The sequence below is a fragment of the Streptomyces sp. NPDC046716 genome (assembly GCF_040645755.1).
In the GTDB taxonomy this organism is placed as follows: Bacteria; Actinomycetota; Actinomycetes; order Streptomycetales; family Streptomycetaceae; genus Streptomyces.
In genome coordinates this window covers 1-53,356 of the sequence record NZ_JBEYYU010000055.1, presented here as the reverse complement: position 1 = coordinate 53,356, position 53,356 = coordinate 1, and the positions used below count along the sequence as shown (strand labels likewise).

Annotated in this window: 44 protein-coding genes; 23 read left to right on the top strand and 21 right to left on the bottom strand. The window is 71.8% G+C overall.

What is annotated here, in order from left to right; all coding sequences use genetic code 11:
• Nucleotides 1-474: 474 nt before the first annotated feature.
• Complete coding sequence (locus ABZ930_RS32010) at nt 475-1,467, bottom strand: acetylxylan esterase (protein ID WP_361555602.1); 993 nt, start codon at nt 1,465-1,467, stop codon at nt 475-477.
• Nucleotides 1,468-1,737: 270 nt separating this feature from the next.
• Between ABZ930_RS32010 and ABZ930_RS32005 the strand changes: the two genes are divergently transcribed.
• The 7 genes from ABZ930_RS32005 to ABZ930_RS31975 all read left to right on the top strand — a co-directional run bounded on the left by ABZ930_RS32005 (nt 1,738) and on the right by ABZ930_RS31975 (nt 10,805).
• Nucleotides 1,738-2,982 (top strand): sugar ABC transporter substrate-binding protein, encoded by a 1,245-nt coding sequence (locus ABZ930_RS32005; RefSeq protein ID WP_361555600.1) that lies wholly within the window; start codon nt 1,738-1,740, stop codon nt 2,980-2,982.
• A 66-nt stretch (nt 2,983-3,048) separates the two neighbouring features.
• Complete coding sequence (locus tag ABZ930_RS32000) at nt 3,049-4,023, top strand: sugar ABC transporter permease (RefSeq protein WP_361555597.1); 975 nt, start codon at nt 3,049-3,051, stop codon at nt 4,021-4,023.
• Nucleotides 4,020-4,877, top strand: a complete 858-nt coding sequence (locus ABZ930_RS31995; protein WP_361555594.1) for a carbohydrate ABC transporter permease — start codon at nt 4,020-4,022, stop codon at nt 4,875-4,877. Before ABZ930_RS32000 ends, ABZ930_RS31995 begins: the two co-directional genes overlap by 4 nt.
• A 69-nt stretch (nt 4,878-4,946) precedes the next feature.
• Complete coding sequence (locus ABZ930_RS31990) at nt 4,947-6,158, top strand: family 1 glycosylhydrolase (protein WP_361555591.1); 1,212 nt, start codon at nt 4,947-4,949, stop codon at nt 6,156-6,158.
• A 297-nt stretch (nt 6,159-6,455) separates the two neighbouring features.
• Nucleotides 6,456-7,862, top strand: a complete 1,407-nt coding sequence (locus tag ABZ930_RS31985; protein WP_361555588.1) for a glucoamylase family protein — start codon at nt 6,456-6,458, stop codon at nt 7,860-7,862.
• Between the two features lie 93 nt (nt 7,863-7,955).
• Complete coding sequence (locus tag ABZ930_RS31980; RefSeq protein ID WP_361555586.1) at nt 7,956-10,049, top strand: TPM domain-containing protein; 2,094 nt, start codon at nt 7,956-7,958, stop codon at nt 10,047-10,049.
• A 42-nt stretch (nt 10,050-10,091) separates the two neighbouring features.
• Complete coding sequence (locus tag ABZ930_RS31975; protein ID WP_361555583.1) at nt 10,092-10,805, top strand: PspA/IM30 family protein; 714 nt, start codon at nt 10,092-10,094, stop codon at nt 10,803-10,805.
• Between the two features lie 12 nt (nt 10,806-10,817).
• Here ABZ930_RS31975 and ABZ930_RS31970 read toward each other — a convergent pair whose 3' ends face one another.
• From ABZ930_RS31970 to ABZ930_RS31945, 6 genes are all read right to left on the bottom strand, one after another.
• On the bottom strand, nt 10,818-13,463 hold the full coding sequence (locus ABZ930_RS31970; protein ID WP_361555580.1) for a SpoIIE family protein phosphatase: 2,646 nt from the start codon (nt 13,461-13,463) through the stop codon (nt 10,818-10,820).
• Between the two features lie 259 nt (nt 13,464-13,722).
• Nucleotides 13,723-14,136 carry an ATP-binding protein gene (locus ABZ930_RS31965; protein ID WP_361555577.1) on the bottom strand — a complete coding sequence of 138 codons (414 nt, stop codon included), beginning with the start codon at nt 14,134-14,136 and terminating at the stop codon, nt 13,723-13,725.
• A gap of 202 nt (nt 14,137-14,338) precedes the next feature.
• Complete coding sequence (locus ABZ930_RS31960) at nt 14,339-14,785, bottom strand: (deoxy)nucleoside triphosphate pyrophosphohydrolase (RefSeq protein ID WP_361555574.1); 447 nt, start codon at nt 14,783-14,785, stop codon at nt 14,339-14,341.
• 21 nt (nt 14,786-14,806) lie between these two features.
• Complete coding sequence (locus tag ABZ930_RS31955; protein ID WP_361555571.1) at nt 14,807-15,010, bottom strand: SPOR domain-containing protein; 204 nt, start codon at nt 15,008-15,010, stop codon at nt 14,807-14,809.
• 216 nt (nt 15,011-15,226) lie between these two features.
• On the bottom strand, nt 15,227-16,945 hold the full coding sequence (locus ABZ930_RS31950; protein WP_361555568.1) for a hypothetical protein: 1,719 nt from the start codon (nt 16,943-16,945) through the stop codon (nt 15,227-15,229).
• 275 nt (nt 16,946-17,220) lie between these two features.
• Nucleotides 17,221-17,973: a GntR family transcriptional regulator gene (locus tag ABZ930_RS31945; protein ID WP_361555565.1), complete on the bottom strand. Its 753-nt coding sequence runs from the start codon at nt 17,971-17,973 to the stop codon at nt 17,221-17,223.
• A gap of 270 nt (nt 17,974-18,243) precedes the next feature.
• Here ABZ930_RS31945 and ABZ930_RS31940 point away from each other — a divergent pair, with 270 nt between their 5' ends.
• A complete protein-coding gene (locus ABZ930_RS31940; RefSeq protein ID WP_361555562.1) occupies nt 18,244-19,362 on the top strand; it encodes a pyridoxal-phosphate dependent enzyme in 1,119 nt (372 codons plus the stop codon).
• A gap of 424 nt (nt 19,363-19,786) precedes the next feature.
• Nucleotides 19,787-22,291, top strand: coding sequence for a discoidin domain-containing protein (locus ABZ930_RS31935; RefSeq protein ID WP_361555625.1), 2,505 nt, complete (start codon nt 19,787-19,789; stop codon nt 22,289-22,291).
• Between the two features lie 13 nt (nt 22,292-22,304).
• On the opposite strand, the gene ABZ930_RS31930 is transcribed toward ABZ930_RS31935, so the two are convergent.
• The 6 genes from ABZ930_RS31930 to ABZ930_RS31905 all read right to left on the bottom strand — a co-directional run bounded on the left by ABZ930_RS31930 (nt 22,305) and on the right by ABZ930_RS31905 (nt 28,470).
• Entirely contained in the window at nt 22,305-23,765 is a 1,461-nt protein-coding gene (locus ABZ930_RS31930) for a sodium:solute symporter family protein (RefSeq protein ID WP_361555559.1), read from the bottom strand.
• Nucleotides 23,762-23,977 carry a hypothetical protein gene (locus ABZ930_RS31925; protein WP_361555556.1) on the bottom strand — a complete coding sequence of 72 codons (216 nt, stop codon included), beginning with the start codon at nt 23,975-23,977 and terminating at the stop codon, nt 23,762-23,764. The genes ABZ930_RS31930 and ABZ930_RS31925 overlap by 4 nt, the downstream gene beginning before the upstream one ends.
• Before the next feature lie 29 nt (nt 23,978-24,006).
• Nucleotides 24,007-25,443: an amidase gene (locus ABZ930_RS31920; RefSeq protein ID WP_361555553.1), complete on the bottom strand. Its 1,437-nt coding sequence runs from the start codon at nt 25,441-25,443 to the stop codon at nt 24,007-24,009.
• Between the two features lie 123 nt (nt 25,444-25,566).
• Entirely contained in the window at nt 25,567-26,577 is a 1,011-nt protein-coding gene (locus ABZ930_RS31915) for an Lrp/AsnC family transcriptional regulator (RefSeq protein WP_361555550.1), read from the bottom strand.
• Nucleotides 26,578-26,614: 37 nt separating this feature from the next.
• Nucleotides 26,615-27,274, bottom strand: coding sequence for a response regulator transcription factor (locus ABZ930_RS31910; protein ID WP_361555547.1), 660 nt, complete (start codon nt 27,272-27,274; stop codon nt 26,615-26,617).
• Complete coding sequence (locus ABZ930_RS31905) at nt 27,271-28,470, bottom strand: histidine kinase (RefSeq protein ID WP_361555544.1); 1,200 nt, start codon at nt 28,468-28,470, stop codon at nt 27,271-27,273. Before ABZ930_RS31905 ends, ABZ930_RS31910 begins: the two co-directional genes overlap by 4 nt.
• A 236-nt stretch (nt 28,471-28,706) precedes the next feature.
• Here ABZ930_RS31905 and ABZ930_RS31900 point away from each other — a divergent pair, with 236 nt between their 5' ends.
• Nucleotides 28,707-29,663: an ABC transporter ATP-binding protein gene (locus ABZ930_RS31900; RefSeq protein WP_361555541.1), complete on the top strand. Its 957-nt coding sequence runs from the start codon at nt 28,707-28,709 to the stop codon at nt 29,661-29,663.
• Nucleotides 29,660-30,655 (top strand): ABC transporter permease subunit, encoded by a 996-nt coding sequence (locus tag ABZ930_RS31895; protein WP_361555538.1) that lies wholly within the window; start codon nt 29,660-29,662, stop codon nt 30,653-30,655. Before ABZ930_RS31900 ends, ABZ930_RS31895 begins: the two co-directional genes overlap by 4 nt.
• 61 nt (nt 30,656-30,716) lie before the next feature.
• On the opposite strand, the gene ychF is transcribed toward ABZ930_RS31895, so the two are convergent.
• Nucleotides 30,717-31,805, bottom strand: coding sequence for a redox-regulated ATPase YchF (gene ychF, locus ABZ930_RS31890; protein WP_361555535.1), 1,089 nt, complete (start codon nt 31,803-31,805; stop codon nt 30,717-30,719).
• 167 nt (nt 31,806-31,972) lie between these two features.
• On the opposite strand from ychF, the gene ABZ930_RS31885 reads away from it, so the two are divergent.
• The gene (locus ABZ930_RS31885) at nt 31,973-32,611 is read left to right on the top strand and encodes a DUF6542 domain-containing protein (RefSeq protein ID WP_361555532.1); all 639 of its coding nucleotides are present in this window, start codon (nt 31,973-31,975) and stop codon (nt 32,609-32,611) included.
• A gap of 11 nt (nt 32,612-32,622) precedes the next feature.
• On the opposite strand, the gene ppgK is transcribed toward ABZ930_RS31885, so the two are convergent.
• Together ppgK and ABZ930_RS31875 are read right to left on the bottom strand one after the other, a co-directional pair.
• Nucleotides 32,623-33,369: a polyphosphate--glucose phosphotransferase gene (ppgK, locus tag ABZ930_RS31880; protein WP_361555529.1), complete on the bottom strand. Its 747-nt coding sequence runs from the start codon at nt 33,367-33,369 to the stop codon at nt 32,623-32,625.
• A gap of 30 nt (nt 33,370-33,399) precedes the next feature.
• Nucleotides 33,400-34,404, bottom strand: coding sequence for a 4-hydroxy-3-methylbut-2-enyl diphosphate reductase (locus ABZ930_RS31875; RefSeq protein WP_361555526.1), 1,005 nt, complete (start codon nt 34,402-34,404; stop codon nt 33,400-33,402).
• Between the two features lie 93 nt (nt 34,405-34,497).
• Here ABZ930_RS31875 and ABZ930_RS31870 point away from each other — a divergent pair, with 93 nt between their 5' ends.
• On the top strand, nt 34,498-35,877 hold the full coding sequence (locus ABZ930_RS31870; RefSeq protein ID WP_361555523.1) for an APC family permease: 1,380 nt from the start codon (nt 34,498-34,500) through the stop codon (nt 35,875-35,877).
• 34 nt (nt 35,878-35,911) lie between these two features.
• Here the strand turns inward: ABZ930_RS31870 and ABZ930_RS31865 are convergent, their stop codons facing one another.
• Nucleotides 35,912-37,354 (bottom strand): choice-of-anchor A family protein, encoded by a 1,443-nt coding sequence (locus ABZ930_RS31865; protein WP_361555520.1) that lies wholly within the window; start codon nt 37,352-37,354, stop codon nt 35,912-35,914.
• 113 nt (nt 37,355-37,467) lie between these two features.
• Here ABZ930_RS31865 and xseA point away from each other — a divergent pair, with 113 nt between their 5' ends.
• From xseA to ABZ930_RS31850, 3 genes are all read left to right on the top strand, one after another.
• The gene (gene xseA / locus ABZ930_RS31860; RefSeq protein ID WP_361555517.1) at nt 37,468-38,685 is read left to right on the top strand and encodes an exodeoxyribonuclease VII large subunit; all 1,218 of its coding nucleotides are present in this window, start codon (nt 37,468-37,470) and stop codon (nt 38,683-38,685) included.
• 14 nt (nt 38,686-38,699) lie between these two features.
• The gene (locus ABZ930_RS31855) at nt 38,700-38,945 is read left to right on the top strand and encodes an exodeoxyribonuclease VII small subunit (RefSeq protein ID WP_361555514.1); all 246 of its coding nucleotides are present in this window, start codon (nt 38,700-38,702) and stop codon (nt 38,943-38,945) included.
• A 116-nt stretch (nt 38,946-39,061) separates the two neighbouring features.
• On the top strand, nt 39,062-39,652 hold the full coding sequence (locus ABZ930_RS31850) for a malonic semialdehyde reductase (RefSeq protein ID WP_361555511.1): 591 nt from the start codon (nt 39,062-39,064) through the stop codon (nt 39,650-39,652).
• Nucleotides 39,653-39,753: 101 nt separating this feature from the next.
• Here the strand turns inward: ABZ930_RS31850 and ABZ930_RS31845 are convergent, their stop codons facing one another.
• Nucleotides 39,754-40,290 (bottom strand): DUF4245 domain-containing protein, encoded by a 537-nt coding sequence (locus ABZ930_RS31845; RefSeq protein WP_361555508.1) that lies wholly within the window; start codon nt 40,288-40,290, stop codon nt 39,754-39,756.
• A 219-nt stretch (nt 40,291-40,509) separates the two neighbouring features.
• Here ABZ930_RS31845 and glpX point away from each other — a divergent pair, with 219 nt between their 5' ends.
• The gene (gene glpX, locus ABZ930_RS31840; protein WP_361555505.1) at nt 40,510-41,550 is read left to right on the top strand and encodes a class II fructose-bisphosphatase; all 1,041 of its coding nucleotides are present in this window, start codon (nt 40,510-40,512) and stop codon (nt 41,548-41,550) included.
• A gap of 139 nt (nt 41,551-41,689) precedes the next feature.
• On the opposite strand, the gene ABZ930_RS31835 is transcribed toward glpX, so the two are convergent.
• Both ABZ930_RS31835 and ABZ930_RS31830 read right to left on the bottom strand, forming a co-directional pair.
• Nucleotides 41,690-42,058 (bottom strand): WhiB family transcriptional regulator, encoded by a 369-nt coding sequence (locus tag ABZ930_RS31835; RefSeq protein ID WP_361555502.1) that lies wholly within the window; start codon nt 42,056-42,058, stop codon nt 41,690-41,692.
• Between the two features lie 172 nt (nt 42,059-42,230).
• Nucleotides 42,231-42,902 carry a DUF1707 domain-containing protein gene (locus tag ABZ930_RS31830; protein ID WP_361555500.1) on the bottom strand — a complete coding sequence of 224 codons (672 nt, stop codon included), beginning with the start codon at nt 42,900-42,902 and terminating at the stop codon, nt 42,231-42,233.
• Nucleotides 42,903-43,069: 167 nt separating this feature from the next.
• Between ABZ930_RS31830 and ABZ930_RS31825 the strand changes: the two genes are divergently transcribed.
• The 4 genes from ABZ930_RS31825 (at nt 43,070) to ABZ930_RS31810 (ending at nt 49,359) form a co-directional block, all read left to right on the top strand.
• Nucleotides 43,070-44,740 (top strand): fumarate hydratase, encoded by a 1,671-nt coding sequence (locus ABZ930_RS31825; RefSeq protein ID WP_361555497.1) that lies wholly within the window; start codon nt 43,070-43,072, stop codon nt 44,738-44,740.
• A 99-nt stretch (nt 44,741-44,839) separates the two neighbouring features.
• Nucleotides 44,840-46,225 (top strand): class II fumarate hydratase, encoded by a 1,386-nt coding sequence (locus tag ABZ930_RS31820; RefSeq protein ID WP_361555494.1) that lies wholly within the window; start codon nt 44,840-44,842, stop codon nt 46,223-46,225.
• Nucleotides 46,226-46,299: 74 nt separating this feature from the next.
• Nucleotides 46,300-46,983, top strand: coding sequence for a DUF402 domain-containing protein (locus ABZ930_RS31815; protein WP_361555491.1), 684 nt, complete (start codon nt 46,300-46,302; stop codon nt 46,981-46,983).
• Between the two features lie 411 nt (nt 46,984-47,394).
• A complete protein-coding gene (locus ABZ930_RS31810; RefSeq protein WP_361555488.1) occupies nt 47,395-49,359 on the top strand; it encodes a SpoIIE family protein phosphatase in 1,965 nt (654 codons plus the stop codon).
• Between the two features lie 72 nt (nt 49,360-49,431).
• On the opposite strand, the gene ABZ930_RS31805 is transcribed toward ABZ930_RS31810, so the two are convergent.
• On the bottom strand, nt 49,432-51,768 hold the full coding sequence (locus ABZ930_RS31805; RefSeq protein ID WP_361555485.1) for a transglycosylase domain-containing protein: 2,337 nt from the start codon (nt 51,766-51,768) through the stop codon (nt 49,432-49,434).
• Nucleotides 51,769-52,087: 319 nt separating this feature from the next.
• On the opposite strand from ABZ930_RS31805, the gene ABZ930_RS31800 reads away from it, so the two are divergent.
• Complete coding sequence (locus tag ABZ930_RS31800) at nt 52,088-53,017, top strand: SPFH domain-containing protein (RefSeq protein ID WP_361555482.1); 930 nt, start codon at nt 52,088-52,090, stop codon at nt 53,015-53,017.
• Nucleotides 53,014-53,247: a hypothetical protein gene (locus ABZ930_RS31795; RefSeq protein ID WP_361555479.1), complete on the top strand. Its 234-nt coding sequence runs from the start codon at nt 53,014-53,016 to the stop codon at nt 53,245-53,247. The genes ABZ930_RS31800 and ABZ930_RS31795 overlap by 4 nt, the downstream gene beginning before the upstream one ends.
• Nucleotides 53,248-53,356 lie beyond the last annotated feature (109 nt).

The window sequence follows — 53,356 nt, the reverse complement described above, 5'->3', positions numbered from 1 at the left end:
GCCCGGTGGCCGCTTCCCGCGCAGTTCCCCGCGCCCCTGGGTCGTCGGTCGCCCGCGGCCCGGTGGCCGCTTCCCGCGCAGTTCCCCGCGCCCCTGGGTCGTCGGTCGCCCGCGGCCCGGTGGCCGCTTCCCGCGCAGTTCCCCGCGCCCCTGAGGCAGGCGCTGCGCGCCGCCTCCCCCTGAGGCTGCGGCTCCGCCGCGCCTCCCCGACGGGTGCCGCACGGGGTGCGCCTCTCCTGATGAGATGGCGCACGAAGTGCGCATCTCAGGGGCGCGGGGAACTGCGCGAGAAGCGGCCACCGGGCCGCACCCGAAGAACCACCCAGGGGCGCGGGGAACTGCGCGACCAGCCCCCACCGGGCCGCACCCGAAGAACCACCCAGGGGCGCGGGGAACTGCGCGCTCAGCCACGACGGGAGCCGCGGACGAAGACGGCGGCGTCGGGAGCCGGCCCGAACTACAACTCCCCGCGCCTCACTTCAGCACCCGACCAAAGAACTCCCCCTTGGCCGAAGCCAGTTCGACCCGCGCCGCCACCTCCCCCTCCCAGTCGAAGTGCCCCGCCTCCAGCACCAGCAACTCCCCGCCCCCGCCCAGCGCGTTGTACACCGCGAACTGCCCCGGCGGCGGCACCGACGGATCGAAGAGCGCCGCCGCGACCAGGACCGGCTTAGCCAGACGCGTCGCCGCAGTCGCCGCGTCGAAGTACCCGAGCACCTCCACGACTTCGGGATGCTCGGCGTGGTACCGGCGGACCGCCGCCCCGCTCCCCGCACAGTCCAGCGTCAGCCGCAGCGGATGATTCCCGAACGTCGGCACCGTCAGCTCCCCGGCGGCGAACCGGTCGTCCCACGGCAGCGCCAGCGCCCCGAGCCCGCCGCCGAAGCTCTCCCCGAGATAGCCGAGACCGTCGCCGGACGCCACCGACTCCCCCAGTTCCGGGACGAGTTCGAGCAACGCCGACGCGGCGCACCACAGATCGGCGACGCACTCCCCGATCACGTACGTCTCCCGCGAAGCGATCCCGTGCAGCACATGCTCGGCGGAGACCGACGGCACCCCGTCGACGAGCCCGCGCTCCACCATCCCCCGCACGCACGGCAGGATCGCCGCCGACCGGGGCAGCGGCAGCGGCACGTCGGGGCCCGCCGCGTCACGGCCGCCGTACCCGTGCCCGATGACGAAACCGTGCTCCGCGGGACCGTCCACGGGCAGCGCCAGCCAGCCGCCGAGCCGCACGTCCCCGACCGACGTGTAGGTCACCTCGAAGATCCGGACGCCGTCGCGCTCCTCCACGAGCGGCCCGATCTCCGGCCGGGTCGGCACCGCCCGCGCGGCCTCGTACCGGCCGCGCCAGAAGGCGTCGAAGTCGGCGGGCGCGCCGTCGGGGGCGGAGACATCGCGCAGGTCGGCGAGGGTGTAGCCGTACGTCGGATCGAACGGGAAGTCGTGCGTGAAGACTGTCATGGCCGCGACCTTAGGACAGAGATCACACCCGGTACAGGCCAATTCTTCCGAGGTGGTCCGGCTCAAAACGGAATGTCTGTTTTACGCTCACCCTGCACGGAGGGCACCGGGGCCGTGTCCGGCAGCGGCCGGCGGGACCCCGGCTTTCCGTCCCGTTACGGGAGTGTGACCAAGACCCCTCTTGCCACATCCGAGGCGGCTGTTACAGAGTCATGTATGCGCTTACAGACAGCGCATACATTCCACGGTCCGCTCAAGGAGGAGCCGTCCATGAACCGCCGCGCAACCACTGCCGCGATCGCCGTCAGCCTGGCGTCCGCGCTCACCCTCACCGCCTGCGGCGGCTCCGGCGGCGACTCGGTCGCGGCCGACGCGAAGCAGACGCTCACCGTCTGGGCCATGGGCACCGAGGGTGAGAAGCTCGCCGACGTCGCCAAGGTCTACGAGAAGGCCAACCCGAACATCACGGTGAAGGTCACCCCGATCGGCTGGGACGTCGCCCACCAGAAGCTCGTCGCCGCCGCGGCCGCCAACAAGCTGCCCGACGTGATGCAGATGGGCGGCAGCTACATGACCGAGTTCGCGGACATGGGCGCCCTGGAGCCGGTCGACACCAAGACCTTCAAGGAGAAGGACTACTTCCCGGCGGGCTGGGAGCAGGGCGAGTACGACGGCAAGACGTACGGCGTGCCGTGGTACGTGGACACCCGTGTGCTCTACTACCGCACCGACCTCGCCAAGAAGGCGGGCATCGACAAGGCCCCGGCCACCATGGCGGAGCTGAAGACGGCCGCGGAGAAGTACCAGAAGGCCGGTTCGAAGTACGGCCTGTCGATCCAGCCGAACGGCCTGGACTCGGTGCAGAGCTTCTACCAGTTCCTGTACTCGGCCGGCGGCCAGATCGTCACCAAGGACGGCGAGACCGTCGCCAACAGCCCGGCCGCCGTGAAGGCCCTGGAGAACTACACCAGTTACTTCAAGAAGGGTCTCGCCGCGAAGTCGGTGCGCCCCGGCTACGACGTGACCAAGGACTTCAACACCGGCGCCGTCGCGATGTTCTTCGGCGGCCCCTGGCACATGGGTCTGCTCGACGACAACTACCCCGACCTCAAGGGCAAGTGGGCCATCGCCAACGTGCCCACCGACAAGACCTCCGCCTCCATGGCGGGCGGCTCTGCCCTGACGATCTCCGCCGACAGCGAGCACAAGGCCGCCGCCAAGGAGCTCGTGAAGTACCTGACCGGCACCAAGGGCCAGGCCGACTGGTACCAGCGCACCAAGGACCTCCCGGCGAACATGACCGCCTGGTCCACGGGTGAGCTGGCCACCGACCCGAACATGAAGGTCTGGAAGAAGCAGATGGAGTCGGCGCAGGTCTCGCCGGCCCAGCCCAAGTGGTCCGAGATCACCTCGAAGATCGACACCGCGATCGAGGACGCCGCCCAGGGCAAGGCCTCCCCGAAGGCCGCGCTCGACAAGGCGCAGGGCGAGATCGAGAGCCTCGTCCAGAAGTAACCCGCCTCACGAAAACCCCCACCCTCCGGCGCGGGCACACGCCGGAGGACGTCCGAAGGGCGGACCATGTCCACCACGACACCCACCCCCGCACGCTCCGGGGCCGGCAAGGCCCCGGGCGGCGAGGCCCCGCAGGGCGCGGGGCGGCGCAAGAAGCGCCCGATGGGGAAGCAGAACCTGGCCGGCTGGCTGTTCTCCACCCCGTTCCTCGCGCTGTTCGCGGTCTTCATGCTCTTCCCGATCGTCGCGACGCTCGTCATGAGCTTCACCGACTTCGGGCAGCGCAACGTCCGCAAGCCGATGGACGCGAACTTCGTCGGCCTGGAGAACTACACCAAGCTGTTCAGCGACGACCAGTTCCTGCGCGCGATGTTCAACACCGCGTACTTCGTGGTCGTCGGGGTGCCGCTGACCATCGGGCTCGGACTGCTCGTCGCGGTGCTGCTCAACAACGGCATCGACCGGGCCCGCACCTTCTTCCGGGTGGGCTTCTACGCGCCGGTGGTCACGACGATCGTCGCCGTGGCCATCGTGTGGCGGTTCGTGCTCGACCCCTCGGACGGTCTGATCGCCGGGCTCGGTGACGAACTCGGCTTCACCGCGCCGGACTTCCTCGGCTCGGAGACCTGGGCCATGCCGTCGCTGATCGTGATGGCGGTGTGGCGCAACCTCGGCACGGTGATGGTCCTCATGATCGCCGGACTCCAGGCCATCCCGGCCGAGGTCCGCGAGGCCGCCCGGCTCGACGGGGCGAGCGCCTGGCAGGAGCTGCGCCGGATCACGGTGCCGCTGCTGCGTCCGACGCTCCTGTACGCCACGGTCATCACGACGATCGGCTACCTCAACGTGTTCGAGGAGCCGTTCGTGATGACCCAGGGCGGCCCCTCCGACTCCACGATGACCGTGTCGCTCGACATGTACTTCCAGGGCTTCCGGTTCTTCAACATGGGCTACGCGAGTGCCATGGCGTACGTCCTGTTCGTGGTGATCATGGGCATCACGGTGCTGCAGCTGCGACTGATGAAGGACAACACGAAATGAGCGCCGTCACCCCCGCCCGCCGGCCCTCCGCCCGGGCCCGCAAGCCGCTGCTCTACGTCGTCGCCTCGCTCGGTCTGCTGGTGATGGCCGCGCCCTTCCTGTGGATGGCGCTGAGCGCCTTCAAGACCAAGAAGGACCTGACCGCGAGCCCGCCGGTCTGGATCCCTTCCGAGTGGACGCTGAAGAACTTCAGCGACCTGCTCGACCAGCTCGACATGCCGCGGTACTTCCTGAACTCGGTGATCGTCGCCGTGCTCGTGACCGTGTGCAATCTGCTGTTCTGCTCGATGCTCGGCTACGCGCTGGCCAAGCTGAACTTCAGCGGCCGCTCGAAGGTCTTCGGGGTGGTCCTCGCCGCCCTGATGGTCCCGGCGAACCTGATGGTCCTGCCGCTGTTCGTGCTGATCAACCAGATGAACCTGCTGGACACCTACGCGGGCCTGGTGCTGCCCTTCGCGGCGGGCGCGTTCGGCGTCTTCCTGATGCGGCAGTTCATGCAGTCGATCCCGGACGAGCTGCTCGAAGCGGCCCGGATGGACGGCGCCGGTGAGTGGTACATCTTCTGGCGGATCGTCCTTCCGCTGGTCAAGCCCGCCCTCGCGACGCTGACGATCTTCACGTTCCTCGGGTCGTGGAACAACTTCATCTGGCCGCTGATCGCGACCAACGACCCCGACAAGTACACCCTCCCGGTGGCCCTCGCGACCTTCGCCAACGACCCGAACCGCACGGTCGGCGGCGGCAACGGAATGCTGATGGCGGGCTCGCTGCTCGTCGTCCTGCCCGTCCTGGTCGTCTTCGCGGTCCTCCAGCGCCACTTCACCCAGGGCATCGCCACCGCCGGCATGAAGTAGGCACCCCCGGTCCGCACCGTCCGCTCCGGCCACCCCCCACACGCACGTAGAAAGACAGGCATCATCACCATGACGCTCACCCCTGCCCCGACGCGCACGCTGCCCTTCCCCGACGGCTTCCTGTGGGGCGCGTCGACCGCCGCCCACCAGATCGAGGGCAACAACGTCAACAGCGACTGGTGGCGCAAGGAGCACGACCCGGCGGCCGGGATCCAGGAGCCGAGCCTGGACGCCTGCGACAGCTACCACCGCTGGGAGCAGGACATGGACCTGCTCGCCGAACTCGGCTTCACCGACTACCGGTTCAGTGTCGAGTGGGCCCGCATCGAGCCCGTCCGCGGCTACTTCTCGCGCGCCGAGATAGCCCACTACCGCCGCATGGTCGAGGGCGCGATCGCCCGCGGTCTGCGGCCGAACGTGACGCTGCACCACTTCACGATCCCGCAGTGGTTCGAGGACCTGGGCGGCTTCACCGCCGAGGGCGCCGTCGAGCTGTTCGCGCGGTACGTCGAGGAGTGCGCGCCGATCATCGCCGACGGGGTCGAGCACGTCTGCACCCTCAACGAACCGAACATGATCGCCGTGATGGCCGGTCTCGCCAAGCGCGGCGACCAGGGCTTCCCGCCCGCCGGGCTGCCCTTCCCCGACGAGGAGACGACCCACGCCGTGATCGCCGCGCACCACGCCGCCGTGAAGGCCGTGCGCTCGATCAACCCGGAGATCAAGGTCGGCTGGACCATCGCCAACCAGGTCTACCAGGCCGAGCCGGGCGCCGAGGAGGTCACCGCCGCCTACCGCCACCCCCGCGAGGACATCTTCATCGAGGCGGCGCGCGGCGACGACTGGATCGGCGTGCAGTCCTACACCCGCACCAAGATCGGCGCGGACGGCCCGATCCCGGCCCCGGCGGACGCCGAGCGCACCCTGACCTCGTGGGAGTACTACCCGGAGGCCGTCGGCCACGCGATCCGGCACACCGCCGAACTGATCGGCCCGGACACCCCGATCGTCGTGACCGAGAACGGCATCGCCACCGGCGACGAGCAGCGCCGGATCGACTACTACGCGGGCGCGCTCGACGCGGTCGCGGCCTGCATCGAGGACGGCATCGACGTCCGCGGCTACCTCGCCTGGAGCGCGCTCGACAACTACGAGTGGGGCACCTACAAGGCGACGTTCGGCCTCATCGGCTGGGACGGCGAGACCTTCGCGCGCACGCCCAAGCCGGCCGCGCACTGGCTGGGCGGCCTGGGCCGCGAGCGGGCGCTGCCGCGCGTCTGACCCGGCCCCTCCTGCCGGTGGGCGGCGGCTGAACTCCTGCGTCGCCGCCGCCCACCCCCTGATCCGTCGCGGGCGACCCTCCCCCCTGGGCCGCCCGCGGCACACGGGGCCGCGGACCCTGACCCCCGCTGTCCCGGTCCCGGGACCCGCGACACCTGACCTCGCGGGTCCACCACGGCGGAGACCGGCGCACACCTGAGCTGCGCCGGTCTCCGCTCCCCCTCCACAGCGACGACCGAGCACCACGAACCGCCCTTCCACAGCTGCCCGTTCGGATCTCCCGGGAGAAGGACCTTCATGGATCGCCGTACGTTCCTCATGGCCGCCGGTGCCGGTGGCGCCGCGCTCACCCTGGGCGCCGCCCCGGCCGCGAGCGCCTCCGCCGCCGCCGACCCGGCTCTCTTGCGCACCTGGTTCCGTTCGACGTACCGCTCGATCGAGGCGATGACGACCGATCTCGGGCTCACCGCCGACAAGATCGACGTCAGCGGTTCCGGCCGCCCGGAACCGTCCGTGCAGACCTCGCCGACCAACATCGGCTGCGGTCTGTGGGCGACGGCCGCCGCGGGCGGGCTCGGGGTGATCACCCGGGGTGAGACGGAGCGCCGGCTGACGCGGACGGTCGCCGCCGTGGAACGCCTTGAGCGGGCGCACGGGTTCTGGTTCAACTGGTACGACGCGCACGACGGTTCGGTGCTGACGACCTGGCCCGCGACGGGCGACACGGTCCGCCCGTTCCTGTCCTCGGTGGACAACGCCTGGCTGGTGACCGGGCTGCGGATCGCGGCCGACGCCGCCCCGGCGCTGCGCCCGCGCGTCGCGAAGCTGCTGGCCGGCGCCGACTGGTCGTACTACTACACGCCGTACGACCCGGCCGACCCGGTGGCGGGCCCCGGCCAGCTGCGCGGCGGCTTCTGGCCCGACGAGCCGGGCAAGGGCGAACCGACGGGGCACCACTACGGCGCCCTCAACACCGAGCCCCGGATGGCCAGTTACCTCGGGATCGCCGACGGCAGCCTGCCCGCCGACCACTACTGGCACCTGTTCCGGACGCTGCTGCCGGGCAGCGGCCAGGAGCAGGAGCCGGAGGGCTCGTACGTGGCCATGGACGGCGTCCGCGTCTGGCAGGGCCACTACACCTACCGGGGCCGCGCGTTCGTGCCGACCTGGGGCGGCTCGATGTTCGAGGCGCTGATGGTCCCGCTGTTCGTGCCCGAGCAGGAGTGGTCGCCGGGTTCCTGGGGCGTCACGCACGGCCGCTATGTGCGCGGCCAGATCGAGCACGGCCTGGAGGAGGCCGCGTACGGCTACTGGGGGTTCTCCCCGGCGAACATCCCCGAGGGCGGCTACCGCGAGTACGGCGTGGACGCGCTCGGCATGCAGGAGGACGGCTACCACTCGCTCGGCGTCGTCACCCCGCACGCCTCCTTCCTCGCGCTGCCGTACGCCCGCCGGGAGGCGGTGGCGAACCTGAAGGCGCTGGCCGCCGACTTCGGCGCGTACGACGAGACGTACGGCTTCCGCGACTCGGTGGACGTCACGACCGGCCGGGTCAGCGACTTCGTGCTCGCGCTGGACCAGGGCATGATCGCCGCCGCGCTCGCGCAGCAGCTGCGGCCCGGACTGCTGCAGCGCCCGTTCCGCACGGGCGGCTTCGCGGCGCGGGTGCGGCCGCTGCTGGCCAAGGAGCGGTTCTCGGTCTGACGCTCCGGCCCCACAGACGGGTGCCGCGACCGTGAGGGTGCTGTGGGGGCGCCCCGGTCGCGGCACCTTCTTCACGGACATACGCTCCCAAACGTGACGCCTGCCGCTTCCCCGCGCCCGATAGCCGGGCGGGCGGCCGCCGCCGTGCTGCTCGCCCTGGCCTGGCTGCTGCTGCCCGCGTCCTCCGGCCACGCCGACGACCCGGTCACCCTCTCCCGCACCGGCCAGCTCACCGACGAGGTGAACGCCCTCGGGGACCGCAGGGACGCCGCCGCCGACGCGCTCGCCGTCCTCGACGACGCGCGCGGCATCCAGCTCTACGTCGTCTACGTACGCGGCTTCTCCGGCCGCTCCGCGCAGAGCTGGGCCGACGCCACCGCCGACAAGAACGGGCTCGGCCTCGACGACGTCCTGCTCGCCGTCGCCACCCACGACCGGCAGTACGCGTTCTCCGTCGACCAGGACTCCCGGCTCACCGACGCCCAGATCCAGGACATCGCGCGGACCGCCGTGGAACCGGCGCTGCGTAGGAACGACTGGGCGGGCGCCGCGATCGGGGCGGCGAACGGCATCGGCGCCGTCGTCGCGGGCCGGCCCGTGCCCACCCCGACCGTGACACCCGGCAACGCCGACCCGGGCGCGGGCGACTCCGGCGGCAGCGGCGCCGGTGACCTGGTGCTGCCCGTGATCGCCGTCGGCGGCGCCGGTGCCGTGGCCGCGTACGCGTTCACCCGGCGCAAGCGGCGCGGGACCACCGGCCGACCGTCCGGCGGCGGCGCGCAAGGCTGGGGGAAGGCGCCGGAGACCCCGCTGCCCGAGCTGGACAAGCAGGCCCGGCTGCTGCTCGTGGAGACCGACGACGCGGTGCGCACCAGCACCGAGGAGCTGGGCTTCGCCACCGCCCAGTTCGGCGAGGACGCGGTCACGGAGTTCCGGGCGGCGCTCGCGTCCGCGCAGACCGAGCTGACCGCCGCGTTCACGCTCCGCCAGCAGCTCGACGACGCCTTCCCCGAGGACGACGCGACGAAGCGACGGATGCTGGAGGAGATCATCGCCCGGTGCACCGCGGCGGGGCGCGGGCTCGACGCGCAGTCCGCCGACTTCGACCGGCTGCGCGCCCTGGAACGACACGCGCCCGAGGCGCTGGCCCACGCCGAGCGGGCCTTCCGCGAGCTGGCGGCGCGCACCACCGAAGCGCAGGAGACCATGACGACGCTCGGCGGCCGGTACGCGGCCTCCGCGCTGCAGACCGTCGCGGGCCATGTCGAGCAGGCCAAGGACCGGCTCGTGTTCGCCACCGCCCAGCTCAACCAGGCGCGCGGCTGTGTCGACGCGGGCGAGGCCGGCAAGGGCGCCGTCCATCTGCGGGCCGCCGAGGGCGCCGTCGACCAGGCCGCCACCTTCGTCACCGCGATCGACCGGCTGGCCGGTGAGCTGGCCGAGGCCGACGAGAGGCTGCCCGCCGCGCTCACCGAGTCCGCCACCGACCTCGCGGACGCGCACGGCCTCCTGGAGGGCACCGGGCAGGGCGTGTCCACCGCCGATCTGCGCGGCCGCGTCGCGCGGGTCGAGTCCGTCGTGGGCCAGGTGCGCGCGGAGCTGGCGGCGGGCCCGTACGACCCGATCGACGCGCTGCGCAGGGTCGAGGAGGCGGACACGGCGCTGGACGAGGCGCTGGGGGCGGCGCGCGAGCGGGAGGAGGGCACCGCGCGCGCCCGCTCGCTGCTCGGCCAGGCCCTGCTCACCGCGCGCAGCAGTACGGGCGCGGCGGCGGACTTCATCACGACGCACCGCGGGGCCGTCGGCAGCGAGGCCCGCACCCGGCTCGCGGAGGCCGAGCGGCGCCTCGCGAACGCGCAGGCCGGCCAGGAGGACGATCCGGCCGCCGCGCTCGCCGAGGCGCAGCAGGCCGACGCGCTGGCCCGGCAGGCGCAGTCGCTCGCCGAGCGGGACGTACGCGGTTACGGCAATCCGTACGGGGGCGGGGGCAGCGGCGGGCGCGGCGGCAGCGGCATGGGCGGCGCGGTGCTCGGCGGGATCATCCTCGGCGGGCTGCTGAACGGCGGGCGCGGCGGAGGCGGCGGGGGTGGCGGTTTCGGCGGGGGCGGATTCGGCGGCGGGGGCGGGCCCGGCAGTTTCGGCGGCGGGGGGACGCGCGGCCGCCGGGGCGGCGGCGGGCGCTTCTGACCACCCATTCACCGGCTCATCCCCAGACGTGAGGACTTGACCATGACGAAGCAGACCATTCTCGGCCGGGTCGCGCAGCTCGCGAAGGCGAACATCAACGCGCTGCTCGACGGTGCGGAGGATCCGCAGAAGATGATCGACCAGCTGATCCGCGACTACTCGAACAACATCGCGGAGGCCGAGGAGGCGGTGGCCACCACCATCGGCAACCTGCGGATGCTGGAGCAGGACCACAAGGAGGACGTGGACGCGGCCGCCGAGTGGGGCGGCAAGGCGCTCGCGGCCAGCAAGAAGGCGGACGAGCTGCGGGCGGGCGGGACCGCGGCGGAGGCCGACCGGTTCGACAACCTCGCGAAGGTCGCCCTCGGCCGGCAGTTGCAGTCCGAGAAGGAGGCGAAGGACGCGGAGCCGACGATCGCCGCGCAGACCGAGGTGGTCGGCAGGCTCAAGGCCGGGCTCGACCAGATGAAGACGAAGCTGACCGAACTCCAGTCCAAGCGGGATCAGTTGGTGGCCCGCGCGAAGACCGCGCAGGCGCAGAACCAGATGCTGGACGCGGCGAAGAACATCGATGTCCTCGACCCCACCAGCGAACTGGGCCGCTTCGAGGACAAGGTGCGCCGCGAGGAGGCGAAGGCGCTCGGCAAGCAGGAGCTGGCCGAGTCCTCCCTCGACGCACAGTTCGAGCAGCTCGACTCGCTCGGCGACACGGCCGAGATCGAGGCCAGGCTGGCCGCGCTGAAGAGCGGTTCTTGAACCCCTGCCGGGCTAGAACAGGCTGAGCAGGGCCTCCGTCGGGTCGACCATCCCCGCGTCGCCGTCCGGCAGCGGGAGTTCGAACCAGACCGTCTTGCCGCGCGGGGTGCGCCGCGAGCCCCAGGACGCGCTCAGCAGACCGACGAGCTGGAGGCCGCGGCCGCCCTCGTCGGTGTCCCGGGCACGCCGCCTGCGCGGCTGCACGAGACCGGCGTCCCACACCTCGCACACCAGCGAGCGGTCGAGCAGCAGCCGGAGCCTGATCTCGCCCTCGCCGTACCGCAGGGCGTTGGTGACCAGCTCGCTGACCAGCAGCTCCGTGGTGTCGACGAGGGCTTCGAGATCCCAGGCGAGCAGTTGGGTGCGCGCCAGCTCGCGGGCCCGGCCGACCGACTTCGGCTCGCGCGGCAGCGTCCAGTCGCCGACGTTCTCGGCCGGCAGGCCCTGGATGCGGGCCATCAGCAGGGCGATGTCGTCCTCGCCGTGATGGGTGTCGAGGGTGGTGAGGACGTGGTCGCAGACGTCCTCCAGAGCCGGTGAGGGGTCGTCCAGGGCGGCCCGGAACGCGGACAGGCCCTCGTCGAGCGGGTGGTCGCGGGATTCGACCAGACCGTCCGTGTAGAGCGCGAGCAGCCCGCCGTCCGGGAGTTCGACCTCCACCTCTTCGAACGGTTCACCGCCGACGCCGAGCGGCATGCCCGGCGGTACGTCGAGCATCAGCGCGCCCTCGCCGGGCTCGACCAGGACCGGCGGGAGGTGCCCGGCGTTGGCGAAGGTGCAGCGGCGGGTGACGGCGTCGTAGACCGCGTACACGCAGGTGGCGAGGTAGACCTCGGAGAGGTCCTCGCCGCCCTGGTTCGCGCTGCGGGCGGCGCGGGTGGCCTGCTGGACGCCGCCGGGGGTGCCGAGACCGCGGGCGATCTCGTCGAGGGCGCTGAGCACCTCGGCCGGTTCGAGGTCGAGCAGGGCCAGGGTGCGCACGGCGGTGCGGAGTTCGCCCATGGCGACGGCGGCGCGCAGGCCGCGGCCCATCACGTCGCCGACGACGAGCGCCGTGCGGTGGCCCGGCAGTTCGATGACGTCGAACCAGTCGCCGCCGACCTCGGTCGCCGCGTTGCCCGGCAGATAGCGGCAGGCGATGTCGAGGCCGGACGCCTCGGGGTTGTCCGGCGGGAGCAGGGACCGTTGCAGTATCAGGGCGCGCTCGTGCTCGCGGCGGTACAGCCGGGCGTTGTCGATACAGACCGCGGCGCGCGCGGCCAGCTCCATGGCGAGCGCCCGGTCCCGCTCGTTGAACGGCTCGCTGCCCTTGGTGCGGGAGAACTGCACGAGGCCGACGACGGTGTCGTGCGCGACCATCGGCACGGCGAGCGTCGACTGCACGAGGCCGCCGGGCTGCGCGGGCAGGGTCTGCGGGCGGGCGGTGCGCAGGGCGTCCGCGCAGGGCGAGTTGAACGCGAAGCGGTGCACGGCGCCGACGCTGACCGGCGCCTCGCCGCCCAGGTCGAGGAAGGGCACGTCGGCCACGGCGCTCGCGGCGGCGACCCGGCGCAGCTCGGCGCTGCCGTCGGCGAGCCGGTGGTTGGCCAGCGCCGTCTCGTCGCCGGAGAGCAGTCCCTGGTACAGGTCGACGGAGGCCAGGTCGCAGAAGCCGGGCACGACCACGTCGAGCAGTTCGCGGGAGGTCGTCTCCAGGTCGAGGGAGTTGCCGATCCGGGCGCCGGCCTCGTTCAGAAGGGCCAGATTGCGCCGTGCGTGGGCGGCCTCGCGGGCGGCGGCGTGCCGCCGGGTGACGTCGGTGGCGAGCCCGGCGATGCCGATGACCCGGCCCGAACCGGTGTGTACGCGGTAGAGGTTGATGGACCAGTGGCGCCGCTCGGAGGAGTCCGGGGCGGGGCCGACGAGCTGCATGTCGGTGACGGCGTCGCCGGTCTCCAGGACCCGGCGCAGCGCGCCCTGCACCCGGTCGGCCTCGTGCCGCGGCAGATAGTCGTGGACGGTGCGGCCGCGGTGGTCGTCGACGTGACCGCCGAAGACCGAGGTGAACGTGCGGTTGGCACGCTGCACCTTGAGGTCGGTGCCGAACAGCAGGAAGCCGAAGGGAGATTGACCGAAAATCGACTGCGAGGCGGCGAGGTCCGTCTCGATGCCCCGCAGGGTCTGGACGTCCACGACGACGCAGACCGCGGCACGCTCACCGGACTCGGTGGTCGACGGCATCACATAGACCTCGGCGGTACCGTGCTGCTCCCCGGTCCCGTCCGGCCCGTCGCCGCGCGTGCGGAACGGCACGACGCCGGTCCACTCCCGCCCGTCCAGGATCTCGGCCATCTTGCGGCGGCCCCGGTCGCGCGTCTCGGGCGGGACGAACGCCTCGACGGGATCCTTGCCCACGGCGTCCTCGGCCGCGACGCCGAAGATCTGCGCGGCCCGCAGGCTCCACTGGTCGATCAGCCCGTCGGGGCCGATCGAGAACGAGGCGACCTTGATGTAGTCGTAGATCGACCCGGGCGGGCTCGTCTGCCAGATGTCGGCGATCGGCCCGATCTCCGCTTGCGCCCGCTCCCGCGACGTCCGGCCCGCATCCGGCGTCGACGCCGCGTCCGAGGCGCCCGAGCCGTTCTCGGATGCCCCGGCCTTCGCTGGTATCTCGCTCACGCGAACCGTCCCCTCCAGCTCACCGCGTCCGGCACCGGTCACCGGGGCGGCTGCCCGCAGTATCCAGCACTACGGAGCCGCACGACACGGTGTTCACGATCACACCACGGTCCCGACCCTTTTTGGCCCGTCGGGACCGACTGTTTCCGTACCCAGAGTGCAGGTGCGTCCACACACCGCGTTCTCCACTCGAGTTCCACATTCCCGTCTCTTAACCAGGTGCGACCCACTTAACCGGGGCGGGTGCGCTCGCGCCGTCTCAGCCGGGCAGGGCCAGCTCGAACCACACGGTCTTGCCGCCGGTGGCCGCGCCGCCCGGCCTGGTCCCCCAGCGCCGGGAGGAGCAGGCCACCAGCTGCAGGCCGCGGCCGCCCTCGTCGTCGGGGGTGGCCGCGCGGGCCCGGGGCGGGTCGGGCAGCGGGTCGGAGACCTCGACGAGCAGTGCGCCGGGGCCCTCCGGGCGGACCAGGCGGACTCCGATGGGGCCCGACGCATGGCGCAGGGAGTTGGTGACCAGCTCGCTGACCAGCAGGATCGTGATGTCGCTCAGCTCGTCCAGGTTCCAGGCGGCCAGTTGCGCACGGACCGCCGCGCGGGCTTTCCGTACGGCCATGGGGTCGGCGGGGAAGGCCCACTCGGCGACATCGCCCTGAGTGTGGAGCACACCGATCACTTCCCTGACCCACGAGGACTTCCGCCCGATTTCATCGGGTTAATCGGGATATACCCGGACGAGGTCGGGTGTTATCGCCGGGAGTGGGGTGGGGTGGTACGGACGGCGTAGGGCCGGGTCGGGCGCGTCGCCGGGTGCGGGTCGCGTCGTGGCTGGTCGCGCGGTTCCCCGCGCAGCCTCCCCTGGGCGAGCGCAGCTCGCTTCAGGGGCGCGGGGAACTGCGCGACCAGCCGCCACCGGGCCCGCGGACGGAATCGAGCACGGCCGACACGGCGGGGACGTCCTGGTCGAGCCAGTCGACGGTCCAGGCGTCGGACGGGGACAGCCAGCGGAGCTCGTCGTGGTCCTCGAGCGGCGCCGGGACCCCCGAGTCGAGCGTGCAGCGCCAGACACGGAGGACGTAGCCGGGCTTCAACGGCCACTCACCCGGAACCCGGGAGACCGGAACCGCCTCGACGCCCAGCTCCTCGCGCAGCTCCCGGACCAGCGCGAACTCCTGGTCCTCCCCCGGCTCGACCTTGCCCCCGGGCAACTCCCACCGCCCGGCGAGCTGCGGAGGCGCACTACGGCGTGCGGCCAGCAGCCGGCCGTCGGTGTCGAACAGGGCGGCGGCGACCACCACGACGGCCGGTGCGATCTGATCAGTCATGCGGCGGAGCCTACGGCTCCGTCAGCGCACCGTGCCGTTCCGCACGGTGGTGGTGTTCTCCGCCAGGCGCTCGACCCAGTAGAGCTGTTTGTGGCCGTGGGCGTCGAGGCTGTCGGCGATGCGCTGGGCCTCCGCCCTGGTCGCGTAACGGCCCACTCGATAGCGGTTGCCGTTGTCGTCCTGGCGTATGACGAGCCACGGAAGTGTCATCGTGCCGTCGTTCATCGTGCGCCGCCCCTCCCTGATCGGCCCGACCCCGGCTCGCATCGTGCTCCGCCCCCCAAGCGTGAGGAAACCACAATCCGCATATGCCCGAGCCTACGCCTGACCTTCACAGAGCGGATACGTGTTGGCACAAAGAGATACGCAACAAGCCATCCCTGACTGGCGCCAAGGGGGCGCATTTGCATAAATGCGCCCCCGGCGTCCCAGCAGTACCGTTCAGCCCCTGCGCACCGTGGGCATCGGCATCAGAACGGGCTCCCCCGTCGGCTTCTTCGTGCACACGTCACCGCACTCCGCGTCCAGCGAGCAGCACAGCGAGCAGATCGGCCCGGACTGCACCGGGCAGTCGGCGATGTCGGGGAGTTCGTACGCCGTTTCGCAGACGCCGCACGTGTGGGTGGCGGTGATGTCGGTGCCCTCGGCGAACTCGACGCCCGGACCGTTCACCGGGTTCGGGCGGGCCAGGTAGTACTTGCCCTTCGTGGCCCAGGCGATCAGCGGGCACAGGATCAGCGCGAGGCCGGCGGCGATGAAGGTGGAGAAGGCCTCCGCGTACTCCCCGAAGAGGCCGAAGAAGGCCAGGATGGAGACGGTCGAGGCGATCACCATCGAGCCGAAGCCCGCCGGGTTCACCGCGTAGAGGTAAGCGCGCTTGAACTCGATGTACTTGGGGCTCCAGCCCACCCGCTTGTTGATGACGAGGTCGGCGGCGACGGCCGCGATCCAGGCGATGCCCACGTTCGAGTAGAAGCCGAGCAGCTTGTTCAGCGCGGCGAACATGTTCATCTCCATCAGCGTCAGCGCGATGGCGAGGTTGAGGAAGATGTACCAGACGCGGCCGGGGTGCCGGTGGGTGACGCGGGAGAAGAAGTTCGACCAGGACAGGGAGCCGCTGTAGGCGTTCGTGACGTTGATCTTGATCTGGGAGACGATCACGAAGAGCGCGGCGGCGGGCAGCGCGACCGAGCCGAGCCACGGCTTCAGCGCCTCGATCTGCGGGGCGATCGGTTCGAGCGCGTGGGTCTTGCCGACGGCTTCGAGGGCCACGAAGGCGAGCAGCGCGCCACCGATCTGCTTGGCGGCGCCGATGATCACCCAGCCGGGACCCGCGGCGAGAACGGCCAGATTCCAGCGCGTGCGGTTCTGTTCGGTCTTGGCCGGCATGAAGCGCAGGTAGTCGGCCTGTTCGCCGATCTGGGCGATGAGCGAGAGCGCGACGCCGGTGCCGAGCCCGAAGCCGAGCCAGGAGAAGCCGCTGCCCGCGCCCTCGGTGCCGCCGAAGTGGGTGAAGTCGCCGAACGAGCCCGGGGAGTGGAAGGCCAGGATCACGAACGGCAGGACGAGACCGATCAGCCAGACCGGCTGCGTCCACGCCTGCACCTTGGCGAGCGCGCCCATGCCGCGGAACACGATCGGGATGACGATGAGCGTGGTCAGCAAGTAGCCGACCGGCAGCGGCAGTCCGACCACCTCGTGCATCGCCTGCGCCATGATCGAGCCTTCGAGCGCGAAGAAGATGAAGGTGAACGAGGCGTAGATCAGGGACGTGAGCGTCGAGCCGAAGTAGCCGAACCCGGCGCCGCGCGTGATCAGGTCCATGTCCAGGCCGTACTTGGCGCAGGCTCGGGCGATCGGGATGCCGGTCAGGAAGATGATCGTCGCCGCGCACAGGATCGAGGCGAGACCGCTGGTGAATCCGTAGGTGAAGACGATGGACGCGCCGATCGCGAAGTCGGCGAGGTAGGCGATGCCGCCGAGCGCGGTGGAGGCGACCATGGTCGGCGACCAGCGCCGGTAGGAGTGCGGGGCATAGCGCAGCGAGAAGTCCTCGCGGGACTCGTCGGCCGCCAGCTTGGCGTAACTGCGCTGGGGTGCCTGCCGGTTCGGCGGCTGGGGCGGTGCCGGGTCGGCGGTGGGCAGTGCGGTCTCGGTCATGGTCGGCTTCCCGTTCGTCCGTCAGTCAGCGGGGCCTGGCCGTAGCGGCGGTAGCGGTATACCGGTACGGCGGGTACGCAGAAGGACGGTAGGAGCCGTGCATGACAAGTCTGGGCAGCGCCGGATTGCCTGCCGGTTACGGGAGTCGGGGCCCGGTTAACTCCGGATATCGCGGCCCGCGACGGCGCGTCCGGCCAGCGGACGGCGTCGAGGGGCGCCCGCACGGGCTCGGGAACCGGGGCGGATACCGGTGCGGGAGCCTGTGCGGGGCGGGGTCATTTGACCGGCAGGTGGTAGGCGATCCGGTAGCGGTCGGCGGGGACCACGATGTCGGCCGTCTCGACCGGCCGGCCCGAGGCGAAGAAGGTGCGGTGGATGACGATGACGACGTGTCCGGGCACACCGCCGAGCGCGGCCAGCTCCTCGGCCAGGCCGGGGCGGGCGGCCACTTCCTCCGTCACGTTGTCCACGATCACGTCGATCGCCGCCATGCGCTCGACCACGCCGCAGCCGCCGAGCGGGCCCTCCTCGGGGAGCATCACCGGGGTGCGGCCGGTGACGGCGAGGGGCTCCCAGGAGGTGGCGAGCATCATCGTCTCGCCCGCGTCCCGGTACACGTACGCCGTGCGCATCACCCGGTCGCCTGGGCGGATCGCGAGCCGCTCGGCGAGGGAGGCGTCCACCTCCGCCTGCTCGCTGCGCGACTCCCAGGTGCCGCGCGCCGAGGGGTCGGACTGCTCCTGGCGGAAGGGCGTGGAGCCGCTGCCCGTGCGGTATCCGGACCGGGCGACGCGGCGCGGCACCGGCCGCTCGCGCACATACGTCCCCGAACCCGAGCGGCCCTCGACCAGCCCCTCCGCCATCAGCACCTTGCGGGCCTCCAGAGCGACCGTGTCCGAAACCCCGTACTCCTCGCGGATCTTGGCCTGGGAAGGGAGACGGGTGTGCGGCGGCAGTGAGCCATTGACGATCTTCTCGCGGAGATCACCCGCGACGCGCAGGTACGCCGGCTGCTCACCGAATGACACTGATTGTTCCCCTCGTTCCCCGCGGGTCCCCCGGGCGGTCTCCCCCGACCGCCGACCGCGGAACCCCCATCACATTGACAGACAGCAACAGCCTGGCAACCGTCGGTTGAGGCGTGCAAGCAAAGGCCAGAGAATCACTCGATGTGATGACTTACGGCTGTCGAGGGCTTTACGCAGGGACTTTCTCCAGGTAGTGAGCCATTCACACATCGGCGCCCGAGTCGGCCGTGCGTACGGTTCAGGACGCGGCAGACTGCCTACGCTCTTCTCATGACCGCGCTGCCCGACTGTTACTGCCCGCTGGACGGCACCCGCGTCCCGTCCGGGTCCCTCACCTGGTGCTGCCCCGCCTGCGGCGGACCGCTCGACCTCGACTACTCACCGACGCCGGCCTCCCTCACCTCCCTCAGCGGGCGCGCCAACTCCCTGTGGCGCTACGCGGAGTGCCTGCCGCTGCCGGCGCCGGACTGCACCCTCGGGGAGGGGCGCACACCGCTCGTGCCGCTCACCGACGGGGTCTCGGCGAAGCTGGACTTCCTGATGCCGACGCTGTCATTCAAGGACCGCGGCGCCGTCATGCTGGCCGCCCTGGCCGCGCGGCTGCGGCCCGAGCGGGTGATCGCCGACAGCAGTGGCAACGCGGGGACGGCGATCGCCGCGTACTGCGCCCGCGCGCGGCTGCCCTGCACGATCTACGTCCCCGGGGGGACGTCGCCGAAGAAGCTGGAGCAGATCGGCGCGCACGGGGCCCGGCTGCTCGTGGTCGACGGGGACCGGGAGGCGACGGCGCGGGCGGCGCGGGCCGCCGCCGACGAGGACGGGGTGTTCTACGCCAGTCACGTCCACAACCCGTACTTCCTGCACGGCACGAAGACGTACGTCCATGAGCTCTGGGAGGACCTGGGCGGGCGGCTGCCCGAGGTCCTCGTGGTGCCCGTCGGCAACGGCACGCTGCTGCTGGGCGCCGCGCTCGCCGTGGCCGAGCTGCACACCGCCGGGCTCATCGACCGGCGGCCCGCGCTGCACGCGGTGCAGGCCGCCGCGGTGGCTCCGCTGGCCGAGGCGTGGCTGGCCGGGGCCGAGGATCTGGTGGGGGTCACTCCGATGGCGCCCACGTTCGCCGAGGGGATCGCGATCACGCGGCCGCCGCGCGCGCGGCAGATCCTCCGGGCCGTACGCGCGTCTGGCGGCGCCTTCCACACGGTGACGGAGGATCAGCTCCGGCACGCCCAGCTGGACCTGGCCTCGCGGGGCCTGTACGTCGAGTCGACCGGCGTGGCCTGCTGGGCGGCAACCCGCGACGACGGTCCCCTGGGCGCCACCCTGAACTCCCGCACAGCGGTGATCCCCCTCTGCGGCGCGGGCCTGAAAACAGGCTTGGCCGGCTGAGGGCGGGGCCGGGTTGGGCCGGGCCGAAGCTGGGGGCTGCACAGTGAAGCCCCGCCAGGGGCGCGAGGAACTGCGCGACCGGCCACGACGAGACCCGCACCCGACAACGCACAGCAAGCCCCCCAGGGGCGCGGGGAACTGCGCGAGAAGCGGTCACCGGGCCGCACCCGACCGACGGCCAAGGGGCGCGGGGAACTGCGCGACCCGCCACGACGCGACCCGCACCCGACAACGCACCCACATCGCCTAAACCCCGGCGCGCATGCCCCACCCGCCCCCCTCCACCCCGCACGCTCGACCCGTGACCACCGCCCCCCGCAGAGCCCTAGCCGCCGCCCTCCCCCTCACCCTCGCCCTCACGACAGCCGCCTTCCTCCCGCCCCGCGCCCCCGAAAGCCCCACCTGCGCCGCCCCCGGCTGGAACCTGAGCACCCGTACAGCCGACCCCGGAAACCCCTACACGGCGTACACCGGCAACGGCTACCTCGGCGTCCGCGTCCCCTCCGCCGGCGCCGGCTACGCCCACGGCCCGGCCACCGAGAAGACCGGCTGGCCGCTCTACACCCCGCGCTACGACGGCGCCTTCGTCTCCGGCCTCTACGCGCGGGGCCCGAAGAACACCGCCCACCGCGAGGCCCTCGCCGCGCTCCCGAACTGGACCGCCCTGGAGGTGGCCGCGCGCGGCGAGACGTACGGGCCGGGCAGCCGCACGACGGACTACCGGCAGCGCGTCGACCTGCGCTGCGGCACGGTCGTCACCTCGCTCACCTGGGTGCACGAGGACGGCCGCCGCACCGACCTGTCGTACGAGGTGCTGGCCGACCGTGCCCGCGCCCACGTGGGCGCCGTCCGCCTCCGCGTCACCCCGCACTGGTCGGGCCGGGTCACCGTGACCGACCGGATCGACGGCCGCGGCGCCCGCCGCCTGAAGCCGACCGGCACGGGCCCGGCGGGCAAGCGCACGGTCGCGGTCGGATTCCGTACCGACGGGACCGGGGTGACCGGCACGGTGGCCTCGACCCTGCGCTCCCCCGGCCGCACCCACGAGCCGCGCCGCGCGGACGGCCTGAGCGGCAGCACGTCGGCGGATTTCGACGCCCACTCGGGCACCCGCTACGACGTCGTAAAGTACGTCGGCGTGGACACCTCGCTCACCTCGCGCACCCCGCACGACGCCGCGGTGCGCGCCTCGCGGCGGGCGGCGGCCGCTGGCTGGGAGGCGTTGAAGGACGAACACACCGGCGTCTGGCGGGCGTTGTGGTCGTCCGACATCGAGGTGGCGGGCCGCCCGGAGCTCCAGGCGCAGGTGCGCGCCGCCCAGTACGGGCTGCTCTCCTCGGTCCGCGCGGGCGCCCGCGACAGCATCCCGCCGGCCGGTCTGAGCAGCGACAACTACGCGGGCATGGTGTTCTGGGACGCCGAGACCTGGATGTTCCCCTCGCTGCTCGCCACCCGCCCGGAGCTGGCCGAGCCGGTCCTCGCGTACCGCGACCGCACGCGCGCGGCCGCCGCCGACAACGCGCTCAAGACGTCCGTCAAGGGGCTCATGTACCCGTGGACCAGCGCGAGTTCGGGCTCGCTGTGGAAGGAGTGCCAGAGCTGGTATCCGCCCCACTGCGTCACCCAGAACCATCTCCAGGGCGACATCGCGATCGCCGCCTGGCAGTACTACCAGGCCACCGGCGACCGCGACTGGCTGCGCAGAGAGGGCTGGCCGCTGCTCGAAGGGCTGGCCACGTACTGGAGTTCGCGGGTGACGCCGAACAAGGCGGACGGCTCGTACTCCATCAAGAACGTGGCGGGGCCGGACGAGTACAGCAACGGCGTCGACGACGGCGTCTACACCAACGCGGTCGCCGCGACCTCCCTGCGCGCCGCCGCCAAGGCCGCCCGGCTCGTCGGCGAGAAGCCCGGCGCCGACTGGACGAGGATCGCCGACCGGCTGCGGATCCCGTACGACGCGCGCCGCAAGATCTTCCTCCAGTACGCCGGTTACGATCCCGCGCGCGCCGCCGACATCAAGCAGGCCGACGCCGTGCTGCTGCTGTATCCGCTGGACTGGCGGCCGATGCCGAAGGGCGCGGCGGCCGCGACGCTCGACCACTACGCGGCGCACACCGACCGGGGCGGCCCCGCGATGACCGACTCGGTGCACGCGGCCGCCGCGGCGGCGATCGGCGAGCCGGGCTGTGCGACGTACACGTTCCTGGAGCGGGCCTCGCGGCCGTTCTTCCGGGAGCCCTTCGGCACGTTCTCGGAGGCGCGGGGCGACAAGGCGGGTGGGGACGACGCGCTCGCCGGCGCGCCCGCGCAGGACTTCCTGACCGGCAAGGGCGGCTTCCTCCAGATCTTCACCCACGGTCTGACCGGACTGCGCCTGGAGGACGGGGCGGCCGTGCGGCTCGACCCGATGCTGCCGCCGCAGCTGGCGAAGGGCGTCACGGTCAGGGGCCTGCACTGGCGGGGCCGGACGTACGACATCGCGCTCGGCGCCCGCCGCACCACCGTGCGGCTCACCTCCGGCAGCCCCTTCGCCGTGGACACCCCGGGCGGCCGCCGGACGGTGACGACCGACGGCCTTACCCTCGCGACCCGCCGCCCCGACCTCACCCCGACCCCGGACCTGGCCCGCTGCCGCCCGGCGCGGGCGACGTCCGAGGACCCGGGCCAGTACGCGACCGCCGCCGTCGACGGCAACCCGGCGACGACCTGGCTGCCCACCCGCCCGGGCGCAACCCTCACCGTGGACCTGGGCGCCCGCCGCACACTCCGCAAGCTCACCGTGACCGGGACCCGTGCGTACCGGGCCGAGGTGTCGACGGACGGACGGCGCTGGGTGCCGTTCGAGACGGGTGCGCGGGGCAGCTTCGCCCGCATCACCCAGACCGGCAAAACCCCTTCTTCCGTCGCCGAGTTGACCATCACCTGACGCCCCGCCGCCCTCAGCCCAGTCGAGCGCCCACCGCTTCGACGGCCTGGTCCCGGCCGACCGCCCGGCCCCTCACCAGAACCTGCGCGACCGCGGTCACCACCACATTCACCCCGAGCGCGATCAGCCCCGTGTCCACCGTGCCGACATCCACGCCCCCGCCTCCGCTCCCGCCGAACGTCAGCCAGGCCAGCACCGCCACCCCGGTCACGATCCCGAGCAGCGCGGGCAGCGCGCCCAGGCGGACCCGCTTCGCCAGGCCCATCACGATCGCCGGGGCGAGCTGGGTGAGGCCGCCGTAGGTGAGCAGGAGCATGTCGGCGAGGAGGCCGGGGCGGAGCAGGCCGAGCACGAGGGCCAGGGCCGCCGCGACGACCACGCACACATGGTTGGTGCGGAGTTGGGCGCGGGGGCTGCGGGCGCTGAACAGGTTGCGGGACAGCAGGCTGGAGATGCCCACGACGATCGCGGCGGACGGCACCATCGCAGCCGACGCGGCCGCGACCGCGACGATCCCGACCAGCCAGCCGGGCAGCGTCTGCCCGGCGAGGGTGAGGGCGACGGAGTTGGGCGCCGCGTCCTTGGAGAGGAGGAGGACCCCGGCGAAGCCGACGATCACCGGGATGCCGAGGGCGATCTGGTAGAGCGGCAGCCAGACGGCGTTCGAGCGCAGGGCGCGTCCGCTGCCCGCGGCGAGCACCGGCGGCCACAGGTGCGCCATGGTGCCGAGCCCGCCGCCGATCGAGGAGATGATGACGGCGGTGACGAAGAACGTTCCGTCGTAACCGGGCTGATCGAGCGTCAGGAGTTCGGGCCGGGCGTCGCGGAGGGTGGCGAAGGTGCCGCCGATGCCGCCGTGCACGGACACCGCGACGCCGATCACCAGCACCACGAGCCCGACGATCATCAGCGCGTCCTTGAGGTAGGCGACGCGGGCGATGCCGCGGATGCCGGACCACAGGACGAATCCGACGGTCAGGACGGTGGCGAGGACCATGCTCCAGTTGCCGCCCGTCCGGCTGCCGGTGGCGAGCTGCACGATCATGCCGAGGCCGGTGATCTGCAGTTGCAGGTACGGCAGCAGGAACACCGCGCCGACGACGGCGACGACCTTGCCGAGCAGCGGGCTGCGGTACCGGTCGACGAAGAAGTCCGCCTGCGTCAGATAGCCGCCCCGCAGGCCCAGTTCACGCATGCGCGGGGCCGTGAAGTACTGGAGGACGAAGTTGATGGCGAGGTAGCACAGGGCGTACGACGCGGCGACGCCGGCGCCGAACGCGAGCCCCGCGAGCCCGAGGAAGCTGAACGTCGTGAACGACTCCCCGGCCTGCAGGAACCAGGTGGTGAAGGTGGAGAAGCGGCGCTTGCCGACGGTCCACTCCCCCAGTTCCCTGCTGGGGGCGCGGCGCCCGCTCACGCCGACCAGGGCGATGGCGACGATGCCGAGGACGGTGATGACCATGGTGGCGTTCATGCGGATTCCCCGCTCTCATCGTCGTCCGCGGCCGGGGCGAGCCGGTCGACGAGGGCGAGCGTCGCCGTCGTGCCGGCCGTCCAGATCAGGCACCAGCACAGGACGGAGGGGATGCCGAGCCACAGGTGCGGCCCGTTGACGAAGGGCAGGTACGGCGTACTGAGGAAGGCCAGGACGGGCACGGCGGCCCAGAGCGCGTGCGGTGATCTCATCGGGGCTCCTGCCGGGGGGAGTTGAGCACCTACGGGAGGGTGGGGGCGTGCCGTCCGTGTCCGGTGGCGGCCTCGTGGGCGGCGCCGACCTCGAGGACCAGGCGTTCGGCACGCGGCGGGCCCACGATCTGCAGGCCCACGGGGAGTCCGGACGGGGTGAACCCGGCGGGGACGGAGAGGGCGGGTGCGCCCAGGGTGGAGAGGAAGTACGCGGAGCGCATCCAGTCGAGGTAGGTGTGCTGCGGCTGTCCGTCGACGACGTCCGGGTACTCCGACTCGACGGCGAACGGGACGACTTGGCTGACCGGCGCGATCAGCACGTCGTACCGCTCGAAGAAGGCGACGGCGGCGAGATGGAGCCGGGTGAGTTCGCCGCGGGCGCGGGCGAGTTCGGCGCCGGTGAGCTTCAGCCCCTCCTCGATGTTCCATACGAGGCTGGGTTTGAGGGCGTCCGGGTGGGCGTCGAGGAGCGGGCCGAACCCCTGGTGGAAGGCGTGCGCGCGCAGCGTGCGGAAGGCGTGCTCGGCGCCGTCGAGGTCCGGGCAGTCCTCGCTCACCCGGCACCCCAGCTCCTCGAGGACGGCGGCCTGCCGGTCGACGACGGCGCGCACCTCGGGGTCGACGGGGACGCGGCCGCCGAGATCGGGCGCGTACGCGACCCGCAGGCCCGTCAGGTCGCGGGTCAGGGAGGTGCGGTACGAGGCCGGGTCCGGGACCTCGAGGGAGAGCGGGCTGCGCGGGTCGGGCCCGGCCATGACGGAGAGCAGCAGCGCGGTGTCGGCGACGGTGCGGCCCATCGGCCCGGCGACGGCCAGGGTCTCCCAGACGTCGCCGGAGGGCAGCGCCGGCACGCGGCCGGGGGTGGGGCGCAGCCCGACGACGTTGCAGAAGGAGGCGGGGTTGCGCAGGGAGCCGCCCATGTCGCTGCCGTCGGCGATCGGGGTGAGCCGGGCGGCGAGCGCGGCCGCGGCGCCGCCGCTGCTGCCGCCGGCCGAGCGCGTGGTGTCGTACGGGTTGCGGGTCGCGCCGAAGACGGTGTTGAAGGTGTGCGAACCGGCCGCGAACTCCGGCACGTTGGTCTTGCCGATGCGGAGGGCGCCGGCCGACTCGATGCGCTGGACGAGGAGTTCGTCCTCGTCGGGGATGTGGTCGGCGAAGATCGGCGAGCCGTGCGTGGTGCGCATGCCGCGGGTGAGGTGGGTGTCCTTGAAGGCGATGGGCAGCCCGTGCAGCGGCCCCAACTCCGCCCCTGAAGCGGTCTGTTCGTCCGCCCGTCCGGCGGCCGCCATGGCGCCCTCGGCGTCGAGGGTGACGAGGGCGTTGACCGCCGGGTTGATCCGCTCGACGCGGTCGAGGTGGGCGGCGACGACCTCGCGTGCGGACAGCTCGCGGCGGCGGATCCGGGCGGCGAGGTCGACGGCGTCGAGCGCGCAGAGCGCGTCGGCTTCGGCGGGGCTCAGGGGCATGGCGGTCCTCGTGCGGGAGGCGACGGTGTGCGCCCCCACACTGCGGTCAACTGATCGTTTCAGTCAACAGTTCTGTATCTATGAACTTTTCAGACGCTCAATTCATCTGTTTGACACTTCTGGTCACGCCTCCGCAATGGGGTGCAGGGAGACTCCAGGAGCCGGAACACCGCTGCGCTTCCACGCCTGCACCACCAGGTGGGACTGCACGGCCTCGGCCCGCCGCACCCACGCCGCCTCGGTGAGGAACGCGTGCAGGGCCTGCTTCGACGGCTGGGTCACGTCGACCAGGATCTGGTGCTCCCCCATCACCACGGCCGCGTACCGCACGAGCGGCGACTCGACGAGCAGCCGCCCCACCTCCTCGACCTCGTCGGGCCGGGTCCTGATCCACAGCAGCGCCTCGACCGGCAGCCCGAGCAGCGCGGGCTCGACCGCCGCCCTGATGCTGACGACTCCCTGCCGGGTCAGCGCCTCCACGCGGCGGCGCGCCGTCGCCACCGACACCCCGGCCACGGCGGCGAGTTCGTCGTGCGTGCGGCGGCCGTCCTCGGCGAGCGCGCGCAGGATGGCCTCCTCGTCGGGCGCGAGCGGCACGTCCGGCACCCCGATCCCGTCCACCGGCCGCGCCACCGCCCCGGTGAGCGCGGCGGTCTCGTCGTCGCCGAGGATCCCCGGCGACCACTCGTGCACGGTGCGGAAGTAGCGCAGCACCGGGGAGACCTGCTGCGCGACGAGCCCCGGCAGCGCGGGCACCTCGTCCAGCGTCAGCCGCGCCAACTCACCCGGCGGGCACTGGAGTTCGGCCACGCAGTCGGTGACGCCCGCGAGCACGTAGGAGAAGATCGCGTCGTCCCGGCGGGCGGTGGCGACGGCCGTCTCGCGGACGGCGCCGGGCCGGCAGTTCATCCGCAGGATCACCGTCTCGCCCCGCACCACGAGCCCGCGCACCGCCACGGCGCCGCTCTCCAGGAGCCGCAGCCCGCGCCGCGCGACCTTGCGCTCGGGCTCCCCGAGCGCGGTGGCGATCCGCCGCCAGGAGGCGCGGCCGTCGATCTGGAGGGCGGCGACGATCCTGCGGTCGAGGCCGTCCAGCGGGCCGGTCGGGACGGCCGGGTTCGGTTCAGAGGTCACCGGACGACCCTAATCACCCCGGCCGTCGGCCCGACGCTCAGCCGCGCCCGTCGACCAGCCCGGACTCCCAGGCCCAGGCCGCGATCTCCACCCGGTTGCGGGCGGACAGCTTGCCCTGGACGTTGGTGAGGTGCGTCTTCACCGTGCCTACGGAGATGTGGAGTTCGGCGGCGATCTCCGCGTTGGTCAGGCCCCGGGCCACCAGGCGGACGAGGTCGTTCTCGCGGGCGGACAGCGCGGTGTGCGGCTTCTGTCTCGCGGGCGGCGCGGCGCTGTTGAGGCGGCGCAGCAGCCGGACCGTGATGGCCGGGCTGACCAGCGCCTCGCCGGAGTCGGCGGCCCGGATCGCCTCGACGAGCAGGGCGGGCCCCGAGTCCTTGATCAGGAAGCCGGAGGCGCCCTCGCCGAGGGCGCGCTGCACGTACTCGTCGTCGTCGAACGTCGTGACCACGACGACCTTCGGCGGGTTCACGGTGCCCGGCCGGGTCAGCCGGCGCAGCGCCTCCAGGCCGTCCATGCGGGGCATCCGGATGTCCATCAGGACGACGTCGGGCCGGTGCCGCTCGGCGAGCTCCACCGCGTGCACCCCGTCCTTGGCCTCCGCGACCACCTCGATGTCGTCCTCCGCCGCGAGGATCATGGCGAACCCGGCCCGGACCATGGCCTGGTCGTCGGCGATCAGTACCCGGATGGTCATGCCGCGACTCCCTCGGGCAGGACGGCGGTCACCGGCAGCGTCGCCTCGACGGCCCAGCCGCCGGACGTCACCGGTCCCGCCTCGATCCGGCCGCCGACCAGGCCGACCCGCTCGGCGAGCCCCTTCAGCCCGAAGCCGCCGCCGGAGACCGGGCGGGTCCGTCCGTCGTCGCCGACCCGCACGGTGAGCAGTTCGCCCGACCGGGCCACGCGCACCCGCACCTCGGCGCAGCCGTGCGCGTGCTTGCGGACGTTGGTCAGGGCCTCCATCACCACCCGGTGCGCGGTCGTCGTCACCTCCACCGGCAGATCCTCGAAGGTGCCGTCGAGGTCGAGCCGGGCGCGGGCACCGCCGACCGCCGAGAACTCCTCGACGAGCGTGCGCACTTCGGCGATCCCGGCCAGCGGGGTGAGGGCCACCTCGCCGTCGGCGTCGCGCAGCATCCCCACCATGTGCCGCATGGAGGTCAGCGCCTCCGAGCCCGCCTCCTCGATCCGGCGCAGCGCGGGCGGCACCAGTTCGGGGCGCCGTCCCGCGATCGCCTGGGCGCCCTGCGCCTGGACGACGATGCCGGTCACGTGGTGGGCGACGAAGTCGTGCAGGTCCCGGGCGAACTCGGTGCGCTGCTCCAGGCGCAGGGCCGCGGCCTGGCGTCGCCGGTCCGCCAGGAGCAGCCGGGTGCCGAGCCCGATGCCCAGCGCGATGACCGCCGCCAGGGCGAAGAGCAGCGCCATGATGACGGTGGACTGCCGTACGTGGACGGACACCGGCCGCACCACGACCGCCACGAGCAGCACGGGCACGACCGGCACCGCCCAGGACGGGCGTCCGCGCCGGGCGACGTTCAGCAACAGCCAGGTCAGCGCGCCCGCTTCGGCGAATCCCAGCGCCTGCGAGCCCACCGTCATCCGCAGGTTCAGCAGCACGGAGACCGCCAGTGACACGCAGCCGAGCACGCAGGCGGCCAGGGGCAGGGTCCGGTCGCCGAACCGCGGTGAGACGACGGCGACGGCGACGGCCAGCAGCGCGCCGGCCAGCTTGACGGGGCCGCACTCCTCGACCCAGTAGAAGCCGCCGATCCAGTCCAGTACGACGAGCCCCACCAGGGCGCAGGCGGGCAGCAGCCGGACCACGACGGACAGCGGCCGCGCGCCCCGCTTCTGCCGTCCGTCCACCCGGTTCGCCGCCTGCGGCATCGTTCGCACCCGTCCTTCCGGCCGACCGGCCGAAAGTCGGAGCCGGCCGCGCATGATCTGTCTTTCGCCCGATCCGCCGCCCGGTGCCGGCGGAGAAAAGTGGTGTCCACCGGGGCGGCACCCGCCGCTCCCCGCACACGGACCGCGTCCCCCGTCACCCTAGACGGCCCCGACGAGGGAGCCGGAACCCGTGCGCGGCCCCACCGCCTCACCCCCCCACGAGGAGCGACTGGCTGATGGACCACGCAGGGACGCACGAGACACGCGATACGAGGTTCACGGGCGCCGCCGCCGAACCGGCGATCGAGGCCCACGGTCTCGGCAAGCGGTACCGGCGGGGCTGGGCGCTGCGCGACGTCTCCTTCCGCCTCCCGGCCGGGCGGGTGTGCGGCCTGGTCGGCCCGAACGGCGCGGGCAAGAGCACCCTGATGGGCCTGGCCACGCACATGGTCCAGCCGACGACCGGCGCCCTGCGGGTGTTCGGGGCGGCCCCGGGGTCCACGGAGGCGGTCCCGCGCACCGCGTTCCTGACCCAGGACAAGCCGCTGTTCCGGCGCTTCACCGTGGCCGAGACGCTGCGTCTGGGCCGCGAGCTGAACCCGCGCTGGGACCAGGAGGTCGCCGAGGGCATCGTCCGCGCGGGCCAGGTGCCGCTGACGGCGAAGGTCGGCACGCTGTCCGGCGGGCAGCGCACCCGCGTCGCCTTCGCCCTGGCCTTCGGCAAGCGTCCCGACCTGCTGATCCTGGACGAGCCGATGTCCGACCTGGACCCGCTGGTGCGGCGCGAACTGACGGGCGTACTGCGGGCGGAGGCGGACCGGCACGGCACGACGGTCCTGATCTCCTCGCACATGCTCTCCGAGCTGGAGTCCCTCTGCGACTTCCTCCTCGTCGTCGCGGACGGCGCGCTGCGCCTCGCGGGCGGCGTGGACGAACTGCGCTCCGCACACGCCCTGCTCGACGACCCCGGCCCGCACACCGTCATCGACGAGCGCCGCGACGAGAACCGCCCGGGCGTCCTGGTCCGGCTCGGCACCCCCGCGGGCCCTTCCACGGCCGCCCCGACCCTGGAGCAACTGCTGCTCGCCTACCTCCGGTCCCCCGGCGCGCCCGCCCTGATCGCCCCCGGCGCCCGGGTCGGCGACATCCAGGACATCCTCACCCACGACCGCCGGAAGGCAGTGACGGCATGACCACGCTCGCCCACGACCACGTCCGCCCCACCCGCACCCCACGGCTGAGCGGCCCGGTCTGGCTGGTCTGGCGCCAGCACCGCGCCGCGTACTGGACCCTCGTCGGCCTGACGCTCGTCGGCGTACTGGCCATGGTGGTGCTGCGCGGCCAGATGACGGACTACCTGAACACGTCGGCGCCGGCGTCCGGCGCGCTGCCGCCCGACTTCGAGAAGTACTCCGGCCGGCTGACCCGCGTCGGCGGCTGCCTGACCTACCTCCCCGTCCTGGCCGGTGTCTTCCTCGGGGCGCCGCTCTTCGCGGGCGACCTGGAGTCCGGCACCGCGAAACTGGTGACCTCGCAGTCGGTCGGCCGCCTGCGCTGGCTGACGACGAAGCTGACGCTGACCGCCGCCCTGATCACCCTGTCCACGGCCGCGCTGTCCCTCACCTTCGCCTGGTGGTGGAGCCCGATCAAGGGCCGCGACGACACCCTGGAGTGGACGAGCGGCGTCTTCTTCGACGGCACGGGCCCGGTGCCGGTGGCGTACGCCCTGCTCACCTTCACGCTGGGCGCGGCGATCGGCCTGCTGCTGCGCCGCACCCTGGTGTCGATGGCGGTCACGCTCGGCGTCGTGGTGGCGCTCGGCCTCGTCTGGGACCGCTTCCGCCTGAACCTGGGCCACGTCCTGACGCTCAGCAGCGACCAGGGCATCGGCCCCGACGCCGCCCAGCCGGAACTCCCCGCCCAGGCGATCCAGCAGGGCCAGGGCACGTCCTTCCTCACCGACTCCGGCGCCCGCCTGGACTGGACGACCTGCCTGAACGGCACGGACAGCGACCGCGCCCGGACGGCCTGCCTGGAGTCGAAGCACGTCATCGGCTACACGATGGACTACCTCCCGGTCACCCAGATGCACACGATGCAGTGGCTGGGCACGGGGATCATGCTGGCGGGGACGGCGGCGGCGGTTCTGTTCGTCGTGGAGTGGGGGCGGCGGCGTCTGCTGTGAGCGGGTCCGGACACGCGTCAGGGCCGCTCCGGAAGGAGGCGGCCCTGACGGCGGATGCGACTCAGACGTTGAAGCGGAACTCCACCACGTCCCCGTCCTGCATCACATAGTCCTTGCCCTCCATGCGGGCCTTGCCCGCGGAGCGGGCGTCGGCGACCGAGCCCGTCTCGACCAGGTCGTCGAAGGAGATGACCTCGGCCTTGATGAAGCCCTTCTGGAAGTCCGTGTGGATCACGCCGGCCGCCTCGGGGGCCGTGGCGCCCTTCTTGATGGTCCAGGCGCGGGATTCCTTGGGGCCGGCCGTCAGGTAGGTCTGGAGGCCCAGGGTGTTGAAGCCGACGCGGGCGAGGGTGGCGAGGCCGGGCTCCTCGGCGCCGACCGACTCCAGGAGCTCCATCGCGTCCTCCTCGTCGAGCTCGGCGAGGTCCTGCTCCAGCTTGGCGTTGAGGAAGATCGCCTCGGCCGGGGCCACCAGGGCGCTCTGCTCGGCCTTGAAAGCGTCGTCCGTCAGCTCGTCCTCGTCCACGTTGAAGACGTAGAGGAAGGGCTTGGTGGTGAGGAGGTGCAGGTCGTGGAGGAGCTCTTCCTTGCCGGAGCCCTGGACGATGCCCGCGGAGAAGAGCGTGTCGCCCTTCTCCAGGATCTCCTTCGCCGCCTCGACGGCCGCGACCTTCGGGACGACGTCCTTCTTGATCCGCGACTCCTTCTGGAGGCGCGGGAGGACCTTCTCGATGGTCTGGAGGTCGGCGAGGATCAGCTCGGTGTTGATCGTCTCGATGTCGTCCTTGGGCGAGACCTTGCCGTCGACGTGCACGACGTTCTCGTCCTTGAAGGCGCGGATGACCTGGCAGATCGCGTCGGACTCGCGGATGTTCGCCAGGAACTTGTTGCCCAGGCCCTCGCCCTCGGAGGCGCCGCGCACGATGCCCGCGATGTCGACGAAGTCGACCGTGGCCGGCAGGACCTTCTGGGAGGAGAAGATCTCGGCGAGCTTGGTGAGGCGGGTGTCGGGGACGCCCACCACTCCGACGTTGGGCTCGATCGTGGCGAACGGGTAGTTGGCCGCGAGCACGTCGTTCTTGGTCAGGGCGTTGAACAGGGTCGACTTGCCGACATTCGGCAGACCGACGATTCCGATCGTGAGCGACACGTTGCGACTTCCCGTACAAGAGGAGAGGTGTGGGCAGTCCACCAGTCTACGGCCTTGCCGCACCCGCCCCGGCGACGTATCGAACACCCGAACCAACAACGGTCAAGGTTGAACTAAGCGCGTGTCCCACGGCGTATTGCGCACATAAGCCCACCTATGTTGGGCCTGTGGAGCAACACAGGACGCGTCCCCCGCAATCCCGCCCCCGCCGCGGCCGGGCCCCGCTGCCCCCGCAGGCGCAGGGCGAGCCCGGTGACGGGCGCACCGGCGCCCCGTCCGTCGAGTCCGCCACCGTCTACCGCGCGGGCGGCGGCCAGGGCCGTCGGCTGCCGCCGCTGGTGCGGGCGCTCCGCAGGTTTCCCGATCCACGCCTCACGGGCCTGGGCAGCGGGCTGTTCGCCGCGGCCTCGATGCTGGTGCTCGGGTTCCTCGACGGGCTGCTGTTCGGCGGCTCCGTGGCCGTGTACGGCGTGTTCTTCCTGCTGGTCAGCGGGCTCACCGCGCGGTGGGTGCGGAAGGCGGACCTGGTGACGGCGCCGGTCGCGGTGCCGATCGCGTTCGCCCTCGGCGCCTTCTTCGTCGGGGACGGCGGCGACGGGTTCACCGGGCACCTCGCGGGCCTGGTGACGACCCTGGCGACAAGCGCGGGATGGCTGTACGGCGGCACCCTCGTCGCCGGTCTCATCGTCACCGTACGGAAGGTACGGCTGATGGCGCGCAAGGCCGCCGCCCAGCGGCGGACCGGGCAGCAGGACCGCCCGGAACAGCCGCAGCCGCAGAAGGCGCCCAAGCCGCGACGGGCCTGACCCGGGCCGGCTCAGGTCCCGGACGCCGCCATCGCCGCGCCCACGATCCCCGCGTTGTTCTGCAACTGCGCCGGGACGATCTCCGCCTTGATGCCCTTGATCAGCGGCAGGAACTTGTCGGCCTTGCGGCTGATGCCGCCGCCGATGATGAACAGCTCGGGCGAGAACAGCATCTCCACGTGCGCGAGGTACTTGGTGACGCGTCTGGCCCAGTGCTCCCAGGTCAGGTCCTCGTCCTCGCGGGCCTTGGTGGAGGCCCGCTTCTCGGCGTCGTGGCCGTGCAGCTCCAGGTGACCGAGCTCGGTGTTGGGCACCAGGGTGCCGTTGGTGAACAGGGCGCTGCCGATGCCGGTGCCCAGGGTGAGCAGCAGCACCGTGCCGGTGCGGCCGCGGCCGGCGCCGAAGTGCATCTCGGCGACGCCGGCGGCGTCCGCGTCGTTCAGGATCGTGACGGGCACCCCGCCGAGCTTCGCGCTCAGCAGGGCCTGCGCGTCGACGTCGATCCAGCTCTTGTCCACGTTGGCCGCGGTCCGGATCGTCGAGCCGCCGGTGACGACGCCCGGGAAGGTGATGCCGACCCGGTCGCAGCCGCCCGCGAAGTTCTCGACGACCTGCTTGACCCCGTCGGCCACCGCGTCGGGGGTGGCCGGCTGCGGGGTCAGCACCTTGAACCGCTCCTCGGCGAGATCGCCGCGCTCCAGATCGACCGGAGCACCCTTGATCCCTGATCCGCCGATGTCCACACCGAAGATCTCCATGCGGACCACGTTACGACGGGAGACGCACGGTCACTTCCCGGAGGCGGAATCCGCGCGCTCCACGAGGGCGGCGGCCTCGGCGCGCAGATCGCGGCGGAGCTCCTTGGGCAGCGAGAAGGTGATGGACTCCTCGGCCGCCTTCACGATCTCCACGTCCGCGTAGTCGCGCTGCTTCAGGTACTCCAGGACCTCTTCGACGAGGACGTCCGGGACGGAGGCGCCGGAGGTGACACCGATGGTGGTGACGCCCTCCAGCCAGGCCTCGTCGATCTCGGAGGCGTAGTCCACGAGGTACGCGTCCTTGGCGCCGGCCAGCTTGGCGACCTCGACGAGGCGCACCGAGTTCGAGGAGTTGCGCGAGCCGACGACGATGACCAGGTCGGACTCGGCGCCCATCTGCTTCACGGCCAGCTGGCGGTTCTGCGTGGCGTAGCAGATGTCGTCGCTGGGCGGGGAGACGAGACCGGGGAACTTGGTCTTCAGCGCGTCGACGGTCTCCATCGTCTCGTCGACGGAGAGCGTGGTCTGGGAGAGCCAGACGACCTTCTCCGGGTCGCGGACCTCGACCTTGGCGACGTCCTCGGGGCCGTCGACCAGCGTGATGTGGTCCGGGGCCTCGCCGGAGGTGCCGATGACCTCCTCGTGGCCCTCGTGGCCGATCAGGAGGATGTCGAAGTCGTCGTTGGCGTAGCGGATCGCTTCCTTGTGGACCTTGGTGACGAGCGGGCAGGTGGCGTCGATCGTGGCGAGCCGGCCGCGCTCGGCCTCCGCGTGGACGGTCGGTGCGACACCGTGCGCCGAGAACATCACGATCGAGCCCTCGGGGACCTCCTCCGTCTGTTCGACGAAGATGGCGCCCTTCCGCTCCAGGGTCTGCACGACGTACTTGTTGTGCACGATCTCGTGGCGGACATAGATCGGGGCCCCGTACTGCTCCAGGGCTTTCTCGACGGCGATCACGGCACGGTCCACACCGGCGCAGTAGCCACGGGGAGCGGCGAGCAGGACACGGCGGGAGCCAGTCGTAGCAGTCATGTCCCCCATCGTAAGGCCGAGCCCAGCAGGCCAAAGATCGCCCGGCTGTGGAGACTGGTGGAGCCGTGAGCCTGCCCGATCAACGGAGGCACGATGTCCGTACCCGCCGCGTCCGAAGCCGCCGGGCCCCCCGAGGTCCCGGACGGCAAGCTCCGCCGGAGCCTCGGCTTCCGCGATCTGGTGGTCTACGGGCTCCTCTTCATCGCCCCCATGGCGCCGGTCGGCGTCTTCGGCACCCTGGACGCGAAGTCGCACGGCGCGGTCGCGCTCGTCTACATCGTCGCCACGATCGCCATGGCGTTCACCGCGTTCAGCTACGCCCAGATGGTGCGGGTCGCCCCGCGCGCGGGCTCCGTGTACGCCTACGCGCGCGTGGGGCTCGGAAAGGGGCCCGGTTTCATCGCGGGCTGGATGGCGATGCTCGACTATCTGCTGATCCCGGCGGTGGCGTACCTGTTCTCCGGGATCGCGATGAACGCGCTGGTGCCGGACGTGTCGCGGTGGGTGTGGACGGCGCTCGCCGTGGTGATCACGACGCTGCTCAACCTGTGGGGCGTACGGGCCGCGGCCCGGGTCGGCTTCGCGGTCCTGGCGCTGGAGATCGTGGTGCTGGTGGTCTTCATCGTCTCCGCGATCGTGGTGCTGGCGACGGACGGGGCGCAGCGCGGCTGGCTGTCGCCGCTGACCGGGGACGGCACCCAGGGCGCGTTCGCGCTGTCGGCGGTGCTCGGCGCGGTGTCGGTGGCCGTCCTCTCGTACCTGGGCTTCGACGCCATCGCGACGTTCGCCGAGGAGGTCACCGGCGGTTCGGCGAAGGTCGCGCGGGCGGTGCTGTTCTGTCTGGTGCTCACCGGTGTGCTGTTCGTCGTGCAGACGTATCTGGCGGCGCTGCTTGAGCCGGTGTCGTCGGCGCGGATGGCGGCCGATCCGGCGAAGCAGGGCTCCGCGTTCTACGACACCGTGGACGCGTCGGTCGGGGGCTGGCTGCACGATCTGGTGGCGGTGAGCAAGGCGATCGGCGCGGCGTTCGCGGCGCTGGCCGGGCAGGCCGCGGCGGGCCGGCTGGTGTTCGCGATGGCCCGCGACCGGCGGCTGCCGAAGGTGCTGTCCCGGACGGACTCGGGCGTGCCGCGGGCCGCGCTGCTCGTGGCCGCGGTGATCACGCTGGTCGCGGCGGTGTGGGCGGCCCGCCGCGACGACGGGCTCGACCAGCTGACGTCGGTGGTCGACATCGGCGCGCTGACCGCGTTCACGCTGCTGCACGCGAGTGTCGTGGGCTGGTTCGTGGTGCGCCGCCAGGGCGGGCCGGTGGTCTGGTGGCGGCATCTGCTGGTGCCGGTGGTCGGCGCGGCGATCGCCGTCGCGGTGATCGTGGAGGCGTCGGGGACGGCGCAGGTGGTGGGCGCGATCTGGCTGGTGGTCGGGCTGGTGGTGCTGGTGGCGCAGCGCGGGCGGGCGGCGGATCCGGCGTAGCCGGGGGCCACCGCCCGGTTTCGGCGCGTCGGGATCAGTGGTGGCGGCCGTTCCTGCGCAGCCGTCCGAAGGCCAGGGCTCCGGCACCGGCGGCGATCAGGGCGACCGCGATGCCGCCGATGACGGCGGTTCCCCGCCGGTCGGATCCGGTGTGGGCGAGGGCGGGGCCGGTGGGCGTGGGGGTCGGGGTGCCGGGCGTCGTGGGGCTCGGCGAGGAGGGCGTGGGGGTGGGCGTCGGGGTCGGGGTCGGGGTGCTTTCCGAGGGGCTGGGCGTCGGGGACGGGCTGTCCGTCGGAGTGGGGGTGGGGGTGGGGGTCGGCGTCTTCGTCGGCGTAGGAGTCGGCGACTCGTCGTCGCACTGCACGACCCCGTCGAACGGGTGGTAGTGCATCTCCCCCGCGTTGACCGCGTTCCCGCCGACCGCCGCCGTCGACCCTTGTACGAGCGACTTGACGATGACGTCGCCCTCGATGTTCGAGGAGTCCAGGTCGATGAACTCGGCGCTCGGGGCGTAGACCGTGCCCTCGATCTCGTCGCCGTCGGGGTTGGTGATCCGGGTCGCGTCCGGGAAGTCCCACAGGATGTGGTTCTGGGAGTCGCCGACGCCGGCCATGGTCGGGGCGTGCCAGGTGTAGTCGCCGCCCTCGGCGGTGGTGTCCACGACGACGACCAGGGGCGCGGCGGCCGTCGGCCGGTCGAGCAGGGTCAGCGTGGAGATGTTGTCGAGCATCTCGCCGGTGAGGTGCAGCACGTTGGTGCGGGTGGGGTCGAGGGAGAGCTTGATCTGAGAGTTCGGCGGGACCGTCGACTGGTCGGCGAACGGGTCGCCGTTGCCGTCGAGCAGAGTGACGTTGTTGGCGCAGCTCGCCATCTGCGTCGCCCGCTCGCGGTACGTGGTGAACAGGCCGGGGAAGTCCATGAGGCCGGAGGCGCCGACCTTCGCGGCGGCCTCGCGGGTGCTGAGCTCGATGCGCGGGGTGGCGTCGTAGGCGGCGCCTCGGGCGTCGATGTGGGTGTTGGCCGCGGCGCCGTTGCCGTCGGTGTCCAGGGCCTGCCCGCCGGTCATGTCGCCGATCTTCACGTAGCCGTTCTGGAGGACCTTGAGGACGCCGGCCGGGTCGCTCTGGTCGTAGCGGACCCGGCCGCCGACGAGCAGCGCGGTGGGCTGGGTGTCGCCGGGGGCGACGAAGGTGCCCGGGGTGTTCAGGGAGACGTTGTAGCCGGCGCCGAAGCGCAGGTCGCCGCCGACCGCGACCGGGCCCTCCGACTCGGTGCTGCCGAGGTAGGCGTCGTCCTCGGTGACGACGCCGAAGCCGTTGCTGCCCGCGACGGGGTTGCCGACGGTGACGGTGTCGCGGGCGACGACGACGGAGGCGGGCGCGGAGCGGACCGGTGAGGCGGTCACCAGAGCGCAGGCGCACACGGCTCCGGTCGCCGCCACAGCCACCGGGACGGCTGTCCTGATCAGGTTTGTCATACCGGTCGACGCTAAGGAGGGCGGGCGGTGCGGTCCCGCAGGTCGCGCCGGGGCGCGCTCAGGACAACCCGTGTGACCCACAGGCTGTCGGTCCCGGCGGCTACGCTCGCGGCATGGCTGTCAACACGTCCCCGGACACCCCGATCCCCGTCGGCGAGGTGTCCCGGCTGATCGGCGGATGGATCGACCGGCTCGGTGCCGTGTGGGTCGAGGGGCAGATCACCCAGCTGTCCCGGCGGCCCGGTGCGGGTGTGGTGTTTCTGACGCTGCGCGATCCGTCGTACGACATCTCGGTCTCGGTCACCTGCTACCGGCAGGTGTTCGACGCGGTGGCGGACGTGGTCCGCGAGGGGTCCCGGGTCCTCGTGCACGCGAAGCCGGAGTGGTACGCGCCGCGCGGTCAGCTCTCGCTGCGGGCCGCCGAGATCCGCCCTGTCGGTGTCGGTGAACTGCTCGCGCGTCTGGAGCAGTTGAAGAAGTCGCTGGCCGCCGAGGGGCTGTTCGCGGCCGACCGCAAGAAGCCGCTGCCGTTCCTGCCGCAGCTGATCGGCCTGGTCTGCGGCCGCGCCTCGGCGGCCGAGCGCGACGTCCTGGAGAACGCGCGGCACCGCTGGCCCGCCGTCCGCTTCGAGGTGCGCAATGTGCCGGTGCAGGGGGTGCACGCGGTGCCGCAGGTCGTCCAGGCGGTCAAGGAGCTGGACGGGCTGGACGAGGTCGACGTGATCGTCGTGGCGCGCGGCGGCGGCAGCGTGGAGGACCTGCTGCCGTTCTCGGACGAGCAGCTGGTGCGGGCCGTGGCGGCGTGCCGGACGCCGGTCGTCTCCGCGATCGGGCACGAGCCGGACAATCCCCTGCTGGACCACGTGGCCGACCTGCGGGCCTCCACCCCGACCGACGCCGCCAAGAAGGTGGTGCCGGACGTGGGCGAGGAGTACGAGCGGGTGCGGTTCCTGCGGGACCGGGCGCGGCGCAGTGTGGAGGCGTTCCTCGACCGGGAGGCGCGGGGCCTGGCGGCGGCGCTGGCCCGGCCGTCGATAGAGGACCCGCACCGCATGGTCGACGACCGCGAGGCGCAGATCACGGCGCTGACCGAGCGCAGCCGGCGCACCCTCGGCCATCTCCTGGACCGCGCGGAGTCGGAGCTGACGCACACGCACGCGCGCGTGGTCGCCCTCTCGCCCGCGGCCACCCTCAAGCGCGGCTACGCGGTCCTGCAGAAGGCGGACGGCCATGTGGTGCGCGATCCGGAGGAGACGGCCGGCGGCGAGGAGCTGCGGGCCCGGGTCGCCGAGGGCGAGTTCACCGTACGAGTCACAGAAACCGAAGCGTGAGGACGGACAACAGCATGACCACGAAGGCGGCCGACGAGGCGCTCGGCTATGAGCAGGCCCGGGACGAACTGATCGATGTCGTACGGCGGCTGGAGGCCGGCGGCACGTCCCTGGAGGAGTCGCTCGCGCTGTGGGAGCGGGGCGAGGAGCTGGCGAAGGTGTGCCGGCGCTGGCTGGACGGGGCGCGGGCGCGCCTGGACGCGGCGCTCGCCGAGGAGTCCGACGGGGACGAGGCGGAGGGCGACCCGGACGAGGAGTGACCGCGTGGCACCGGCGCCGCCCCTTGTGAACAGGGTCACGAAGGGGTTTGTTGAAAGTTGAACCTCATCGGCGTAAGGTCGGGGACATCAGTTGATCCGTACGAGAAGGTTGATCAATGTCCCTCGTTCTTGACTCCGCCGCCCAGGACCTGCTCTTCCGCGAGGCCCGCACCGCGAACACCTTCACCGACGAGCCGGTGACCGACGAGCAGGTCCAGGCGATCTACGACCTGGTCAAGTACGGCCCGACCGCCTTCAACCAGTCGCCGCTGCGCATCACCCTGGTCCGCTCCCCCGAGGCCCGCGAGCGCCTGGTGAAGCACATGGCCGAGGGCAACCAGCCGAAGACCGCGTCGGCCCCGCTGGTCGCGATCCTCTCGGCGGACAACGAGTTCCACGAGGAGCTGCCGCAGCTTCTCCCGCACTTCCCGCAGGCCAAGGACGCGTTCTTCTCCGAGCGCCCGGTCCGCGAGCAGGCCGCGCTGGTCAACGCCACGCTGCAGGCCGGCTACTTCATCATGGGCGTGCGTGCCGCCGGGCTGGCCGCCGGCCCGATGACCGGCTTCGACTTCGCCGGCGTCCAGAAGGAATTCCTGGACGACGACCACACCCCCCTCATGGTCATCAACATCGGCAAGCCCGGCGAAGACGCCTGGTTCCCCCGCTCCCCCCGCCTCACCCAGGACCAGGTCATCACCACGATCTGACCCACACCCAGACACCCGAAAGGCCCCGGCTTCCCCCAGAAGCCGGGGCCTTTCCCATGTCCTCACGCGCGACCAGCCCCACCGGCCGTCGGGCGAACCGCTCACACCGACGTGTCGCGCTCCATCTTCAGCGCCTCGGCCATCTTCGTCAGGCCGTCGAAGCCGGCCGTGCCGGTCACCACCGTCGTGGCGTTCTTCTGCTTCAGGACCAGGGCGTCATACTTCTCGCCCTTGTAGCGCTGCCACTTCTCGCCGTTGATGGACTGCTCGTGGCTGGTTTCCTCAGCGCCCTGGCTCGCTTCGTCGATGAAGCGGGTCGGCTTGTCGGTCGACTGCTCGACGGCGACGTACTGGCCGTCGGGGTCGAGGAAGCCGAGGTGCCAGGCCTGGTTGCCCTCGCCGTTGTAGCGCACGGAGGTCGGCTTCCACGACTTCGCCAGGCCCTCGGGAGCGGCCACCGGATACGAGGCCGCGCGGCGGGCCGAGAGCAACTCCACCCGGTAGTCCACGCGCTTGACAGGCGTCTCCTTGGAGTCGTCGTGCGGAACGAACACGTAGATCACGCCCGCCGCCACGACACAGACACCCAGGGACAGCACGAGGCTGCCCATCGTCTTCTTGCCATTTCTTCCTGCCACCCGCCCATCGTCGCAGGTGGCTCCGCGATCTCCGCCGGGAGGTCCCCTTTCGCGGCCCGGTATGCACCCCCCTGTGCGTACCTGTCATGAACGTAACCGCTCATTCGTGGGGCGGTCTGCTCAGATTGTCGTACGGGCGATAGAGTCGGGACCAATCAACCCTCATCCGGCCGTCGTCGTATCCCGGCAGGAAACGCCGGAACAGAAAGGTGCGTCTCGATGACCGAGCATCAGCATCACCAGCTGCCGTCCGAACTCGAGGTCCCCTCCGAGGCCCCCGACCGCAACCTCGCCCTGGAACTCGTCCGCGTCACCGAGGCCGCCGCGATGGCCGCCGGCCGCTGGGTCGGCCGCGGGGACAAGAACGGAGCGGACGGCGCCGCCGTGCGCGCCATGCGGACCCTCGTCTCCACCGTGTCGATGAACGGTGTCGTCGTCATCGGCGAGGGCGAGAAGGACGAGGCCCCGATGCTGTTCAACGGGGAGAACGTCGGGGACGGGACCGGCGCCGAGGTCGACATCGCCGTCGACCCGATCGACGGCACGACGCTCTGCGCGAAGGGCATGCCGAACGCGATCGCGGTGCTGGCCGCCGCCGACCGCGGCACGATGTTCGACCCGTCCGCCGTCTTCTACATGGACAAGCTGGTCACCGGCCCGGAGGCCGCGGACTACGTGGACATCAACGCCCCGGTGTCGGTGAACATCCGCCGGGTCGCCAAGGCGAAGCGGCGCGCCCCCGAGGACGTCACCGTCGTCATCCTCGACCGGCCGCGCCACGAGGGCATGATCAAGGAGATCCGGGAGACCGGCGCGCGGATCAAGCTGATCTCCGACGGCGACGTCGCGGGTTCGATCCTCGCCGTGCGCGAGGGCACCGGCATCGACCTGATGCTCGGCATCGGCGGTACGCCGGAGGGCATCATCTCCGCCTGCGCCATGAAGTGCCTGGGCGGTGTGATCCAGGGCAAGTTGTGGCCCAAGGACGACGAGGAGCGGCAGCGGGCGCTCGACGCCGGGCACGATCTGGACCGGGTGCTGTCCACCGACGACCTGGTCTCCGGGGAGAACGTGTTCTTCGTGGCCACCGGCATCACGGACGGCGAGCTGCTGCGCGGGGTGCGGTACCAGTCCCAGAGCGCGACCACGTCGTCGCTGGTGATGCGGTCCAAGTCCGGGACGATCCGGCAGATCGACTCCGAGCACCGGCTGAGCAAGCTGCGCGCCTACTCGGCGATCGATTTTGACCGGGCCAAGTAGGCGGGCCGGTATCCCGCCGCATCGCGGCTGAGGGCGCCCCGTCGTACGGGGCGCCCTTTTGCGCCTGAGCGCCATACAGCTCGGTCCTGTCCGGCGCCCGCGGGCCGGTGGGGCTTCTCGCGCTCGGCGATTGCGGGCGCTACCCCGCGGCCGCCACCGGCCGCCCCGCGTTCTTCAGCTCGACGTCGCGGCGGCGCCTGCGGGCGAGGACCACCCTGCGCTCGGCCGCCGTCAGGCCGCCCCACACCCCGTACGGCTCCGGCTGGAGCAGGGCGTGCTCGCGGCACTCGACCAGGACCGGGCAGCGGGCACAGACCCGCTTGGCCGCCTCCTCGCGCGCGAGGCGCGCGGCGGTGGGCTCCTTGGATGGGGCGAAGAACAGTCCCGCCTCGTCGCGCCTGCACACGGCCTCCGTGTGCCACGGTGCGTCCTGATCGCGGTCCCGCACGGGCACCCGCTGCTGCGGAACGGCGGTGACCTGCGAGGACTGATGCGGCGGATGCAGCACGGTCTACTCCTGACGACGGCTTACGGCGGCTTTCGCGAGCTTCAGAGGCAACGGGGTCGATCGGTAGACGATGCCCCAAGCTCTACCCGCTGTGTCGACGCCTATGCACTGAGTTCCGAAGCACGGAAGTTCCCTGGCGCATACGGGAGTTCGGCCGCCGGGTGCCGCGAGGTCAGCCGAAGTGCTTGCGCAGGTGCTTCTCCAGGTTCGCGATGATCTTGCCGCGCTTGGGGCGCGCCTCGATGCTGCCGAGCACCGCGGCCCCCTCGACGTGGACGACCGGCGCGTCGGACTCCGGCGCGTCCATCGCGTGCACCTCGAAGCTGCCGAGGATGCCGCCGCCGCTGCCGCGCAGCGAGATGTTCTCCGGGACCCGGATGTCGACGCTGCCGAAGACGGAGACCGCCTTGATGTAGACCTGCGGGTACTCGAAGATCGCCTCGCTGAGGTCGATCTCCACGCTGCCGAACACGGCGTACGCGTGCGTGCGGCGGCCCACGCGCCAGCGGCCTCTGCGGGTGGTCGAGCTGAACACCGCCACCAGGTTCTCCCCCGGCACCGGCGGGACGGAGCCGGGTTCCGGCCGGGTCGGCCGCGGGGAGGCGGCGGACGGGCGGTCCGCGTGCGCGCCCGGCAGATCCCTGACCAGTGGCTCCAGCTCGCCCACCGTCTTGGCGCGGTACACCCCGTCGACCCGCTCGGCGTGCTCGTCCGCGTCGAGCCGGCCCTCCGCCAGAGCCTCGCGCAGGATGTCCGCGATCCGGTCGCGGTCCGCGTCGGACGCACGCAGGTCGGTCGGCTCCGCCACGGGGGCGCTGGGCTCAGGGCTCTTTTGAAGGTCCACGACAGCAGCGTACCCAAACGCGATAGATCGCGACTAGGGTGCGCGGGCACCCGACCCCGCCCTACTGAGCCTTACCTCACAGGTCCGGCCGCGCGGCCAGGTTCTACGCTGGTTGGCGCTGCCAACGGATGCCAGCGCTGCCACCGGCCGAAAGAGGAATGGGCGAGATGCCTGAGTTCGCGTACACCGATCTGCTCCCCCAGGGCGAGGACACCACCCCGTACCGCCTGGTGACCTCGGAGGGCGTCTCCACCGCCGAGGGGCCGGACGGCCGTACGTTCCTGAAGGTCGAGCCGGAGGCGCTGCGCAAGCTGGCCGAGGAGGCCATCCACGACATCCAGCACTACCTGCGCCCGGCCCACCTCGCGCAGCTGCGCCGCATCGTCGACGACCCCGAGGCGTCGAACAACGACAAGTTCGTGGCGCTGGACCTGCTGAAGAACGCGAACATCGCCGCGGCCGGCGTGCTGCCGATGTGCCAGGACACCGGCACCGCGATCGTCATGGGCAAGCGCGGGCAGAACGTGCTGACCGAGGGCCAGGACGAGAAGGCGCTCTCCAAGGGCATCTACGACGCGTACAAGAACCTGAACCTGCGCTACTCGCAGATGGCCCCGCTGACCATGTGGGACGAGAAGAACACGGGCTCGAACCTGCCCGCGCAGATCGAGCTGTACGCGACCGACGGCGGCGCCTACAAGTTCCTCTTCATGGCGAAGGGCGGCGGCTCGGCCAACAAGTCGTTCCTCTACCAGGAGACGAAGGCGGTCCTCAACGAGGGCTCCATGATGAAGTTCCTGGAGGAGAAGATCCGCTCGCTGGGCACCGCCGCGTGCCCGCCGTACCACCTCGCCATCGTCGTCGGCGGCACGAGCGCCGAGTACGCGCTGAAGACCGCGAAGTACGCCTCCGCGCACTACCTGGACAACGTGCCCTCCGAGGGCTCCGCGCTCGGCCACGGCTTCCGGGACAAGGAGCTGGAGGAGAAGGTCTTCGAGCTGACGCAGAAGATCGGCATCGGCGCGCAGTTCGGCGGCAAGTACTTCTGCCACGACGTGCGCGTCGTGCGCCTGCCGCGGCACGGCGCCTCCTGCCCCGTCGCCATCGCCGTCTCCTGCTCGGCCGACCGCCAGGCCGTCGCGAAGATCACCGCCGAGGGCGTCTTCCTGGAGCAGGTGGAGACGGACCCGGCGCGCTTCCTGCCGGAGACGACCGACGAGCACCTCGACGAGTCGAGCGACGTCGTGAAGATCGACCTCAACCAGCCGATGGACGCCATCCTCGCCGAGCTGACCAAGTACCCGGTGAAGACGCGCCTCTCGCTCTCCGGCCCGCTCGTCGTCGCCCGCGACATCGCGCACGCCAAGATCAAGGAGCGGCTCGACGCGGGCGAGGAGATGCCGCAGTACCTGAAGGACCACCCGGTGTACTACGCGGGCCCCGCGAAGACGCCCGAGGGGTACGCGTCCGGCTCCTTCGGCCCGACGACGGCCGGCCGCATGGACTCGTACGTGGAGCAGTTCCAGGCCGCGGGCGGCTCCAAGGTGATGCTCGCCAAGGGCAACCGCAGCAAGCAGGTCACCGACGCGTGCGACGCACACGGCGGCTTCTACCTCGGCTCCATCGGCGGCCCGGCCGCCCGTCTCGCCCAGGACTGCATCAAGAAGGTCGAGGTCGTCGAGTACGAGGAGCTCGGCATGGAGGCCGTCTGGAAGATCGAGGTCGAGGACTTCCCCGCGTTCGTCGTCGTCGACGACAAGGGCAACGACTTCTTCCAGAACCCGGCCCCCGAGCCGACGTTCACGCACATCCCGGTGCGCGGTCCCGGCCTGGTCTGACCCCGCCCGCGTATCCGCCGGACGGGCCCGAGCTCCCTTCATCGGCCCGTCCGGCTCAGCGCCGGGAACACCGGCGCCACCGCACGTGCTGTACCGGGTATGAGCGACTACCGCATCGAGCACGATTCCATGGGCGAGGTCCGTGTCCCCGCCGCCGCCAAGTGGCGGGCCCAGACGCAGCGCGCCGTGGAGAACTTCCCCGTCTCCGGCCAGCGCCTGGAGCGCGCCCACATCGAGGCCCTGGCCCGCATCAAGGGCGCGGCCGCGAAGGTCAACGCGGAGCTCGGGGTGCTCGACAAGGACATCGCCGACGCCATCGCGGACGCGGCGGCGGAGGTCGCCGAGGGACGCTGGGACGACGAGTTCCCGGTCGACGTCTTCCAGACCGGCTCCGGCACCTCGTCGAACATGAACACCAACGAGGTGCTGGCCACCCTGGCCACCGAGCGCCTCGGCCGGGACGTGCACCCGAACGACCACGTCAACGCCTCGCAGTCGTCGAACGACGTCTTCCCCTCCTCGATCCACATCGCGGCGACGGCCGCCGTCACCCACGACCTGATCCCGGCCCTCGACCACCTGGCCGCGTCCCTGGAGCGCAAGGCGGCGGAGTTCGCCGACGTCGTGAAGTCGGGCCGTACGCACCTGATGGACGCGACGCCGGTGACGCTGGGCCAGGAGTTCGGCGGGTACGCGGCGCAGATCCGCTACGGCGTCGAGCGGCTCACCGCCTCGCTCCCCCGGCTCGCCGAGCTGCCCCTGGGCGGCACGGCCGTCGGTACGGGGATCAACACGCCGCCCGGGTTCTCACCGGCGGTGATCGCCGAGGTCGCCCGCGCCACCGGGCTGCCGCTGACCGAGGCGCGCGACCACTTCGAGGCGCAGGGCGCGCGCGACGGCATCGTGGAGACCAGCGGGCAGCTGCGCACGATCGCGGTCGGCCTGACGAAGATCTCCAACGATCTGCGGTGGGCGGCGTCGGGCCCGCGCACCGGACTGGCCGAGATCAGTCTGCCGGACCTCCAGCCCGGCTCGTCGATCATGCCGGGCAAGGTGAACCCGGTCATTCCCGAGGCGACGCTGATGGTCGCCGCACAGGTGATCGGCAACGACGCGACCGTGGCCACGGCGGGCGCGGCGGGCAATTTCGAGCTGAACGTCATGCTTCCGGTGATCGCCAAGAACGTCCTGGAATCGATCCGGCTGCTCGCCAACGTCGCCCGGCTGCTCGCCGACCGCACGGTCGACGGCATCACCGCGAACCGGGAGCGCGCCCGCGAGTACGCCGAGTCGTCCCCCTCGGTCGTGACCCCGCTCAACAAGTACATCGGCTACGAGGAGGCGGCCAAGGTCGCCAAGAAGTCCCTCGCCGAGCGGAAGACCATCCGCGAGGTCGTCATCGAGGGCGGCTACGTCGAGCGCGGCGACCTGACCGAGGCGCAGCTGGACGAGGCACTGGATGTCCTGCGGATGACCCGTCCGTAACGAGTGATGGCCGATAGACGTAATCGTGACGCCGGTCGCTGTCGACCTATGCCAGCGGCACCTAATATCTGTCCATGACAGACAACGACCGGACGGGCGAGGGGCGCTGGGCGCCCGGGGAGCGGATCCTGTGGCGCTATCGCGCCAATACGGGCCACCCGGGTTCCGGGCCGGTCCACATCTGCCGTCCGGTCACCGTCGTCCAGGACACCGACGACCTGCTCGCCGCCTGGATGGCCCCCGGCACCGAGTGCGTCAGGCCGGTGCTCGCGGACGGCACCCCGCTGCACCGCGAGCCGCTGGCGACCCGCTACACCAAGCCGCGCACCGTGCACCGCGACCGCTGGTTCGGCGCCGGCGTGCTGAAGCTGGCGCGCCCCGGCGAGCCGTGGTCGGTGTGGCTGTTCTGGGAGTCGGACTGGCGCTTCCGCAACTGGTACGTGAACCTCGAACAGCCGCAGACCCGCTGGTCGGGCGGGGTCGACTCCGAGGACCACTTCCTCGACCTGTCGGTGTACGAGGACCGGAGCTGGCGCTGGCACGACGAGGACGAGTTCGCGCAGGCCCAGACCGTGGGACTGATGAGCGCGGAGCAGGCCCGGCGGGTGCGGGCGGCGGGGGCGCGGGCCGTCGAGGTGATCGAGGGCTGGGGGCATCCGTTCGCCGACGGCTGGGAGCACTGGCGCCCCGATCCGGCGTGGCCGGTGCCGGAGCTGCCCGTCGACTGGGACCGTACGCCCGCGCATGTGTCCTCATGAGACCCTTGATGCGCCCCCGGGGAGGAAACGTAGGATCGTCCTCCGCAAGAGCGGACAACTGCAGATGTGTGGAGTTCGGGCAGCAACTCTTCGCACCCGCAGTGGGTCTGACACGATGTCAACGAGGTCATCGAGGGGCGGCGGGACCGTGAACGTGGGTGGATCGGGCGGCGTGGGCCGTCACTTCAGCCGGCCGGGCGGGTCCCCGCCCGGGATGGCCGACAGACACCTGCCCGCAGACGTCTCCGTTCCGTGCGACGCCGGGATTCCGTTCCCTGGGCACGCGTTCCGGGTATCGGCCCTTCTGCAGGCACCAGTGGCACGGCGCGCAGCCCCGGACGGACGGATTCGACACGCGTGACGGAGCACTCAGCCTCTTATCAAGGCTCCCACGAAGGCCGCCATCACGGCATGGCGGCCCGCCCCGCGGACCCTCGCGCGGCGCTGCGGCACACCCCGCAGTCCGCGGAGGGCTCCAGCGGGTTACCCGAACAGCCTCGCCGTGCCGCCACGTCCGCCGCGGACGCCGAGCACTCGCAGCCGAGGACGTCGTCGCCCGAGCCGGTGCGCCCCGATCCGTCCGGGCCGCGGCCGCCGGACGGCGCCGAGCGGCGCTCCGGGCAGCCGCGGCCGGCGGGCCAGCCGGTGGCGATGCGCCGGGACGGTGACCGGCTGCGGTTCGTGGGCGCCGCGACCCGGCGGATCGCGCGCGGCATCGACCTCGACGAGATCGTGATGGGCCTGTGCCGGGCCACGGTGCCGACGTTCTCGGACGCCATCCTGGTCTATCTGCGCGAGCCGCTGCCGGTCGGCGACGAGCGCCCGACGGGCCCGATGGTGCTGCGGCTGCGCCGCACCGACCGGATCCCCGACGCGGACGCCGACGACACCGACAACGGCTCCATCCTGACCGTGCCGCTCCAACCGCAGACGGAACTGGCCTCGGGCAGCGCCGAGTTGTGCGAGGTGCGGGTCGGCGGCGCGCTCGCCGAGGTGCTGCGCGGCGTGCGTCCGGTGTTCGCGGACACCACGGCCGCGCAGGCCGCGCTGCCCGAACTCCTGGGCGGGGAGCCGTCGCTGCCGACCGGGCAGCGCGTCATCCTGGCCCCGCTGCGCGGGCGCCGCAGGGTGATCGGTGCGGCGGTCTTCCTGCGCCGCCAGGACCGGATCGCCTTCGACCCCGACGACCTGCTGGTGGCGGGGCAGCTGGCGACGCACAGCGCGCTCGGCATCGACAAGGCGGTCCTGTACGGGCGCGAGGCGTACATCGCCGACGAGTTGCAGCGCACCATGCTCCCGGAGACCCTGCCGCGTCCGACGGGCGTCCGGCTGGCCTCGCGCTATCTGCCGGCGGCGGAGACGGCGCGGGTCGGCGGCGACTGGTACGACGCGATCCCGCTGCCGGGCAGCCGGGTCGCCCTGGTCGTCGGTGACGTCATGGGGCACTCGATGACGTCGGCGGCCATCATGGGCCAGCTGCGCACGACGGCGCAGACCCTCGCGGGGCTCGACCTGCCGCCGCAGGAGGTCCTGCACCACCTCGACGAGCAGGCCCAGCGGCTCGGCACCGACCGCATGGCGACCTGCATGTACGCGGTCTACGACCCGGTCTCGCACCGCATCACCATCGCCAACGCCGGGCATCCGCCGCCGGTCCTGCTGCATCTGGGCGGGCGCGCCGAGGTGCTGCGGGTGCCGCCGGGCGCCCCGATCGGCGTCGGCGGCGTCGACTTCGAGGCGGTGGAGCTGGACGCGCCCGCCGGGGCGACCCTGCTCCTCTACACGGACGGGCTCGTCGAGTCCCGGCTGCGCGACGTGTGGACGGGCATAGAGCAGCTGCGGGAACGGCTGGCGAACACGGCCCAGTTGACGGGCCCGGACCATCCGCCGCCCCTGGAGGCCCTCTGCGACGAGGTGCTCGACATGCTCGGCCCCGGCGACCGGGACGACGACATCGCGCTGCTCGCGGCCCGCTTCGACGGGATCGCGCCGAGCGACGTCGCGTACTGGTTCCTGGAGCCGGAGGACGCGGCGCCGTCCCGGGCGCGGCGGCTCGCGCGCAGCGCGCTGGCCCGCTGGGGCCTGGAGGAACTGACCGACTCCGTCGAGCTGCTGGTCAGCGAGGTCGTCACCAACGCGGTGCGGTACGCGTCCCGGCCGGTGACGCTGCGGCTGCTGCGCACCGATGTGCTGCGCTGCGAAGTCGGCGACGACGTACCGCAGTTGCCCCGGCAGCGGCAGGCGCGCGCCACCGACGAGGGCGGCCGCGGCCTGTTCCTGGTGAACCGTCTCGCCAGGCGCTGGGGCGCCACCCGGCTGTCCACCGGCAAGGTGGTCTGGTTCGAGCTGGCGCGGCCCGGCAGCGGCCCGTCGTAGGCCGTACGGCAGGCATGTACGCACGCCGAAGGGGCGCCGGATTCGATCCGGCGCCCCTTCGCGTGGCCGTGACTACTCCTGCTGTTGTCTGTCGTTCGCCGGGTTCTCCGGGAGCTCGATCGTCGGGGAGTCCGTCGGGGGCGGCTCCTCCGTCGTCGGCGTCTGGGTCGGCGTCTGGGTCGTCGGCTCCTGGGACGGCGTCGTCGGCGTCTGGCTGGGTGCCTTCGTCGTCGGCGTCTGGCTCGGCGTCTGGCTGGGCGTGTCGCTCGGGGTGACCGGGGCCGAGGTCGTCGGCTTGACGCCCGCGCCCATGTCCGTGTCCAGGTCGAACTTGCTGGTGGAGCCGGTCGCGTTGAAGGTGTACTGGGCCCAGATCTGGGCCGGGAACGCGCCACCGTTGACCCGGCCGCCGCCGGCCGCGCCGCTCAGCGAGACCTGGCCGCCCTTGCCGACCGGGGTCTTCTTGTCGTCGCAGGACAGGGTCCGCTTCCCGGCCGCCTCGCCGAACAGGCCGACGGAGGTGACGAGGTCCGGGGTGTAGCCGGTGAACCAGGCCGAGCGGTTGCAGTCGGACGTACCCGTCTTGCCCGCCACCTGCTGGCCGGCGCGCGCCGGGTTGTCGCGGACCGACGTCTTCGCCGTACCGTCGTCGACCACGCCGGTCAGCACCGAGGTGACCGAGTCGGCGACCCCGCGGTCCAGGACCTGCCCGCCGATGGCGTCCGGCAGCGGCTGGTCCTGGCCCCCGTAGGTCACCGACTTGAGGAGCTTCGGGGTGACCTTCCTGCCGTGGTTGTCGAGGGTCGCGTAGACCCCGGCCATCTCCAGCGGGCTCGCGCCCATGGTGCCGAGGGTCTGGGCCGCGTACGGCTTGAGGTCGCCGGAGTCCATGCCGAGCTGCTTGGCCGTCTCCATGACCTTGTCCATGCCGACGTCGACGCCCATCTGGGCGAAGACGGAGTTGATGGACTTGTTCATGGCGGTCTGGACGGTGACCGGGCCGTAGTCCTGGTCGTCCTCGTTCGGCGGGGCGAAGCCGACCTTCTTGCCGTCCTCCTCCACCGGGCGCTTGCTCGTGCCGTCGTAGCTGGTGCTGGCCTTGATCTGCTGGCCGGACTGGGTGTCGGCACTGTCGGCGAGGGCCGCCGCCAGGATGATCGGCTTGAAGGTGGAGGCGGGCTGGTAGTCGGAGCGCGTGGCGTTGTTGGTGTAGTGCTCGGTGTAGCCCCTGCCGCCGTACATGGCGAGGACCTTGCCGGTCTTCGGGTCGACCGACACCGCGCCGGCCTGCACGTCCGCGTCGGTCTCGCTGCGCTTGGGGTTCAGCTTGTCGGTCAGCTGGTCCTTGACCGACTGCTCCAGCTGCTTCTGCTTCTTGCGGTTGATGTTGAGGGTGATCGTGTAGCCACCCGCGTCGAACTTCTCCTTGGGGATGTCGAGGTCCTTGATGGCCTCGGCCTTCGCGGCCTCGTAGAGATAGCCCTCCTGGCCGGTGAGGCCGGAGGCGGCCTTCGGCTTGCGCGGCTTGGGGAAGGTCATGTCCTTGCGCTCGCCCGCGTCGAGCCAGTGCATCTCGACCATGTTGTCGAGGACGTAGTTCCAGCGTGCCGTGACGAGCTTCCTGCCGGTCTCGGTGGCGCTCGAATAGTCGTACTGGCTGGGGGCCTGGAGCAGCGCGGCGAGGTAGGCGCCCTGCTCCGGCTTCAGCTTCGCGGCGTCGACGCCGTAGTAGGCCTGGGCGGCGGCCTGGATGCCCCAGGCGCCGCGGCCGTAGTAGCTGGTGTTGATGTAGCCGGCGAGGATCTCTTCCTTGGAGCTCTGCCGCTCCACCTTCAGCGAGATGACCAGTTCCTTCAGCTTGCGCGTGACGGTCTGGTCCTGCGTGAGGTAGTAGTTCTTCACGTACTGCTGGGTGATGGTCGAACCACCCTGCTTGCCCTTGCCGGACAGGGTGTTGAACAGACCGCGGGCGGTGCCCTTCAGGTCGACGCCCTTGTCGGTGTAGAACGACTTGTTCTCGGCGGCCACGAAGGAGCGCTGCACCTCCTGGGGGAGGTCCGCCAGCTGGACGATCTCGCGGTTGACCTCGCCGGTGCGGGCCATGACGGTGCCGTCGCTGTACTCGAAGGTGTTGCTCTGCAGCTTGGCCTGATTGTTGCCGTTGGGTATGTCGATGACCATGTAGAGCACGACGAACGCGCCCATGCAGACCAGTACGACGCCGAAGAAGGCGCCCAGCAGCTTCTTCCAGGTGAACATCCGGCGTATGAACCCCCGGTCGCCCTTGCCGTCCTTGCTCTTCCTACGGTCCGCGCGCCCGCCCTCGGCACGGTGTCCCGTCGCAGGGGCGGGCGCGCCACGGCGTGCGCCACCGCGCTGCCGTGCCCGCCGCTCTTCCGCTCGGCCCATGACGTCTACCGCTCCGCATCTCGTCGTTCTCGGCGTGCTCCGGTGCGCGGATCATGCCGCACCGGCCTGTGAACCCGGTTCTTCCACCCCCAGCAGGGCTAATCAGTGCATGAAGCTAACACCGCGCCTACCGGCCAATTCCGGCCTATCCGGGCTTTTCGGGACGTGACAATCAGCACGCACCTCAAGAGATCCGACGAGCAACACATGCGTAAGGTTGCCACCTGGGTTAAAGTGATATCACTTTGCTAGACAGGGTTCGCGCCACCTCCGACGCGAACCAGCAGCTCAGCAATGCTTCAGGGAAACGGGGACAGTTATGCCCGAGACGGACGCCACACCCGATGTACCGCAGATGCCCCGGACCGGCGTGCGCGAATTCACGGCCCACAGCATCGGCGGCGGCCTCGCTCTCCTGCTCGGTCTCGTCGGGCTGATCGCGGGCGCCGCGCTGGTCGCGGTCGGCGCCGGGGTCGACTCGGTCGGCGTCAAGGCCACCCTGATCCCGGTCGGCATCGCGCTCGCGATCGCCGCCTTCTTCGCCATGAGCGGGCTGAACATGGTGGCGCCGGGCGAGGCCCGCGTCGTCCAGCTCTTCGGCCGCTACCGGGGCACGATCCGCACGGACGGCCTGCGCTGGGTGAACCCGCTCACCTCGCGCACCAAGATCTCGACGCGCGTGCGCAACCACGAGACGGCCGTCCTGAAGGTCAACGACGCCTACGGCAACCCGATCGAGCTCGCCGCCGTCGTGGTGTGGAAGGTCGAGGACACCGCGCAGGCCACCTTCGAGGTCGACGACTTCCTGGAGTTCGTCTCGACGCAGACCGAGGCGGCGGTGCGGCACATCGCGATCGAGTACCCGTACGACGCCCATGACGAGGAGGGCCTGTCGCTGCGCGGGAACGCCGAGGAGATCACCGAGAAGCTGGCCGTCGAGCTGCACGCGCGCGTGGAGGCGGCCGGGGTCCAGATCATCGAGTCCCGGTTCACGCACCTCGCGTACGCGCCGGAGATCGCCTCGGCGATGCTCCAGCGGCAGCAGGCCGGTGCCGTGGTCGCCGCGCGGCGGCAGATCGTGGACGGCGCGGTCGGCATGGTCGAGGCGGCGCTCGCGCGGATCTCCGAGCAGGAGATCGTCGAGCTGGACGAGGAGCGCAAGGCCACCATGGTCTCGAACCTGCTCGTGGTGCTCTGCGGGGACCGTGCGGCGCAGCCCGTGCTGAACACCGGGACGCTCTACCAGTGACGCCGCGTCCGCGTAAGCAGGTGCTGCTGCGGCTCGATCCCGCCGTGTACGACGCGCTCGCGCGGTGGGCCGGCGATGAGCTCCGCTCGGCGAACGCGCAGATCGAGTTTCTGCTGCGGCGGGCTCTCGCCGAGTCCGGGCGGCTTCCCGGTGGGGCTGGGCCGATACCCCGGCGGGGTCGTCCGCCCAAGAGCTCGGACGGCGCGGGTGGTTCGGCGGCCGACGGCTAGCGGTGGCTGATCGCGCAGTTCCCCGCGCCCCTGGGCGAGCGCAGCTCGCTTCAGGGTCGGTGTCCGTGGGGCGTGCGGGTGCGTCCACCGCGGACCACAGGTCGAGGGC

Bases quoted from the DNA above. Each gene is read 5' to 3' on its own strand.
- ABZ930_RS32010 (WP_361555602.1), bottom strand. From the start codon at position 1,467: ATGACAGTCTTCACGCACGACTTCCCGTTCGATCCGACGTACGGCTAC.
- ABZ930_RS32005 (WP_361555600.1), top strand. From the start codon at position 1,738: ATGAACCGCCGCGCAACCACTGCCGCGATCGCCGTCAGCCTGGCGTCC.
- ABZ930_RS32000 (WP_361555597.1), top strand. From the start codon at position 3,049: ATGTCCACCACGACACCCACCCCCGCACGCTCCGGGGCCGGCAAGGCC.
- ABZ930_RS31995 (WP_361555594.1), top strand. From the start codon at position 4,020: ATGAGCGCCGTCACCCCCGCCCGCCGGCCCTCCGCCCGGGCCCGCAAG.
- ABZ930_RS31990 (WP_361555591.1), top strand. From the start codon at position 4,947: ATGACGCTCACCCCTGCCCCGACGCGCACGCTGCCCTTCCCCGACGGC.
- ABZ930_RS31985 (WP_361555588.1), top strand. From the start codon at position 6,456: ATGGATCGCCGTACGTTCCTCATGGCCGCCGGTGCCGGTGGCGCCGCG.
- ABZ930_RS31975 (WP_361555583.1), top strand. From the start codon at position 10,092: ATGACGAAGCAGACCATTCTCGGCCGGGTCGCGCAGCTCGCGAAGGCG.
- ABZ930_RS31960 (WP_361555574.1), bottom strand. From the start codon at position 14,785: ATGACTGATCAGATCGCACCGGCCGTCGTGGTGGTCGCCGCCGCCCTG.
- ABZ930_RS31955 (WP_361555571.1), bottom strand. From the start codon at position 15,010: ATGAACGACGGCACGATGACACTTCCGTGGCTCGTCATACGCCAGGAC.
- ABZ930_RS31950 (WP_361555568.1), bottom strand. From the start codon at position 16,945: ATGACCGAGACCGCACTGCCCACCGCCGACCCGGCACCGCCCCAGCCG.
- ABZ930_RS31940 (WP_361555562.1), top strand. From the start codon at position 18,244: ATGACCGCGCTGCCCGACTGTTACTGCCCGCTGGACGGCACCCGCGTC.
- ABZ930_RS31930 (WP_361555559.1), bottom strand. From the start codon at position 23,765: ATGAACGCCACCATGGTCATCACCGTCCTCGGCATCGTCGCCATCGCC.
- ABZ930_RS31925 (WP_361555556.1), bottom strand. From the start codon at position 23,977: ATGAGATCACCGCACGCGCTCTGGGCCGCCGTGCCCGTCCTGGCCTTC.
- ABZ930_RS31920 (WP_361555553.1), bottom strand. From the start codon at position 25,443: ATGCCCCTGAGCCCCGCCGAAGCCGACGCGCTCTGCGCGCTCGACGCC.
- ABZ930_RS31910 (WP_361555547.1), bottom strand. From the start codon at position 27,274: ATGACCATCCGGGTACTGATCGCCGACGACCAGGCCATGGTCCGGGCC.
- ABZ930_RS31905 (WP_361555544.1), bottom strand. From the start codon at position 28,470: ATGCCGCAGGCGGCGAACCGGGTGGACGGACGGCAGAAGCGGGGCGCG.
- ABZ930_RS31900 (WP_361555541.1), top strand. From the start codon at position 28,707: ATGGACCACGCAGGGACGCACGAGACACGCGATACGAGGTTCACGGGC.
- ABZ930_RS31895 (WP_361555538.1), top strand. From the start codon at position 29,660: ATGACCACGCTCGCCCACGACCACGTCCGCCCCACCCGCACCCCACGG.
- ppgK (WP_361555529.1), bottom strand. From the start codon at position 33,369: ATGGAGATCTTCGGTGTGGACATCGGCGGATCAGGGATCAAGGGTGCT.
- ABZ930_RS31875 (WP_361555526.1), bottom strand. From the start codon at position 34,404: ATGACTGCTACGACTGGCTCCCGCCGTGTCCTGCTCGCCGCTCCCCGT.
- ABZ930_RS31870 (WP_361555523.1), top strand. From the start codon at position 34,498: ATGTCCGTACCCGCCGCGTCCGAAGCCGCCGGGCCCCCCGAGGTCCCG.
- ABZ930_RS31865 (WP_361555520.1), bottom strand. From the start codon at position 37,354: ATGACAAACCTGATCAGGACAGCCGTCCCGGTGGCTGTGGCGGCGACC.
- xseA (WP_361555517.1), top strand. From the start codon at position 37,468: ATGGCTGTCAACACGTCCCCGGACACCCCGATCCCCGTCGGCGAGGTG.
- ABZ930_RS31855 (WP_361555514.1), top strand. From the start codon at position 38,700: ATGACCACGAAGGCGGCCGACGAGGCGCTCGGCTATGAGCAGGCCCGG.
- ABZ930_RS31850 (WP_361555511.1), top strand. From the start codon at position 39,062: ATGTCCCTCGTTCTTGACTCCGCCGCCCAGGACCTGCTCTTCCGCGAG.
- glpX (WP_361555505.1), top strand. From the start codon at position 40,510: ATGACCGAGCATCAGCATCACCAGCTGCCGTCCGAACTCGAGGTCCCC.
- ABZ930_RS31825 (WP_361555497.1), top strand. From the start codon at position 43,070: ATGCCTGAGTTCGCGTACACCGATCTGCTCCCCCAGGGCGAGGACACC.
- ABZ930_RS31820 (WP_361555494.1), top strand. From the start codon at position 44,840: ATGAGCGACTACCGCATCGAGCACGATTCCATGGGCGAGGTCCGTGTC.
- ABZ930_RS31815 (WP_361555491.1), top strand. From the start codon at position 46,300: ATGACAGACAACGACCGGACGGGCGAGGGGCGCTGGGCGCCCGGGGAG.
- ABZ930_RS31810 (WP_361555488.1), top strand. From the start codon at position 47,395: ATGGCGGCCCGCCCCGCGGACCCTCGCGCGGCGCTGCGGCACACCCCG.
- ABZ930_RS31805 (WP_361555485.1), bottom strand. From the start codon at position 51,768: ATGGGCCGAGCGGAAGAGCGGCGGGCACGGCAGCGCGGTGGCGCACGC.
- ABZ930_RS31800 (WP_361555482.1), top strand. From the start codon at position 52,088: ATGCCCGAGACGGACGCCACACCCGATGTACCGCAGATGCCCCGGACC.